A 55,698-nucleotide genomic window follows, 5' to 3' on the forward strand; every position below is an offset into this window, starting at 1 on the left:
CACGGACCGTCGCGAACGACACCCCGCACACCCTGAACGCCTGCAACATCGGCATCCCCGACGCCACAGCATCCAGCACTTCCCGCCGCTTGGACAACGGCCACGGATACCCAGACGGCATCACAATCCCCGATCAGTCGACGTTGCACTGACCGTATGAATCCGCCCCGTCGATCCGCAACTTGCACGTCAATCCGGCTGTCGATCGACGATCAACTTTCGGGTCGACGTCAGATGGACGTCCAGTTTGCTGTTCGGCACGCGGCGGCCCTGGGATGGATGCCTAACTTGCGGTTCGGCGCCCGGTACGCAGCGCCCGGCGCCCAGCACCCAGCGCCCGGCGCCCAGCACCCGCGCCCCACCCCGGCTCGTCTTGCTGCGTGGCGCCCTGATCTCCTGGACACTCGGGCGGAGCTAACATCGACCCTTTGTCGAGGTAAGGAGTGACCGTGGCTGAGCGCGTCACGTTCGAGAGCACGTCCGGGCCGATTCTCGCGGGCATCATCGATCCGCCCGACGGCGAGGTGCGCGGCTGGGGAGTGTTCTCCCACGGCTTCACGCTGGGCAAGGACTCGCCGGCCGCTGCGCGGATCTGCAAGCAGCTCGCGAGCGAGGGCGTCGGGATGCTTCGCTTCGACAACCTCGGGCTCGGCGACTCCGAGGGCGACTGGGGCGACGGGTCCTTCACGCACAAGGTCGCGGACACGGTGCAGGCGGCCCGGTTCATGGCCGACCAGGGGCGGCCGGTGCATCTCCTGGTGGGGCACTCGTTCGGCGGGGCCGCGGCGATCGCGGCCACCGGGGACGTCCCCGGCGTGCAGGCCGTCGCGACGATCGGAGCGCCCGTCGAGCCGCGCCACGCGGAGCACAACTACGACGCCGTCCTGGGCCGGGTGTTCGCCGACGGTCACGCCCAGTGGATGGTGGGTGGGCGCGCGCTGACGCTGAAGCGGCACTTCGTGGAGGACGTCCGACGGGCCGACCTGCGGTCGAAGATCCGTGAGATGGACTCGCCGCTGCTGGTCATGCACTCGCCGACGGACAGCACCGTGGACATCTCGAACGCCGGGGAGATCTTCCAGGAGGCCCGGCACCCCCGCTCGTTCGTGTCGCTGGAGGGCGCCGACCACCTGCTGACCGCGCCCGGTCAGGCCAAGCGCGCGGCCCGGATCATCAGTGCCTGGGCGGACCAGTACCTGACGGTGTGACGGCAGCACGTCGGATCCCTCGCCGGCGTGCCGTAGTCCTGCGTCGCGTCAGCGTCTCCGGCGTCGGCCGGTGGTCGCAGAAGGCGAGCCCGTAGAGGAACGTGAGGACGACGGCGAGGAGCAGGAGCTCGCCGCCGTCCTCCAGCACGGTGACGAGGACGTTCCACGGCTCGACGTCCGCGACGAACATGTGGAGGGCGTCGATCACCACGCCGCACAGCACGAGCAGCCCGAGCAGCACGGCGAGCACGCGTGAGGCGGCCTGCCACTCCGGTGCCGCGAACCGGTGCCCGACGGCGAGAGCCGCCAGGAGCGCGAGCCCGACCGCGCCGAACCAGCCGATCTCACCGAGCGGCTGCCCCCACGGTTGCGGGATGCCGAACGTCACGTGGATGACCTTGGCCATCCGCTCGTGCAGCATGAAGTAGTCGTCGGCGAGCAGCACCGCGAACACCGCCGACCAGGAGGCCAGGACGGCCTGCCGCTGCACGACGGCGAGGTACAGGGCCAGCCCGGCCGCCCACGCCGTGAACACGTAGCCGATCATCTCGGGCAGGGCGCGATCCTTGCCGAACCGGAAGCCCTTCCAGTCGGGGATCCCGAGGAACGAGTGCGTCAGGTAGAGGAGGCCGAGACCGAGCGTGAGGGTGATGGTCATGGCGAAGAGGCCGGCGACCGGCCGGTGGTTCAGTCCCAGGGCGGCGGCGGCTCGGCTGCGCACGGAGGTTCTCCTTAAAGGGGGTGGATCGGACGGGCCCAACCGTGCCGAAGCGCGATGAGGACTCGAGGAGAACTGGATGAGAGTCCTCTCACCGGACGCGGACAGCGAGGCACCCCGCTCCGCCAGTAGACTCTCCCCGGAATTCCGTCACCTTCAAGGAGCCTTCGTGGGACGCGTCGTCGTCGAGGTCATGCCCAAGCCCGAGATCCTGGACCCCCAGGGCAAGGCTGTGGTCGGAGCGCTGCCGCGCCTCGGCTTCACCCAGTTCTCCGGTGTGCGTCAGGGCAAGCGGTTCGAGCTTGAGGTGGACGGTGAGGTGACGCCGGAGATCCTCGCCGCCGCGCAGGAAGCAGCAGTCACCCTGCTGTCCAACCCGGTGATCGAGGACGTCGTGTCCGTCGCCGAGGCCGAGCCCGCCGAGGTCACCGGCGAGGCGAGCGGCGCCCCGGTGGGTGCCTGATGTCGGCGACCGAGCCGACGCCGGCCGCCACTCCCGTGCCAGGGACCGACGGCGCCCGGATCGGTGTCATCACCTTCCCCGGCACGCTCGACGACCGTGACGCGGCCCGGGCCATCCGCCTGTCCGGTGCCGAGGCCGTGTCCCTGTGGCACGCGGACGCGTCGTTGCAGGACGTCGACGCCGTGGTGCTGCCCGGCGGCTTCTCCTACGGCGACTACCTGCGCGCGGGCGCGATCAGCCGGTTCGCGCCGGCGATGACGGCGGTGGTCGACGCCGCCAAGGGCGGCATGCCGGTGCTCGGCATCTGCAACGGCTTCCAGGTGCTGACCGAGGCGCACCTGCTGCCCGGCTCGATGGTCAAGAACGACCACCTGCACTTCGTGTGCCGGGAGCAGTCGATGATCGTCGAGAACGCGCGCACGGCCTGGACCAACGAGTTCCGCCGGGGCCAGCAGATCAAGATCCCGCTGAAGAACCAGGACGGCCAGTTCGTCGCCGACGAGCGCACGCTCGACGAGCTCGAGGGCGAGGGTCGCGTCGTCTTCCGCTACGACGGCGAGAACCCCAACGGTTCGCGCCGTGACATCGCGGGCATCACCAACGACCGGGGCAACGTGGTGGGGCTCATGCCGCACCCCGAGCACGCGGTCGAGCCCGGTTTCGGCCCGGCTTCGGCAGCAGGACCGCGCTCCGGCGTCGACGGACTGACGTTCTTCACGTCGGTGCTGTCGTCGCTGGTCCACGCGTGACGTCCGGTCCGGGCGGGCGTGCATGACCGCTGAGGTTCTCGCGGGCATCACCATCGAGACGGTCGGCTGGGACCACGGCGACGCCGTCCGCCTGCGTGCTGAGCAGCAGCACGAGATCGACCAGCGGTACGCCGAGCCGGGCTCTTCCGCGGTGGCCGGTCCGGACGGCGCGCCCGGCCCCGACCCGCGTGATCAGGTCGACCCGTCGAACGTTTTCGCGACCCTGCTGCTCAGGGTCGACGGCGAGCCGACCGGTCATGCCGCACTGCGCGACCTGTCGGGCCGCGACGACTACCAGGGCGGCCGGCACCCCGACGGGACGGCCGAGGTCAAGCGCGTGTACGTGGCGCCGGGCCACCGCGGGCGCGGGCTGTCCCGCACCCTGATGAGTGCGGTGGAGGACGTCGCCCGCTCCGCGGGCGTGCGGCACCTGGTCCTTGAGACGGGCCTCATGCAGCCCGAGTCGCTGGGGCTGTACCTGCGGATGGGCTACGACCCGGTCGAGTCGTTCGGCGTGTTCTCGGACGATCCCGGGTCGCGCTGCTTCGGCAGGTGGTTGGCGCCGGAGCCTGCGTCGCCGGCCGGGCCGCGGCCGCCGGCCGGGCCTGTCGAGGCTTCGCGCACCGAGCTCCGCCAGGTGTCCTGGAACGACCCCGACGCGGCGGCCCTGCGGCGCGCCATGTGGGTCTTCAACAAGGAGCGCTACCCCGAGCTCGCGCGTGCCGTCGAGAGTCGAGGCGGCCACGACGTCGCCGACGCCGAGCGCGGCCGCAGCGCGCTGGTGACGTTCCTCGCGACCCTGGACGGTCGGCCGGTCGGCTGCGCGACGCTCGTGGCAGCGCAGGTCGGGCCGGAGCATCTCGCGGCAGATGCGCTCCGGGGTCTGGCCGGTCTCACTGCAGTCGGCGCCTCCAGCGCGGCGCAGGACTCGCACGGCTTCGAGATGCGGAGCGTCTTCGTGGACGCGACCGCCCGGCGCTCCGGTGTCGCGACGGCCCTGGTCCAGCAGGTCGAGGCAGAGGCCCGACGCCGGGGAGGGCTCGCCCTCTACCTCGGAACCGGTCGCCGGCAGCCGGAGGCGTTACGCCTCTACGTCAAGCTCGGCTACCGCCCGGTGCTGCCGTTCCCGCCGCACGACGACCCGCAGGACGCGCTGCTCCTGCTCCTGGGCAAGCCGCTCTGACTCCTGGGCAAGCCGCTCTGACCGACGGACGTGCCGCTGCTCATTTGGACGGAGCCCTTGGGCGACGAGCCTGGAGTGTCGCCACAAGGCATGCCGGCTGAGCTGACTACTCGTGCCGCAGGTACTCCAGCTGTGCCCGGACTGACGATCGAGCCGCGCCCAGCACCGACGGGTCGACGTCGGTGTAGACCATTCCCGTCACCCCGTCGAGGAGCGAGTCGGGGAGTGGTGCCGCGGCGTCGGGCAGCTCGGCCCTGAGCGTCGAGAGCGCTGAACGCACCTGATCCAGGCGCTGCAACCGGTGCTCGCGGTACTCGCGTACTACCGCACCGAGATCCGGGATCACTGGCCCATGACCCGGCAGGCCGGACCCGGGGTGGGGCACGTGCAGCGCCGTCAGCCGGTCGAGCGATGCCAGGTAGTCCCGCAGGGAGCCGTCTGGTTCGGCCAGCACGGTGGTTCCGCGTCCCAGCACGGTGTCGCCGGTGAGCACCACCCTGCCCGACGCCGGTTCGCCGGGCACCGACACCACGAAGCACACCGAGTCGGCGGTGTGGCCCGGCGTGGCCAGCACCTCGATGCGCAGGCCTGCGACGTCGAGGACCTCGCCGTCGGCCAGCGGTCTCGGCCGTACGTCGCTCATGTCCCCCGGGCCGCCGACGGCGCAGAACTCCGCCAGCGCGCCCCGCGACTGCGCCCCGGTCAGCTCGCGGAACCGGGCCAGCCCGCCGGTGTGGTCCGCGTGCCGGTGGGTCACGAGTACCAGGTCGACCGGGCCGGCTGCTGCCAGCGCCGTGAGGTGCGGCTCCAGCAGCGGTCCAGGGTCCACGACCACGCAGCCCGGTGCCCCGGGCGCCCGCAGGACGTACGACCGGGTTCCGTCGAGAGTCATCGGCCCGGGATTGTCGGCGCGCAGCATCCTCGCAAAGGGCGCAACGGGTTCCACGCCGTCACCCTATCCCCGCCCCCGCCGTCCACCTCAAGCCTTGGCTGTGGGCGCGATCGTTGCGCCTGGAGCGGGCACGTAGTCGCAACGGTCACGCTCACGACCAGGGCAGGGCCTGCTCCAGGTCCTCGATGATGTCGCGGGTGTCCTCAAGGCCGACCGAGAGGCGGACCGTGGTCTCCGTGATGCCGACGGCCGTGCGGCCCGCCGCGCCGAGCTTGCGGTGCGTGGTGGTCGCGGGGTGCGTGATGAGCGACTTCGAGTCCCCGAGGTTGTTCGAGATGTCGATCACCTGGAGCGCGTCGAGGAAGCCGAAGGTGTGCTTCTTCGCGGCCTCGGCGTCGGCGTCCGGTGGCACCGCGAGGTCGAACGTGACCACGGTGCCGCCTCCGCTCATCTGGGCGCGGGCGAGACCGGCCTGCGGGTGGGAGTCGAGGAACGGGTACCGCACGGCGCCGACGCCGGGGAGCGCCTCCAGCGCGGTCGCCACCGTGAGCGCGGCAGCGCCCTGCGCCGCGATGCGCACCGGCAGCGTCTCCAGGCCCTTGAGCAGCGTCCACGCGTTGAACGGCGACAGCGACGGCCCCGTGTTGCGGATGAACGTCTGCACCGGGCCGGTCACGTACTCGGCGGAGCCGAGGATGGCGCCGCCCAGCACCCGCCCCTGGCCGTCGATGTGCTTGGTCGCGGAGTAGACGACGACGTCGGCGCCCAGCTCCAGCGGCTTCTGCAGCAGGGGCGTGGCGAACACGTTGTCGAGCACCACCGTCGCTCCGGCGGCGTGCGCGAGGTCGACGACGCCGCGCACGTCCACGATGTCCTGCATCGGGTTGGACGGCGTCTCGAAGAACACGACGTCCGCCGGCGTGGCGAGCGCCTCCTCCCACTGGGACAGCACGTGGCCGTCCACGTAGTCGGTGTGCACTCCCCACTTGGCGAGGATGTCCTGGAAGATCACCATGCTGGACCCGAACAGGGCCCGGGCCGCCACGATCCGGGACCCTGAGCTCACGAGCGCCGCCAGTGCGGTGAACACGGCGGACATCCCGGACGCCGTCGCGTAGCAGGCCTCAGCACCCTCCAGCAGGCGCATCCGCTCCTCGAAGATGTGGACGGTCGGGTTGCCGTAGCGCGAGTAGACGAACCGGTCGAGGTCACCGGTGAACGAGGCCTCGGCCTCGGACGCAGTGTTGTAGACGTAGCCCTGGGTGAGGAACAGCGCCTCGCTCGTCTCCTGGAAGTCGCTGCGCTGGTGGCCACCGCGCACGGCGAGGGTCGCGGGACGGACGCCGCGGGGGAGGGGCTTGCGGCCGGACCCGCCGGGGGTCGCGTCGGGCGGGAACGCTCCGGTGACGGTCACTTGGCGCCCTCCGTCCACGGCAGGCCGGCGACCTTCCAGCCCTGCTGGTCACGGACGCCGTCGACCCCTGGCGCCCCTTCGAAACCCTCCAGCACGTTGTACGACGGCCCGATCCCCGCTGCCGTGGCGAGCCGTGCGGCGCCGATGGAGCGTTGGCCGGACCGACAGAGGAAGACGACGGGACCTGCGGTCACCCCTGCCGCCCTGAGCTCCTCCAGGAACCGGGTGTTGGGGCGGCCACCGGCCTGCACCCACTCGCTGAACAGCGGTGGCCTGCCGAGGGTGGCGGTGTCGGGGACGCCGGTCGCGCGCCACTCGCCCTCGGTACGGACGTCCACGAGCGTGGCGCCCGGGTCGCCGGCGAGCAGGTCCCAGGCCTGCTGGGGCGTGATGTCGCCGGCGTAACCCTCGGCGGTGCGGACTTCGATGTGCGCGGGGACGCTCATGTGCTCCTCCATCGGTCGTGGCGGTAGCACCCTCGTCCGTCCTCGGCCTGCCAGGTCGGCAGGGGCGGGAACGCTGGGTTGCTGCGGCTTCGTCGTGCCACGTCACTCGGCCGCTCGGGATGGTCGATCGTGATCGTACGACACGACGTCCGGTGGGTGGGATGCCGTCTCGCCCGCTGGTCGGAACTAGGGTCTCGGGATGGACATGTCTGTGGACAAGCCTGTGGAGAAAGCTGTGGACAAGGCTGTGGATGAGCACGAGCTGACCGTCGGCAACACCACCGCCGTCGTGCGGATCGGCGACACGGTGCATCGCGAGGCCGGCCCCTGGACGCCGACCGTCCAAGGCCTGCTCGCCCACCTCCGGGCCCGCGGCCTGACCGAGGTTCCCGAGCCGCTCGGCCTCGACGAGCAGGGTCGCGAGACCGTCTCGTACCTCCCGGGCGACGTCCCCGGCTGGCCCGCCCCGGACTGGCTCTGGTCCGCGGACGTCCTGGCGGAGGCGGGGCGCCTCCTGCGGCGGTTCCACGACGCCACGGCCGGGTTCGCCCCGCCAGACGCCCGGTGGCGCCTCCCCGCGACCGAGCCCGCCGAGGTGATCTGCCACAACGACGCGGCGCCCTACAACATGGTCTTCCGCGCCGGCCGGCTCGCCGGCCTCATCGACCTCGACACCGCTTCGCCGGGCCCTCGGGTCAGGGACCTCGCCTACCTGGCGTACCGGATCGCGCCGCTGTCGGGCGACGCGTTCGCGGGGGTCGCCTACGGCGTCGGGCACCTGGATCCGATGGCGCGCCTCGACGTGCTGACCTCCGCGTACGGGTACCCGTTCTCGCGTGCCGAGGTGCTGGGCGCGATGGTCGACAAGCTGCACGACCTGGCCGGCTGGAGCGAGGCACGGGCCGACGACGGCCGTGCGGCCGAGCTGCGTGAGCACGCCGCCATGTATCGCGCGGACGCACGGCGGATCGCCGCGCTCGTCGAGTCCGTCGAGGTCGTCGAGCAGGACTGACCAGACGGCGACCCGGACCGGCCGCTCAGGCCACGGCGACCCGCTCGATCCGCGCGACCACGACGGCGGCACCGTCCTCTGCGCTCACCCGGGCGGCCAGCTCCCGTGCGGCCCCCGCCCTGGTCGCCGCGTCGTCGATCGCCGCCGCCAGCCCGTCGGCGGTGAGCCTGCCGGTCAGCGGACGCGCGGCGGTCCCGAGCTCGTGCACGCGTCGCGCCCAGAACGGCTGGTCGCCGAGGAACGGCCTGATCACTTGCGGCACGCCGGTCCGGATGGCCGCCGCGACGGTGCCGACGCCCCCGTGGTGCACGGCGACGGCCGTGCGGGGCAGCAGGAGACCGTGCGGCGCCTGGTCGAGCACGTGGACGGTCTCAGGTACGCGCGTGGGCCGGAGCGCACCCCAGCCCGTCGCCAGGACCGCGCGCCGTCCCGAACGGTGCAGCCCGTCGAGCACTGCCTGCGTGAAGGCCTCCGGGTCCCTGGCGAGCATGCTGCCGAACCCGACGTACACGGGCGGCTCACCGGCATCGAGGAACTGGTCGAGGGCCGCGGGCAGGGCCCGGCCCTCCTCCGGCGGCAGGCTCCAGAAGCCGGTGGGCGCCAGCTCGGCCGGCCAGTCGTCGGGCGCAGGCAGCAGGTGCGGGCTCCAGGCGTGCAGGACGCCGTCGCGGGCCACGCGCTCGGTGAGCCCCGGCGTCGGGCCGGACAGACCGAGGGCCTCGGACCGCCAGGCGCTGACCATGCGCCGGTACGGCGCCTCGACGACCGCGGCCAGCCGCCAGCTCGCCCGGTTGAGAAACCGCGGCGGCCGGACCGGGCTCATCGGGGACGGGAACCGCGCCGTGGGGCTGAACAGCGGGACGGGCAGCGCGGCGATCGACGGGACCCCGAGCAGGTCCGCGAGGTGGGGCGCCCCCAGCGACTTGGGTGCGTAGACGACGACGTCGGCGTCGCTGTCCCGGAGGGTGGCCAGGTCGTCGAGCCAGCGGCGGAGCAGCGGCAGCGCCGACCGGGCCGCGGTGACCGACGCCAGTGCGCCCTTCCCCGCGACCTCCTCCTGCAGGGCGAAGATGCCGTCGTCGAGCGGGGCTACCGGGAGCCCGCGGGCTGCTGCGTCCTCGGTGAGGCGGCGCGGCGCGGCCAGCAGCGGCTCGTGGCCCGCCCGGGCGAGCGCGGCGGCGAGCGCCACGAACGGCTCGACGTCGCCCCGGCTGCCCATGGTGACCAGGAGAACCCTCATCGCGAGGCCTCCCACTCGTCCAGCAGCGCGGGAAACCGGTCGGCCATGAAGGCGTACATGTCACGCATGTTCTCCAGGCGCCTGCGCCGCTGCGGGTCGTCGCCGACGGCGGCGAGGCCGCGCGCCGCGAGCTGCTGGAAGGCGTGGAACTCGGCCATCTTGGCGCGGAACGCCCTGCCGAAGACGTCCTCGGTGAGCCGGTACCGGTCCCGGCGCTCGCCCCGTCGCCGGAATCGCTCGACCATGCCTGCCTGGTCGAGCTGGCGCAGCGCCACGCTCATGCTGCTCTTGGCGACGGCGAGCCGTTCGCACAGGTCGGGTGCGTCGGCACCGTCGTCGTCCGACACGAGCAGGTGCCCGACGACGCGGCCGGCGGTGCGGCTCAGGCCGAGCCGTTCGTAGAACAGCCCTGCTTCCTCGGTGAAGTCCTCGACGTCGCTCATGCGACCCAGGATATCGCACTGTTCGGTCCGTTCCGAACGGGTGGAACTTTGCCGCCTCGCCGACGCCAACGGTGTTCAGATGATGAGACCAACATTTGAGACGCGCGTTGACAGGGGTTTGGCCACAGCCCAGGATGGCGCCAGGTCATGAGCGCCAGCGCGAAGCCCCGGCTTGCTGGCCGGCAACCCTCCCTCCGCGGCGGGGTGCCCCGGGTGACGACTCGGCCGCGCGCACCCGCGTGCGGCAAGCGCGGGGGAACCTCCCCCAGGACCGTGCTGGAGGACGCCATGTCTGCAACCACCACCCTCACCGCCACCACCTCCACCGACGACGCCACCGACGACGCCACGGTGTCCGACGTCGCCCCGCTGCGCCCCGTGGTCGGTGGTGGGACGTTCGTCCCGCTCGTCGACGGCACCCGGGTCTCCTACGCCAACCTGGACGTGGCCGCGTCGGCCCCTGCGCTGCAGGCCGTCGCCGACCGCGTCACCCAGGTGCTCCCCCTGTACGCCAGCGTCCACCGCGGCGCGGGCTACCTCTCCCAGGTGAGCACCGCGCTCTACGAGACGGCCCGCCGCACCATCGGCGCGTTCGTCGGCGCCCGCGAGGACGACCTGACGATCGTCACCCGCAACACCACCGACTCGCTGAACCTCCTCGCCGGCTGTGTCCCCGCGCAGCCCGACGGCGAACCCGGCCGGGTCCTGGTGCTCGACGTCGAGCACCACGCCAACCTGCTGCCGTGGCAGCGCGGCGCGGACGCGACCGTGCTGACCGGCGGCTCCACCGTGGCCGAGACGCTCACCCAGATCCGCGAGGAGCTGGCCGACGCCGCAGCGCACCGGCCCTTCGCGCTCCTCGCCCTCACTGGCGCCTCCAACGTGACGGGCGAGTCGCTCCCCGTCGACGAGATCGTCGCCGTCGCCCACGAGTTCGGCGCGCGAGTGGTGCTCGACGGCGCCCAGCTCGTGCCCCACCGCCGCATCTCGCTGCAGTCGACGGGAGTCGACTACCTCGCGTTCTCCGGCCACAAGACGTACGCCCCGTTCGGTGCCGGCGTGCTGGTGGGCCGTCGCGACTGGCTCGACGCTGGCACGCCGTACCTCGCGGGCGGCGGCGCCGTGCGGCGGGTGCGCGTCGCGGGCACCGACTGGCACGAGGGCCCCGCCCGGCACGAGGCCGGCTCGCCCAACGTGATCGGCGCCGTAGCGCTCGCCGCGGCGTGCGAGGAGCTCGCGGCACTCGACGCCGCCGACGTCGTGGCGCACGAGAACGCGCTCCGGCGTCGGCTCGTGTCCGGCCTCGAGGCGATCGAGCGCGTCGAGGTGGTGCGGGTGTGGGCGGACGCCGTCGACCCCGTTGGCGTCGTGACCTTCACCGTGGCCGGCTACGACCCCGGTCTCGTGGCCGCGTACCTGTCCGCGGAGCACGGGATCGGTGTGCGCGACGGCCGCTTCTGCGCGCACCCGCTGCTCGGCCGCCTCGGGTTCGACGCCGGAGCGGTGCGCGCCTCGGTCGGCGTCGGCACCGCCGGCGAGGAGGTCGAGCGGCTCGTCGCCGCCGTCGACAGCCTGGTGGCGGACGGCCCGCAGGCCGGGTACGACGTCGTCGACGGGCTGTGGGTGGTGACGGACGACCCGCGCCCCGTCCCGGAGGGCTCAGGCCTCGCGGGTCTCCTGGCGACCGCGGCCCTGGGTTTCGACGAGGCCTTCGGCTGCCTCCCGGAGGAGAGCTGATCGTTGGGTCGTGAGCGCGATCGTCGCGCCTGAGACGGGCACGTAGCCGCAAGGATCGCGCTCACAACCAGTCGTCAGAGCGGGAAGGCGTGTGGGCGGGGCAGAGCGGCCTCCAGCTGGGCGGCCAGCGCCAGCAGGGTGAGCTCGCCGCCCGGCCGGCCGATGATCTGCACGCCCATCGGCAGCCCGGCGGGTGCCTCGGCGGTCGGTGCCGTCCAGTGCGTCGGCACGGTGATCGCGGGCAGCCCCGCGACGTTGAGCATCGAGGTGAACGGCGTGTACTGGCACTGCTGCTCGAAGTTCCGCTCCGGGTCGCCGGCGTCGTACCAGCCGATGGGGCGCGGGGTGAGCGCGAGCGCGGGCGTCACGACGGCGTCGTACTCGCTCACCTGGGCGACCAGCGAACGCTCGTAGCCGTTGAGCGTGCGCACCGCCTCGGCGAGCTGCCGCGCGGGCACCTCGCGGCCCGACCGGATCAGCCACCGCGTCAGCGGCTCCAGCTTGCCGAGCGTCTCCGGGTCGTCGATCGGTACCGCCGACGCGCCACCCATCCACAGGGTCCGGAACGCCGGTGCGTACTCGGGTGCCTCGGCCAGGACCATCTCGTCCATCGTGTGCCCGAGCCCCGCGAGCGCCCGCACGCCCGCGTCGAGCGCGGCCCTGGCCTCCGGTGACACGGTGATGGCGTAGAAGTCGTCCCACGCCGACGTGGTGGTCACCCCGATGCGCGCCGCACCGCCGTCCGGCCCGTTCTTCCCGGTACGCAGGCCGGGCAGCGTGGCGCGCTGCGCGGCCGCCAGGTAGGCGCCCGCCTCGTACGACGGCGCGCGCAGCGAGAACGGGTGCGCGACGCCGCCACCGGCGCGCCTCGGGAGCATCGCCTCCAGCAGCAGGGCGGTGTCGGCGACGTTGCGCGCGATCGGCCCGTTCACGACCAGCCCGCCCAGCGAGTCGACGCCGCTGCCCGCCGGCAGGAGCCCGCGCGTCGGCTTGAGGCCGACGACGCCGCAGGCAGCGGCGGGGATACGGATCGAGCCGCCGCCGTCGGACCCGGGGGCGAACGGCAGCATGCCTGCCGCCACCGCCGCCGCCGCGCCGCCGCTCGAACCGCCCGCGCCACGGGTCAGGTCCCACGGTGTACGGGCCGGCGGGGCTCCGACCGGCTCGGTGTAGGCGGGGAAACCCAGCTCGGGTGCTGCCGTCTTGCCGAGGCTGACGATGCCGGCGGCGTCGAGGATCTGGACCAGCTCGTCGCTCTCCTGCGCGGGTGGCAGGTCCGCGAACGCGCGCGACCCGAACCCTGTCGGCACGCCGGCGCGGTTCCACAGGTCCTTGTCGCCCGTCGGCATGCCCCAGAGGCTGCCCGGCGCCGGGGGCTCGCCCCTCGGTCCGCTGTCGTCCCGCCGGAGGGTCGCCGCCCTCTCCCTGGCGCGCTCAGGGGTGACGGTGGCGAAGGCGCCGACAGCACCGTTGAGCCGCTCCACCCGGTCGAGGAAGTGGTCGGTGACCTCAATGGGCGAGAGCTCTCCGGCGGCGAGGAGGTCGCGGAGCTCGACGGCGGTCCGTTCGTGCAGGGCATCCATCGAGCCAGGTTATGCGCTCGGCACCGGGCGCGTGAAAATGCGGTTTATGTCTTGCCCGGAGCCTAGAAAGCATTCCACGCCGCGCAGAATGCGCTTCTGCGGCATATGTTCGTGGAGTACCGGCACTTTTGTGCTGCGCCGCCGTGGCGTAGCAAGGTGACGAGAAAAGTCTCGAAGGGGGAGAGAACTATGCCATTCCTCAATGCAGGTCTTGTTATGCCGCTCCAGGTCGACTGGCTCGCGCCGCTCACGAACGCCCTCGGCGCGGTCGCGAGCTTCATCCCGAAGCTGCTCGTGTTCCTGATCGTCTTCCTCATCGGGTACTTCATCGCGAAGGCGATCGCCCGGTTCGTCGGGATGGTCCTGAAGCGAATCGGCTTCACCAAGGTGCTCGAGAAGGCGGGGGCCAACCGGCTCCTCGCAGGTTCGGGTATCGAGCCGATCACGCTGCTCACGAAGATCATCTACTACTTCATCCTGCTCATCGCGCTCCAGCTCGCGCTGAGCGCGTTCGGTCCCACCAACCCGGTGAGCGCGATCGTCAACGACATCGTGGCGTGGCTCCCGAAGCTGGTGGTCGCGATCATCATCGTGGTGATAGCAGGCGCCATCGCGAATGCTGTGAGGGACCTTCTCCTCAACTCCATGAGCCGGGTTTCCTACGGTCCTCTGGTCGCGAAGTCGGTGTCCTTCTTCATCATCGCGCTGGGTGTTATCGCCGCCGTGAACCAGATCGGCATCGGCACGACCGTGACAATGCCCGTCCTCGTGGCGTTCCTGGCCACTCTGGCCGGAATTCTGATCGTCGGTGTCGGCGGTGCGCTGATCGGCCCCATGCGGCCTCGTGTCGAGGGTTTTCTCGGCAACCTCTCGTCAGGCGGTGGCGCCACTGCCACGCCCGTCGCGGGGCACGGCACCGCCCCGGGGGCCACGCCCCGCACCGAGCCGGGCGCACCGGGTCCGATCGCGCCGCCGCCGCGCGACATCTGATCGCCTGACCGGCTCGCGATCGCGACGCCGGGGCCGCACCGCCACGGAGGCGTTGCGACCCCGGCGTCGGGCTGTGCCTCCGGGTACACGTGACCCGGAGCGGAGCCGGCTAGGCCGTGCGGAGCAGCTCCTGGGCCGCGCCGACCACGCTGATGAGCCGCTCCAGGTCGGGGTCGTCCTCCGTCGGCTGGAGCGCCACGGTGTCCACGCCCGCCGCGCCGTACCGGCGCACACCGTCGGCGAGCGCCTGTGCATCGCCCCACAGGGCGTACTGCGCGAGAGCCGCGTCGTCGGCCACGTCCGTGCCCCAGGCGGTGAGCTCAGCCCGCAGGCGCCCGGCGGCGTCGGGCCCGGTGCCGCCGGAGACGAACTGGATCACGGGGAAGCTCGCCTCCAGCCGGCCCGCTGCCGCCCGGCCCTCGGCGAGCCGCTCGTGCACGGCGGGCAGCCCCGGCAGGCCGACAGAGCCCTCGAGCACCACGCCGTCGCCGACCTCGCCCGCCAGGCGCAGCGACTTCGGCCCGGTCGCGGCGACCGGAACCGGTACGGGCCGCGCGGGCGGCCAGTCGAGCGCGACGTCGTCAAGGGACACATACCGGCCCGACGTCGTCACGCGCTCCCCGGCGAGCAGCGCCCGCAGCGCGGTCGAGTACTCGCGCATGAGGGTCAGCGGCGATGCTGCCCTGGCGCCTACCTGCGCCATCCACGGCTGTACGCCGTGCCCGATCCCCGGGACGAGCCGGCCAGGGAACATCCCGTCGACCCCTCCGATCTCCATGGCGGTGAGCGCTACGTTCCGCAGCGGCGTCGGCAGGACGCCGATCCCCACCCGGACCCGCTCCGTGGCGGACAGGATCGCGCTGGCGGTGGAGATGCCGCCGGTCTGGAAGCAGTCCTCCCAGAGCCAGATCTCCTCGATCCCCGCGGACTCGACGGCGCGGGCGAGCGGGATGATGCGTGACGGCGGAGTCGATGGGCGGATGATGTACGCCAGGCTGGTCATGGCGCCAACGCTGCCACGGAGCAGGCCGTCAGATCCAGCCCTTGCGCGCGGCGTGCCAGCCGAGCTGGATGCGGGTCGAGACCCCTGCCACGCCCATCAGCACCTTTACGCGTCGCTGCACGGTGCGCAGCGAGAGCCCGAGCTGGTTCGCCACCGACTGGTCCGTGAGGCCGGCCAGCATGAGCGCCAGGATCCGGCTGTCCTCCTGGTCGAGCTCGGACGCCTCGGACCGCTCGCCCGGCCCGGCGAACGGGGTGGCGTCGCGCCATACGCTCTCGAACAGGGCGATCAGGGCGTCCAGCAGCCCGGACGGGTGGATGATCAGCGCGCCCACCAGGTCGGGCGCCAGGTCGGAGCCTTCGGTGCCCACCTCGACGACGGTCTGGATGGGCACGAAGGCGAGCCGACGGTCGATGATGAACAGCTTGATCGGCACCCGCTCGGAGAACCGCACGTCCTCGCCGTTCTCGAGGGCCTCGGCGACGTCGTCCACCCGCAGCGCGCCGGTGTCGAGGAAGACGCGGTCGATCACCACCCGGTACCGCACGCCGCGTGCGACCGCCTGGTCCTCAGCGGTGTTCTCGTCAGCGGGCATCACGAACACCGGCGGCTTGGTGAACGACTCGACGGTCTCGCGCGCGCCGAGCTGGAGCTGCAGGATGCGGTGCTTCACGGCGTCCGCGCCGCGCACCACGTCGACGACGTCGGTGGCAGGCCGCAGCGCGGACGACCGCCGGAACTCCTCCTCGAGCCCGATCATCTCGACCTGTGCGGCGCGGATCTCGTCCTTGCGGCGGGCGAGCAGCGCCCCCAGCGCTATCTCGGGCGGAGCGGCCTGGAAGCGGGAGTCGTTGGTGCTCTGCCGTGCGGCGAGGCCGTGGCTCTCCAGCGCGCGGAGCACGTCCAGCGCGTCACCGGGGTCGCACCCGAGCCGCTGGCCCAGCTCAGCCGCGTCGAGGGACGGAGACGCCACCAGGTCGCGGTACGCGAGGGACTGTGTCTTCGTCAGGCCGAGCACGTCACCGAGCATGGGCATCCTCCCGCCGGATGAAGTTCGCCGCCGTGGCGAGGATACGGGATTGGTAGCCTCCGGCACGTGAGCACCGAGGACGTGAGCTTTCCCGCCGACGGCGAGTCGGTCGCCGGCCGCTGGTTCCTGCCGGACGCCGACCCGGTGGGCGTCGTGGCGATCGCGCCGGCGATGGCCATGCCCATGCGGTTCTACCGGCACCTTGCGGCCTGGCTCGCGGACCGGGGCTTCGCGGTGCTCACCTTCTCGTACCGCGGTTCGGAGCCGGAGCTCTACGGCCCGATGCGGGACTCGTCGGCGACCGCGCTGGACTGGTACCACGACGCGGAGGTGGCGGCAGGGCACGCTCGCGCCCGGGCGGACGCCGCCGGCGTCCCGTTCACGTGGGTGGGCCATTCGTTCGGCGGCCAGAGCCTGGGCTTCCTGTCCGACGTCGGCGTGGACGGCTGCGTCATGGTCGCCTCGGGGACCGGCTGGCGAGGCAAGGCCGCCCCGACGATCAGGACCTGGTCGCCGCTGCTCTGGCGAGTCATCGCACCCGCCGCGATCGCGGCCGTCGGCTACTACCCGGGCCGCCGGCTCCGGATCCTCGACGACCTGCCGGGTGGCGTCATGCGCCAGTGGGGGCGCTGGTGCCTGCACCCGGACTACCTGTTCAGCGAGCACCCCGAGCTGCGGGACCGCTTCGCAAAGGTGGAGACGCCGGTCACCGCCCTCTGGACCGCCGACGACGAGCTGATCTCCCCCGAGTCGATCCGGTACTGGAGCCGCGAGTTCCCGAACGCGGACGTCGAGCTCGTCGAGATGCGCGCCGCCGACCACGGGCTGGCCCGGATCGGCCACTCGGGCTTCTTCCGCCCCAAGCGCGCGATCCTCTGGGAAGAGCTCCTGCTGCCGCACCTTGCCGCCCGCCAGGCCGAAAGTCCGCCTCCACCATGTGATCAGGCTTGAGAACATCGAGGATCTCAAGCCCGATCGCATGGTGAAGGCGGACTTTCGCGGTCCACCGTGCCGGTCAGAGAGGGGTGACGGTGCCTCGGAAGTGGCGGGTGTTCTTGCCCGAACGCCAGCCGTCGTAGACGAAGCCCCGCTCGCCGGTCGAGGCGCCTCCGTTGGTCGAGCTCGTCGAGACCTCGTCCGCGTACCGGATCGCCACGTCGACCGTGCTCGGGAGCAGCACCGGCTTGAAGAACTCGATGGCCCACTCGTACTTCTCGCCCCGGCGGGCCGGCCCCACCTCCGCCAGTGCCCGTGCCGCCGTGTACATCCCGTGCGCGATGGTCCGCGGGAACCCGAACGCCTTGGCGCCAAGGCTCGACGTGTGGATCGGGTTCTGGTCGCCCGACACCGCGGCGTACGCCCGTCCGGTGCCGCCGCCGAGCCTCCAACGCGCGGTCGGTAGCGGCGCCGTCCACTCCTCGCGGGACGTCTCGTCGGCCGGCGCAGCGCCGCCGGACGCCGTGAAGCCCTTGGCCAGGTACGTCGACACGCCCCGGTAGGCGAGCTCGCCGCCCACCAGCACCTCCGCGACGAGGTCCACCTGGACGCCTCGGCGGTGCGCCCGGGCGTCCTGCGCCCAGGCCCGCACCGCCAGCGTCTCGCCCAGCCGCACGGACCGGAGCACGCGCGCCGTGTTCCTCAGGTGCACCATGCCCAGCAGCGGCAGCGGGAAGTCGCCCCGGACCATCACCGCCGTGGCCAGCGGGAAGGCCAGCACGTGCAGGAACCCGGCAGGCAGCACCTCGGACGCGGGCTCACCCAGCAGACGGAGGTACGCCGCCAGGTGCGCCGCCTCGCCCGCGGTGTCGACGTCCGCCACCTGATAGGCGACCTCGGGAAGTCGGACGCCGCCCCCTGGCCGCTTGCCGACGGAGCCGGTGGCGCCCTTAGCGAGCAGCCCGCCGAGCCTCGGCAGCTGGGCCAGCTCCGTCACGCCGTACGACGCCGGTGCTCCCGCCCTGGTCAGCTCGCTTCCCGTCACTTGCCCACCATCGACTGACCGCAGACGCGCAGGACCTGCCCGTTCACGCCCTTCGCCACCGGCGACGAGAGGAACGCGATCGCCTCGGCGACGTCGAGCGGCAGCCCGCCCTGCTGGAGCGACGGGAGGACGCGCCGCGCCATCTCGCGTGTGGCGAACGGGATCGACCTGGTCATCTCGGTCTCGATGAAGCCGGGCGCCACCGCGTTCGCGGTGCCGCCCAGCTCCGCCACGAGCGGCGCGGTGGCGGCCGTGTGGCCGATCACGCCGGACTTCGAGTACGCGTAGTTGGTCTGGCCCTTGTTGCCCGCGATGCCCGACGTCGACGCCAGCGACACGATGCGCAGCCCCTCGACACCGGCGGCCAGCAGCTGCTCATTGATGCGCAGCTGGGAGGCGAGGTTCACCGCGATGACGGAGTCCCACTGGGCGGGCTTCATGTTCGCGAGCAGCTTGTCGCGCAGGATGCCCGCGTTGTGCACCAGGATGTCGAGCCCGCCGAGGTGGCGGGTCGCCTCCAGGATCTTGGTGCCGGCGTCGGCCGCGGTCACGTCCAGCTGCACGGCGGTGCCCTTGACCTCGTTCGCGACGGCGGCCAGCGACTCGCCGGCGGCGGGCACGTCCACGACCACGACCTTGGCGCCGTCCCTGGCCAGGGTGCGTGCGATCGCCGCACCGATGCCGCGCGCGGCGCCGGTGACGACGGCCACCTTGCCGGCCAGGGGCTGCTGCCAGTCGACGTCGTCCAGCGGGTCGGACGGGCCGACGGGCAGCACCTGGCCGTCGACGTACGCCGACTTCGCGGACAGGAAGAAGCGGAGCGTACCCAGCGCGGAGGCCGAGTCGACGGCCGCACCACCGGTCAGCTGCACGCCGTTCGCCGTGGCGCCGCCGCGCAGCTCCTTGCCGACGGAGCGCGTGAAGCCCTCGAAGCCGGCCCGGGTCGCGGCGAGCGCCGGCGCGTCGCCGGCCTCCGGCGCACGGGACAGGACGACGACGCGGCCGTTGCCCGCGAGCCTGCGCAGCGTGCTGCCCAGTGCCAGCACCGCTTCCGAGACCGCCTCAGGGGACTCGGCGGCCGTGCCGACGAGCACCACACCGCCCCAGCGGACGTCGGCGGCGCCCTCCGTGGAACGGCGCACGTCGACGTCCCAGGCGAGCAGGGCCTTGGCGAGCGAGTCCGCGTCGGCGGCCGAGGCGTCGTCGGCCACGATGAGGACGGGGCCCACCGTCACGGGTGCGCCGGGGGTGTAGCGGCGCAGGACCGCCGGCCGGGGGAGGCCCAGCTGCTTCGCGAGCTTCTTCCCGAGCTCGCCGTTCACGAACCTGGTGTAGTTGTCAGCCACGGATTTCCTTCCGATCTGGGGGGAGGGCTCGGTCGCTCGGTCAGGAGGACTCGATGACGGCGACGGCACCCAGGCCGCCGGCCGCGCAGACCGAGATCAGCGCCCGTGCCGGACGGCCGGTCTCCGCTGCCTTCGCCGCCACCAGCTTCGCGGCGGTCGCGATGATGCGCCCGCCGGTCGCGGCGAACGGGTGACCGGCGGCGAGCGAGGAGCCGTTCACGTTGAGCTTGCCGCGGTCGATCTTGCCCAGCGCGCCGTCGAGGCCGAGCTCGGTGCGGCAGTACTCCTCGTCCTCCCACGCCGCGAGCGTGGTCAGCACGGTGGAGGCGAACGCCTCGTGGATCTCGAAGAAGTCGATGTCGTCGAGGGTGAGGCCGTTGCGGGCCAGCAGCCGCGGCACGGCGGCGGCCGGCGCCATGAGCAGCCCTTCGTGACCGTGCACGAAGTCGACGGCCGCCGTCTCGGCGTCCACGAACTTCGCCAGGACCGGCAGGTCGCGCTCCTCGGCCCAGGCGCGCGAGGAGAACAGGACGGCGGAGGCGCCGTCGGTCAGCGGCGTCGAGTTGCCCGCCGTCATCGTGGCCGCCTGACCGAGCTTGGCGCCGAAGACCGGCTTGAGCCTCGCGAGCTTCTCGAGCGACGTGTCCGGGCGCAGGTTGTCGTCGCGCGTCAGGCCCTTGAACGGGGTGACCAGGTCGTCGAAGAAGCCGGACTCCCAGGCGCGGGCGAGGTTCTGGTGCGAGTTGTACGCGACCTCGTCCTGGGCCTCGCGGGAGATGGCCCACTTGGCGGTGGTGACGGCCTGGTGCTCGCCCATGGAGAGGTGCGTACGCGGCTCACCCGTGCCCGGGGTGGCAGGGGCCAGGTCTTTGGGGCGGATCGCGGCCAGCGCCTTGAGCTTCGCGCCGGTCGTCCTGGCGTGGTTGAAGTCCAGGAGCGCGGCGCGCAGGCGGTCGCTGACGACGATCGGCGCGTCCGACACGGTGTCCGTGCCGCCGGCGATCGCGGACTCGATCTGGCCCAGCTTGATCTTGTTGGTCACCGCGATGGCGGCCTCGAGGCCCGTGGCGCAGGCTTGCTGCACGTCGTAGGCCGGGGTGGTGGGCGAGAGGGAGGAGCCCAGCACCGACTCGCGGACCAGGTTGAAGTTCTTGCTGTGCTTGAGCACGGCGCCGCCCGCTACCTCACCGAGGCGCTCGCCCTGCAGGCCGAACCGGGCGACGAGGCCCTCCAGCGCTGTGGTGAACATGTCCTGGTTGCTGGTCCGGACGTACTTCTTGCCGGCGCGGGAGAACGGGATGCGGTTGCCGCCGATGATGACGGCCTCGCGCGTGGACGGGACGGGGGAGGGGGTAGTGGACACGTCGCTGTTCCTTCTCACTTCGTCGTCGGGCAGGTGGCTTCGTCGGTCGAGCCTCTCGAGGCCGACCCCTCAAGGCCGGCAAGGGCGGAGGCCCGGATCGCCCCGGGGTGGTGCCCAGGACTCACAGTACCTGATACTCTCAGTCTCGTGAGACGAATCACAAGACCTCTAGCGAGTCAAGGTGGGGAGGCGGAGCGATGAGCATCGGAGTCGACGGCCGTTCGACCCGCTGGGACGACCACCGCACCGCCCGTCGGGCGGAGCTCGTCCGCGCAGCGCGCAAGGCGGTGCACCGCCTCGGGCCGGCAGTCTCGATGGACGAGATCGCCGCTGCGGCCGGTACGTCCAAGTCCATCGTCTACCGGTACTTCGACGACAAGGCGGGCCTGCGGCTCGCTGTCGCGGAGACCGTGGTGATGCAGATGCACGACGCGCTGCGCGCCGCCGCGCAGCGCGCGGACAACCCAGAGTTGGCGTTGCGCGAGATGGTGCGGGTCTACCTCGAGATGATCGAGAGCTCGCCCAACGTGTACTGGTTCGTCACCCGGACCGCCATCGGTGGCAACGAGCCCGCCCCGATCGAGAGCGGCCGGCGTGGCCGGCGTGCCACGGCCGCGGAGGACGCGACGGACGCTGCCGTGCCGACCACACCCGTGGACCTGCACCCGCTCGGTGCCTACCTCGACTCCGTGATCGAGCTCGTCGCAGAGCCGTTCGCACGGGCTACCGACGTCCCGCAGGCCGACGCCGCCGCCTGGGCCGCCGGTGCCGTCGGCTTCGTGCGGGGCTCCGGCGAGTGGTGGCTCGGCCACCGCAACATCGAGTCCAGCCCGCTGACCCGTGAAGAGCTGACGGAGCGCGTGACGCTCTGGCTCTGGACCGGACCCGTCGGCGTGCTGCACCACGACCGCCCCGGCTCCGCGCCCGCGACCGCCTGACCTGACCCACCCTCCCGAGACCCAGCACCTGGCCAACCGCCCGAACACCGAGGAGAACCGATGACGACCACCTCCGAGCCCGTGACCACCCCCACGGCCACCGAGGACGCCGCGCCCCGGCCCGTGGCGCCTCGTCCGACGTCGGGCAGCCGAGTGGACGTACCTGCCCTGCGGCGGATGCTGCTCGGCCGCTGGCCCGAGGAGCGGTCGGAAGCGCGGCGCCTGGTGGCCGAGACCCCCGAGCTCTGGAAGCGGGAGGGGATCACCAAGGAGGAGCACCGGGAGACCGCCCTCGCCCAGATGCGGCAGATGGTGTCGTACGGCCACGTCCTGCGGGCCTTCCCCGAGCGTCTCGGGGGCAGCGGCCAGGCGGGCGGCGCCAACCTGGTGGGCTTCGAGGAGCTCGTCGCCGCCGACCCGTCGCTGCAGATCAAGGCCGGCGTGCAGTGGGGGCTGTTCGGCGCCGCGATCCTCCACCTCGGCACCGAGGAGCAGCAGGACCGGCTGCTCCCGGGCGCGATGGACCTGAGCGTCCCTGGTGCGTTCGCGATGACCGAGACGGGGCACGGCTCGGACGTCGCCTCCATCGGCACCACAGCGACGTACGACCCGGAGACCGAGGAGTTCGTCATCAACACCCCGTTCCGCGGGGCGTGGAAGCAGTACCTCGGCAACGCGGCGCGGCACGGCGTGGCGGCGACGGTGTTCGCGCAGCTCGTCACCAACGGCGTCGACCACGGCGTGCACTGCTTCTACGTGCCGATCCGCGACCCGCAGACCATGGAGTTCCTGCCGGGCATCGGCGGCGAGGACGACGGTCAGAAGGGTGGCCTGAACGGCATCGACAACGGCAAGCTGCACTTCACGGACGTGCGCGTGCCGCGGCAGGACCTGCTCGCCCGCTACGGCCAGGTGGCCCCGGACGGCACCTACACGTCCACCATCGACAGCCCCGGCCGCCGCTTCTTCACCATGCTCGGCGCCCTGGTGCAGGGCCGCGTCTCGCTCGACGGCGCGGCGATCACCGCGGCGAAGATCGGCCTCGCGATCGCCACGAAGTACGCCGAGCAGCGCCGCCAGTTCTCGCCGGCCACCGGTGCCGACGAGCTGACGCTGCTCGACTACGCGACGCACCGCCGCCGCCTCTTCCCCCGCATCGCGGAGGCGTACGCGATGCACTTCGCGCACGACGAGCTGCTCGACCTGTTCGACGCCGTCTTCTCCGGCCGTGAGGACACCCCGGCCATGCGCGAGGACCTCGAGACCACGGCGGCGGCCCTCAAGGCGACCTCCACCTGGTACTCGCTCGACACCCTGCAGGAGTGCCGCGAGGCCTGCGGTGGCGCCGGCTTCCTCTCCGAGAACCGCTTCACCGGCCTGCGCGCGGACCTCGACGTCTATGCGACGTTCGAGGGTGACAACCACGTGCTGCTGCAGCTCGCGGCCAAGCGCCTCGTGGGCGACTACGGCAAGAGGATGGCCCGGGCGGCCAAGTCTCCTGCGGGCGTGGCGGGCATCATGGCAGAGCAGGCGAAGGACGCCCTGCTGCACAAGACCCCGCTGAAGCGGCTCGGCCAGACGGTGGCCGACGGCGCCGGCACGCGCGCTGCGGGTCGCGTGCTGGACGCCGACGTGCAGCGTGAGCTGATCGCCGGTCGCTACGAGGGCATGGTCGCCGCCACCGCGCTGGGCATGCGCCCGGCGCTCAAGGCCGACTCGATCCGTGCGCAGGAGATCTTCGACGACAACCAGGTGCGCCTCATCGGGTCCGCGGCGGCGTGGGCGGAGCTGGTGCGCTGGGACGCGTTCACGAAGGCCATCGGCAAGATGCCCCACGCCGGTACGCGCAAGATGCTGACCCTGCTCCGCGACATCTACGGCCTCACCACCATCGAGCGTCACCTCGACTGGCACCTGACCAACGGGCGCATCTCGGCAGGGCGCGCGAAGGCCGTCACGTCGACGATCGACCAGCTGCTCAAGGAGCTGCGGCCGGACGTGCTCGACGTCGTCGACGGCTGGGGATTCAGTCAGGAGCACCTGCGTGCGCCGATCGCCGACGGGTCGGAGAAGGTTCGCCAGGACGAGGCGCGCGCCTACTACCGCGAGCTGCGCGCGAGCGGTACGGCGCCGGTCAGCGAGAAGGCGCTGCGCAAGCAGCAGGCGCAGCCGGCCTGACGGCACCGGTCACGCGGCGTCGGGCACCGCGGCGACGACCGGGACGGGGAGCTGCTGCACGGGCGCAGGCACGGGCTCGTCGGCAGACTCCTGGTCGTCGGCGGTCTCCTGGTCGTCGGCGGGGCGCGCGAGCGGTCCGCCGAGCGTCACCGGGGCGCCCGGCTGCGCCGTCGGCTCAGGGGTCGCGCGGACGACGAGAAAAGTGCCCGCCAGTCCGAGGAGGCCGGCGAGCACGGTGAGTGGCACGAGCTGGTACGCCACTGTGAATCCGAGGAGTGCGCCGCAACCGACGGCGATGATGGATCCAAGAACTAGTACACGGGTCATCAGGAGCCTCCCTGCCAAGGTATCTCCGAAAAGGTATGTCTGACCCCAGAGGGAACTCCCGTTGATCGCTGGGCACCCGAGGATGTCGGTCGTGCGTCTGGGCGCGCGCGGCGTCATGAACTGAGGTCTGGCTGAGCTGGAGCTCATCAGATGTGTGGCGAGACTGCCCCGCCGTGGCTTTCCAGCAAACCTCAACCGGCACGGCTTCGCACCCTGAATCGCACCGCTGACGGTCACGACTTGGTCACGGATCGGGTCGTGCCGGTTCGGGATTCGCTGTGTCTCACAGCGGGTTGCAGTGCGCGGTGGCGGTGAGGATCAGCCCGACATCGGGCCGCCAGGGCTCCAGGTTCCACGTGCTCTTGTCGGGCGCGCCGACCGCGTGGCACATGAGCTGGTGGTCCATGGTGGCGCTCTCCGCGTCGGGCTCCGCTGCGACGAGCTGGGTGCGAATCAGGTCGAGCCCCGCCCGGCCCGCGTGGCGCGCCCAGTCCGTCGGGTCGACGGCGAGCGACCGCCCGCCCTCGTTCTCGCCCCAGGTCGCGCTCTCGATCGCGTGCGTGCCGACCTCGAACGTGATTTCCAGCGGCCTGTTCCGGTCCGCCTTCCCGGCGGGCCGCGACCCCTGCGCCGCCCTGACCCGGTCGTCCACCTCCACCCGGACGTGCGTGTCGCCGGTGGCGGTGACCTCGATGCGGGGCGCATCGTCCTCGGTGTCCGACGGCGGCGCGGGCGGGCCGATCGCCGCGACGGGTGTGCCGCCGTCGTCGAGCACGGCGATGCTGCCGTCCGGGTCGACGTCGAGCGTCCCTGGCGACGTGAGGGCCAGGTCGGCCGTCCCGCCGAGGGCGAGGCTGAGGGTGACCGTCTGCAGTCCTGGGACGTCGCCGTCGGCCTGTACCACGGCGGCCTTCCGGGACTCGATGCGCAGGACTGTCTCGTCGAGGGTGACCGTGGTGGTGCGCGGCGCGGGCCGGCCGGCACCGGACGGCTTCGGCTGCTCAGGGGTGGCCGACGACCGTCCTGCGGTGGGCGTGGGCTCCTGGTCCGGGCCGTCGGCCCGCACCGCCCGGTCAGCCTGGTCGCAGCCGCTCACGGTGAAGAGCACCGCCAGTGCGGCGCACACGGCGAGGGGCACCACAGCGGCGCGTCGGATGGGCACGGCTCCATTGTGCTGGGCGGAGGTGCGTAGTGGGGCGTTGGGTGGCGCGTGTCGGCGACACCCCCTATGTTTAGAACATGCGTTCGAACAAGGTGCTGGTGACACAGGGTCCCGCCAACGTGCAGGGCCTGACCGCGCGTGGTGCAGCCGCACCGCGCGAGTCCGGGTTCGCGAGCGGTTTCGCGAACCTCACGGAGGCGGTCGACGCCGTGGCGGCGGTCGACGCGCTCCTTGCCTCGCTCGCGGCCTCTCGCGCGGTGCTCATGGAATCGGTCCGCGAGTGGGTGGCCGACCAGCCCGAGCTGTTCGACGGCACCGAGGTCGAGGCGGACGATCTCGCCGGGTTGGCTCCGGAGCTCGTCGAGCAGCTGGCCAAGGCGTTGCGGGTGCCGGAGGGCACTGCGGTCGCGCTCATCGAGGAGTCCCGGGCGCTGGTGCACGAGCATCCGCGGACGCTTGCGGCGTTGCGTGGCGGGCACATCACGCACGCGCACGCGCAGACGATCCTCGGGTACACCGACGGGCTGCGGCGGGGCAACCGGGTGGCGCTGGAGACCCGCCTGCTCAAGCGCGCGCGCACCACGACCCCTGGGGAGCTGAGCCTGGTCGCGCGTACCGAGCGCGAGCGCCGGCTGCGTCCGGAACGGCCGACCGGCGTGCCGGTCGTGCGCCAGGCGGCGTCCGCGAGGCGGCAGCGGCTCAGCGCTTCCCCCACAGGTCGTCCCACGCGGTGAACGGCTCGTCGGTGCGGCCGGCCTGCTGCGGGCTGCCGCCCGCTGCGACCGCCGGGGTCTGGCCGCCCCAGGCCGGGCTGCCCCACGTAGGGCGGCGGCCCCAGGCAGAGCTGCCCCACGTCGGCTCGGCCTGATCCTGCTCGTCCGGGCTGTCGGCACCCGGGGTGCTGCCGTAAGGGATCCAGCCCTGCTGGGCGTACGGCGCGCCGGACTGCTGCTCCACCGGGCCAGTCCCGTGCTGCTCGGGGACTGCGGGGTAGGACGGGTCGAACGAGGCGTCGTAGCTCTCGGACGCCGCCGCGGGCTGGGCTGCCTGGCTCGTCACCGGCCACTGCTGCGCTGCCTCGGTCTGCCCGGACCAGAGCGAGGCCGACTGGTCCGGTCCCGGCCAGGGCGGCGTCGGGTCGGGTTGCTCAGGACCGGCAAGCACCTCGGGGCTCGCGACACCGTGCCTCGGGGTGCGGTAGCTCTGCGCCGCGTGCGGGACGTGGTCCGCCCCGGTCGGCTCGCCGTACGGCGGCGTGAGCGGCGGCGCGAGCGGCGGGTAGCCGTTGTGGTCGTGCTGCTTCGGCGCGGAGACCGCCGCGAAGGTGGTGGTGGCCAGATACTGCTCGAACGGCACGTCGAAGGTCTCGTCGTCCGACCACGCAGCGTCCCAGGCTGCCGTGACCTGGCGCGCCGGGGCGCGGCGACCGTCGTCGGGCATCGGGGGCAGGCGGATCTCGCCCCGGCTGTGGAGCACCTGGTCGTGCATCTGGCCCACCCAGTTGACCGCGAGCTCGAAGCGCATGGTGCCGAGGCCGTCCACCCCCAGCTCGCCGCCGAGGGCCGGGTGCGGGTTGAAGGTGTAGACCTCGTTCTCGCCGAGGTGGAGGCCGCGGCTGCGGGCGTCGCGGACCAGGTCGTCCATGAGGTAGGTGGCGCGGCCCTCGGCGGACTCCAGCTCGGTGTACATGGTGACAGCGGAGGTCCAGCGGAGCTCGAGCGTGCCCTCGACCGTGTCCAGGAACCACCATCCGTCCAGCGACTCGAGGAAGATGTCGCCGAAACAGGTGGCGAAGCGCGGATTCTGCTCGCTGAGCCCCAGCCACTGCCATGAGGCGAGCCCGAACTCGAAGGAAACCTTCGGAAGAGTTCGAAGCAGCTTCATGTCCGAATGAAACCACTTTCGGGTAAACGCCGGAACCCCCGGTGGCATCATGTCAGGTCCGACCATGTCGGACGCTCGGTCTACGGTCGTCGGATGAGCATCGAAGTACGGGACGCGGAGCCCGCCGAGTACGAGACGGTCGGCAAGATCGTCGCAGCCGCGTTCTTCGCGGACGGGCAGCTCGATGCCCCTGACGCGGGTTCCTACGCCGACGTCCTGCGCGACGTCGAGAGCCGCGCCGCCGCGGCGGAGATCATCGTGGCACTGGTCGGCGGCGAGGTGGTGGGTGGCGTGACGTTCGTGCCCCGCGGCGGTCCGATGGCCGACATCGCCGAGGAGGGCGAGGCGGAGATCCGCATGCTGGGCGTCGCTCCGGATGCTCAGGGCAGGGGAGCCGGGACCGCGCTGATGCGCGAGTGCATCGCGCGTGCCGGGGCGCGGCGGGTCGTCCTCTCCACCCAGACCGTGGCCACCGGCTCGCACCGCCTCTACGAGCGGCTCGGCTTCGTGCGCGCCCCGGGCCGGGACTGGGCGCCCGTGCCCGGCGTGGACCTGCTCTGCTACGTGCTCGAGCGGTAGCGCGGCCCGGCCGGCCACCGCAGCAGCCCTGACGTGACCGCCACGCCCAGGAAGAGCAGCAGGCCGCCGACTGCCTCCGCAGTGTTGGGCACCTCGTCGAGCACCAGCCAAGCCGCGGTCATGCCCGCCACCGGCACCAGCATGGTGAACGGCACCACTGCGCTCGCCCGGTGGCGGGCCAGCAGGGTGTTCCAGATGCCGTAGCCCACCAGGCTCGCGAGCCACGCGGTGTACAGCGTGGAGAGCACTACCGCCCACGTGGGGTGGGTGAGCGCGTACCCGACGGCGGTCGGGCCGTCCAGCGCGACGGCCAGGGCGAACATCGGCACGGGGACCACGAGCCCCGACCACACGGTCATCGACAGGCCGGACAGCGAGCTCGACCGCTTCCCCGCCAGCTGGGTCGCGGCGCCCAGCCGCCGCACGATCACGTTGCCGGTCGCCCAGGACGCGGCGGCCGCGAGGGTGAGCAGGAAGGCGAAGCCCGGCGTCGCCGCCGAGCGGCCCACCCCGACGACCACCAGCCCCGCCGCTCCGAGCAGGACGCCGACCAGCTGCGGCGGCGTCGGGCGCTCACGGAGGGCGGCGCTCGCGAACAGGACGGTGAGGACCACCTGCGCCTGGAGCACGAGCGATGCCAGGCCCGGCGGCATGTCCAGCCACAGCGCCGTGTACATGAGCCCGAACTGACCGAGGCTGAGGAACGCACCCACCAGCAGCACGTCCTTCAAGGGGGCCGCCGGACGGGGAACCAGAAAGATCGCCGGGACCAGCACCACGACGAAGCGGACCGCGACGAAGAGCGCGGGTGGCATGTCCTCCACGCCGACGTCGATGGCGAGGAAGTTGGTGCCCCAGATGACCATGACGAGCACGGCCAGGAGCGAGTGGCGCAGGGGCATGCGGTCATGGTCGACCGGAGCAACCCTGTACGTCCATCACGTATCACTGGCTGATTGTTCAGCCGGCCTGAACGGTGACGGATGCCGTGACTACGTACTTTCACCATCTTGTTCCACTGACCGGGTGAAAAGTAGCGTCGCTGGGCACCGGCCGGCGGATCGACCGCAGGCCCGGCCCGCGGCCTGTGCGGCGGGCGACACACGTTCGCGAAGGAGCGTCCGATGCGTAGCACGAGACACCGCACGATCCGAACCACCGTCACGGCCGCAGCTGCCATGACGTTCGTCCTGTCCGCCTCGCTCGTCGCCACGGCGGCGGCGTCCCACGCGCCTGACTCGGGATCGGCCGGGTCGGCGTCCGACACCTCCGCCGACCTTGGCGCGCTGACCTGGTCCGACGAGTTCGACGGCGCCGCGGGCAGTGCTCCGGACCCTGCCAGCTGGAACCAGGAGACGGGCGCGGGCGGCTGGGGCAACAACGAGCTGCAGACGTACACGAGCTCCCGTGAGAACTCCGCCCTTGACGGCAACGGGAACCTCGTCATCACCGCGCGCCAGGACGGCAACGGCGGGTATACCTCGGCGCGCCTGACGACCCAGGGCAAGGTGCAGCCGAAGTTCGGCCACCTCGAGGCGCGGATCAAGATTCCCCGCGGCCAGGGCATCTGGCCCGCGTTCTGGATGCTCGGCGGCCAGATCGGCAACGGCGTCCCGTGGCCCGACTCGGGCGAGATCGACATCATGGAGAACGTCGGCTTCGAACCTCACATGGTGCACGGCACCCTGCACGGACCGGGCTACTCGGGCGGCGCCGGGATCGGCGCGGCCTACACCCACCCGCAGGGCTGGTCGTTCGCCGACGACTTCCACACCTTCGCGATCGACTGGGCGCCCGGCCGGATCAGCTGGTCGGTGGACGGCAACGTCTACCAGACGCGCACCACCGCAGACACCGGCGGCAACCCCTGGGTCTTCGACCAGCCGTTCTTCTTCCTCCTGAACGTCGCCGTCGGCGGCAACTGGCCCGGCTACCCCGACGGCACCACGCAGTTCCCGCAGCAGATGGTGGTCGACTACGTACGGGTCTACGACTCCCAGCTCTGACCTCCCGGCTCTGGCCTCCCGGCTCTGGCCGCACCGGACGGGTCAGAAGCACAGAACACTCCTGTGACCTGTGCTTCTGACCCGTCCGGGAGTGCGGGACCGCCACCCTGCGTGACGCGTCGTAGACTGGCCGCGCGCTTCGGCGCCCGGAAACCTACCCCGTACGCGAGGAACTACATGACCGCGCCCGCGTCCCAGGCACCCTCCCGCCCGACTCCTGCCGTTCCGAACCTGGACACGGTAGAGAGCGCCGCGGCCACCCCTGATGAGGTGCAGCCGTACGGTGAGCTCGGACTCAAGGAGGACGAGTACCAGCGCATCAAGGACATCCTGGGCCGCCGCCCCACCGCGGCCGAGCTCGCGATGTACTCCGTGATGTGGAGCGAGCACTGCTCCTACAAGTCGTCGAAGGTGCACCTGAGCAAGTTCGGCGAGAAGGTCACCGACGAGATGAAGGAGCACCTCCTCGTCGGTATCGGTGAGAACGCAGGCGTCGTCGACATCGGCGACGGCTGGGCAGTCACCTTCAAGGTCGAGTCGCACAACCACCCGTCGTTCGTCGAGCCCTACCAGGGCGCGGCGACCGGTGTGGGCGGCATCGTCCGCGACATCATCTCGATGGGCGCGCGCCCCGTGGCGGTCATGGACCAGCTGCGCTTCGGCGACGTCGACCACCCCGACACCGCGCGCGTCGTCCACGGCGTCGTTTCCGGGGTGGGTGGCTACGGCAACTCCCTCGGCCTGCCGAACATCGGCGGTGAGCTCGTCTTCGACGGCTCCTACCAGGGCAACCCGCTCGTCAATGCCCTCTGCGTCGGCGTGCTGCGGCACGAGGACATCCACCTCGCCAACGCCACCGGCCTCGGCAACAAGGTGGTGCTGTTCGGTGCCCGTACGGGCGGCGACGGCATCGGCGGCGCCTCGATCCTCGCGTCCGAGACGTTCGAGGACGGCGTCCCCGCCAAGCGCCCGAGCGTGCAGGTGGGCGATCCGTTCATGGAGAAGGTGCTCATCGAGTGCTGCCTCGAGCTGTTCTCGGCGAAGGTCGTGGAGGGTATCCAGGACCTCGGGGCCGCCGGCATCTCCTGCGCCACCTCTGAGCTCGCCTCCAACGGGGACGGCGGCATGCACGTCGAGCTCGACGACGTGCTGCTGCGGGACCCCACGCTGAACGCCGGCGAGATCCTCATGTCGGAGTCGCAGGAGCGCATGATGGCCGTCGTGCGGCCGGACCAGCTCGACGCCTTCCTCGCGATCACCGGCAGGTGGGAGGTCGAGACCGCCGTCATCGGTGAGGTCAACGGCTCCGGCCGCCTCACGATCGACCACCACGGCCAGCGGATCGTGGACGTCGACCCGAAGACCGTCGCGCACGAGGGGCCCGTGTACAACCGCCCCTACGCGCGCCCGGCCTGGCAGGACGGCCTGCAGGCGGACACGACGACGGCGGCGGGCCTCGCTCGTCCGGCGTCCGGCCCCGAGCTGCGGGAGACGGCGCTGCGGCTGCTGGCCTCGCCCAACCTCGCGTCCAAGGCCTGGGTCACGAACCAGTACGACCGGTTCGTCCAGGGGAACACGGCGCTCGCCCAGCCTGACGACAGCGGCGTCGTCCGCGTCGACGAGTCCACGGGGCTCGGCGTCGCGCTCGCGACCGATGCCAACGGTCGGTACGGCAAGCTCGACCCGCGGACCGGCGCCGCGCTGGCCCTGGCGGAGGCGTACCGCAACGTCGCCACGTCGGGCGCCAAGCCCCTGGCCGTGACGGACTGCCTCAACTTCGGCTCGCCGGAGCACCCGGACTCGATGTGGCAGCTCGTCGAGGCGATCGAGGGCCTCGCCGACGCCTGCCAGGAGCTCGGTGTACCGGTCACGGGCGGCAACGTCTCGCTCTACAACGGCACCGGTGAGCCCGGCCAGATCGACTCGTCGATCCACCCCACCCCCGTGGTGGGCGTGCTCGGCGTGCTCGACGACGTCAGCACCGCGCTCTCGTCCGGCTGGCAGACCGAGGGCCTGTCGCTCCTCCTGCTCGGCACCACGCGGGACGAGCTCGACGGCTCGGCATGGGCCGACGTCGTGCACTCGCACCTCGGTGGCCTGCCGCCGCGCGTGGACCTGGCCGCCGAGAAGGCGTTGGCCTCCGCGCTGGTGGAGGCGCGCTCCACGGGGCTGGCCGCCGCGGCGCACGACCTGTCCGAGGGTGGCCTGGTCCAGGCTCTGCTCGAGGCGTCCCTGCGCTTCGGCGTCGGGGCCTCTGTGGCGCTCGAGGGCGTGACGGGCCGCGACAAGGTCGACCCGTTCGTGGCGCTGTTCGCCGAGTCGACCGGGCGCGTGATCGTCGCTGTCGACCCCGAGCACGAGGGCGAGCTGACCCATCTCGCCGAGGACGCCGGCGTGCCGGTGCTGCGTCTCGGCGCCACCGGCGGCGACGCCGTGGTGATCGAGGGCCAGTTCGAGATCCCGCTGTCGGAGGCCCGCGAGGCACACGAGGCCACTCTCCCGCGCATCTTCGGCTGAGCCGGAGTCACCGGGCAGGTGATCGGCAAGAGGTCAGGTAGTCGGCAACCCGGGTTGCCGACTACCTGACGTTCTAGCGATCACCCGCAAGCATGGCGCCAGGCGTCACCTGCGTCCCCGCCCAGCCGATAGGGTCCGGGGGTGCGATTTGTCCATGGCTTGGTCTCGGTAGTGCTCTGGATCATCGCGATCCCCTTGCTTGTCGTGGCGCTGGCCAGGGCCCTCCCGTTCGACAACGTCGTCCCCCTGCCGCATCTCGTGGCGTTCACGCCGTGGGCGACGCTGATGACGCTCCCGCTCCTGATCGTCGCGCTCTTCTCCCGGCGCTGGCTCCTGACTCTGCTGCTCGCGCTCTCTCTGGCCGGCTACGTGTACTGGATGGCTCCCTTCTTCGTGCCGCCGGACACGTCCACGGCGGCTGACCCCGCCGACCCCGGCACGCTGCGGGTCATGACGATCAATGCCCTGTACGGGCGGGCCGACGCCGAGAGCGTGGTCGGTCTCGTGGAGTCGCAGCACGTCGAGGTGCTCGCGGTCCAGGAGCTGACGCCCGCCTTCGAGGAGGCGCTGACGGACGCAGGCCTCGACGACCTGCTGGCGCACAGCTTCACGGTGCCCGCCGACGACAGCCCGGCGGGTAGCGGCCTCTGGGCGTCCACGCCGCTCACCGCGGAGGACCAGCTGCGCGGCACGAGCTTCGCGATGCCGTCGGCGCTGGTCGGCGCGGGCAGCACCGACGTGCGCGTCACCGTGGTGCACCCGCACCCACCGATGCCCACGGAGATCACGACGTGGCGTACGGAGCTCGTCGATCTCACGAAGCAGGTCCACGCGGACGAGACGCCGCAGATCCTGGCGGGCGACTTCAACGCCACCTACGACCACGCCGGCTTCCGTGACCTGCTCGGTTCGCGGTTCTCCGACGCCACCCGCGAGTGGGGCGCCGGACCCGCCGTGACCTGGCCGGAAGGCAGCCGGGTGCCCGCGCTGTTCGCGCTGGACCACGTGGTGGTGGAGAAGGACATGCCCGTCTCCGACGTCGTCTCCATGCAGGTTCCCGGTACCGATCACCGGGCGCTGCTGGCCACCGTCGTCGTCGAATAGCACAGCGACGCCGCGCGGCGAGCGCGGAACCGGCCTATGTTCGCAGTTGTGCCGATTCGTCAGATGCGCCTCGCGCCTGCCGCCCCCGACGATGTGAGCAGTGCCCTCGCGGCGCTCCGCGCCGAGGTCGGGCTGCCCGCGATGTTCCCGCAGGACGTTCTCGAAGAGGCGCGGGCGGCCGCCGAGCAGGACTTCTCTGCCGGCCGGGCCGACCGCCGCGACATCGAGTTCGTCACCATCGACCCGCCCGGTTCCATGGACCTGGACCAGGCGGTTCACGTGGAACAGTCCGGCGAGGGCTACGTGGTGCACTACGCGATCGCGGACGTGGGCGCGTTCGTGACGCCAGGCGGTGCCGTCGACGCGGAGGTGCGCAAGCGGGGGATGACCGTCTACGGGCCCGACGCCCGGACGCCGCTGCACCCGAAGATCCTGTCCGAGGGGGCGGCGAGCCTCCTGCCGGAGGTGGACCGCCCGGCCGTGCTCTGGACGGTCACGCTGGACGCGCGCGGCATCATCACCGGCGCCTCGTTGGAGCGGGTGCTGGTCCGCAGCCGTGAGCGGCTCACCTTCGCGGAGGTGCAGTCCGGCCTCGACGCGGGCACGGCGAGCGAGTCCCTGCAGCTGCTGGCCGACGTCGGGCGCCTGCGCCAGTCGCTCGAGGCGGCACGCGGCGGTGTCTCGCTGGAGGTGCCGGAGCAGGAGGTGGAGCGCGGCGAGGACGGCACGTACACGCTGTCGTTCCGTCGCAACCTGCCGGTCGAGGAGTGGAACGCGCAGATCTCCCTGCTCACCGGCATCGCGGCAGCACACCTCATGCGGGAGGCGGGCGTCGGCATCCTGCGCACCCTTCCGGAGGCCGACCCGCGCGACCTGGCCCGCCTGCATCGCACGGCCCGGGCGCTCGGCATCGACTGGCCCGACAGCCTCCCGTACGCGCGCCTCGTCCCGACGCTCGTCTCGCGGATCCCGGAGCATGCGGCGTTCCTCAACGAGGCGACGACGCTGTTCCGTGGTGCCGGCTACGTCGCGTTCGGCATGTCCGGGCCCGACGGCGTCCCGGTGCCGCCGCCCGAGAACACCCGGCACTCCGCCATCGCCGCCGACTATGCGCACGTCACCGCGCCGCTGCGGCGGCTGGTGGACCGGTACGCGACCGAGGCCTGCCTCGCGATCTCCGCGGGCACGGCCGTGCCCCCGTGGGTGCTGGAGGCGTTGCCCGCCCTGCCGTCCGTCATGGCCGAGACCGGTCGTCGGGCCTCGTCGTTCGAGCGCGAGTGCGTCGACATCGTCGAGGCGTCGCTCCTCGCAGATCGTCTGGGTGAGGAGTTCGACGGTGTCGTCGTCGACGTCGACGACGACACCAAGGAGGAGCAGCGCGGCCAGGTAGTGCTCCGCGATCCCGCCGTCCGCGCGCGCGTGACCGGCCCGCGGCTCCCGCTGGGCGACGAGGTGCGGGTCACGCTCGCCGAAGCCGACGTGCCCGGGCGGCGCGTCATGTTCACGCTGCCGGGTGGCCGAACGGTCGACCAGGGAACGGAAGCCGGGGTGGAGACCGGTCGGTCGGGCACCGGGCGGGCGGGCGCAGGGGACGGGACCGGGCGGCGCTCCACGGCGGGGCCGCGTGCGGCTGCCGGCGTGGCCCGGCGGGCGGCCGCTCCCACGCCGTTCGCCGACGGACCGGTCCCCGCGCACGGACGCGTACAGCGGTCCGCACGGGAGCCGGGGGGCGTGACGAGCCCGGAGCCGGCACCCCAGCCGCAGCCCCTGCCCCAGCCGCGCCCGAGCCCGGGTCCGCGCCCGACGCCCCGGCCTCGTCCCGCTCCGTCGCCCGCCCCGCAGCCGCCGCCGGACGGCGATGCGCCGTCCTTCGCCCCGGCGCCGTCGGCCGCGCAGCACCTGGGGCACGGCGTCGGCTACCCGCCGGTCCGGCGGCCCGTGCGCCCTCAGGTCCGGGACGAGGTCCCGCTGTCGCAGCCGTGGCCCCGGCACGCGAACCCCACGGCGTCGCCGCGGCGGCTCGCGCTGCCGTCGCAGCCGGTGCCCGCGGTCCGGAGTGACAGCCTGCCGGACGTGGTGCATGTGGCGGAGCACCCGGCCGTCGCGTCGCTCGAGCTGCCGATGGTGGTGGCGGCGGACCTGCTCGCGGTCGAGGGGCAGACGTCGGAGGTCTACCGCTACTGATCCGGCGGTCCGCGATACTGGCTCCATGATCGATGCTGTTCACGACGTCCTGGCGGTGCGCTAGTGCCCCCGCGGCGTAGGACGGATCCAGCGGCCGGTCGCACGGCGGTCGCCGCGTGGGTGCTGGGCGAGGCGGAGCGTCGTGACGTGACCACCGCCGTCCGGTACACGCTGGAGGAGCTCGCGGACCACGCCCCCGGTAACTCCGTGGAGGTGCGCGTGCCGCCCTCCGGTGCGGTCCAGGCGGTGGCCGGGCCGCGGCACACGCGCGGGACACCACCGAACGTGGTCGAGACCGATCCCGACACCTGGCTCGCGCTGGTCACCGGCGCTGTCACCTGGGCGGACGCCGTCGCGGACGGGCGGGTGCGCGCCTCGGGCGAGCGTTCGGACATCTCGCACCTGCTGCCGCTGACGGCTGTGCGCCGTGCGGCGTCCGGCGCCGGCGGCGAGCCGGAGCCGCCGGTCGTATCGGGGTGAATCGGGCGCCGACTGCGTGTGCCGGGCGACGGATGTCACTGACACCCGCTAGCCTCGGCGTCGATCTCGTGGCTCGGCTGCGAGCAGGTTCACCCGGTGCGGGGACGTCAGTTCTCCCGGCGGGTGTCCGGCTGTAACCGCTGGTTCACGATGCATTGATTGGTTGGTGCGGCTCGTGCCGGACCGCCTGCGCAACTGATGCGCGCCCGGCCGCGGCGATGCCGCCGAACAAGACGTCCAGCAGCAGTGCACTCCACCCCGGCCCACAGGCCGGCTATTGCAGAAGGAGTCAGCGTGAGACCCAGCACGCTCCGGTCCCCGCGACCGCACCCCCGATCCCGTGGGAGGGCCGCAGTCGCAGTGGCCCTCTCCGCAGCGCTCGCCGTGCCGGCGACGGCGGCTTTCGCAGCGCCCGCGGCCACCGAGGACGGCCCGGACTCCGGGCACGTCGTCATCAGCGAGGCGTACCTCGTCGGCGGCAGCTCCGGCCAGCCGTACCGGAACAAGTTCGTGGAGCTGTACAACCCGACGGACGAGCCGGTCAGCGTCGACGGCTGGTCGGTCCAGTACAAGTCCGCGACGGGCTCGTCGTTCTCCGGGGTCACCGCGCTGAGCGGCACCATCGCCGCCGGTGGCCACTACCTGGTGCAGGGCGCATCGAACGCCGCCAACGGCGAGCCGCTCCCCACGCCCGACGCCGTCGGCAGCCTCAACCCGAGCGGCACGGCCGGCGTGGTCGCGCTCGCGTCGCAGGCCACCGCTGTCACGCCCGCCAAGGGTGCGGTGCCGGTCGAGGGCGCCACAGGCGTCGTCGACCTGCTCGGTTACGGCACGGCTGACACGTTCGAGACCGCTCAGGGACCGGCCGGCCAGGGCACCCGTGTGGTCGGGTCGCTGGAGCGCACCGGCGACACGGGCGACAACTCGGCGGACTTCGTGTTCACGGCAGAGGTGACCCCCACCGGTGGCGAGGGCTCGGAGCCCGAGCCCAGCCCCACTCCGTCGGAGCCGGCCGAGCCCGGCGAGGTCACCCCGATCGCCGAGATCCAGGGCACTGGCGACGCCTCACCGCTCGCGGGCGCGACGGTGACGACCCGTGGCGTCGTCACCGCCGTCTATGCGACCGGCGGGTTCGACGGCCTGTACCTGCAGACCGCCGGCACAGGCGGCGGCGAGGACTCGACGCCGGGCGCGTCGGACGGCGTCTTCGTGTTCTCGGCAGCGGCGGCAGCCGACCTGTCTGCCGGTGACCACGTGGAGGTGACCGGCGCGGTCTCCGAGTACAACGGGCTGACCGAGCTCACCCCGTCGTCGGGCGGCTGGACCGTCCTGGACGAGCCAGCGACGGTCGAGCCGACGGCGACCGCCTGGCCGGCCACCGCGGCCGACCGGGAGGCGCTCGAGGGCATGCTCCTCGCGCCGCAGGGCGACTTCACGGTGACGGACAACTACGACACCAACTACTACGGCTCGATGGGCCTGGCCGCGGGTGACAGCCCGCTGGTGCAGCCCACGACGGCGGGCCGGCCCGGGTCGGCGGAGTACGACGCGCAGATCGCGGACAACGCGGCACGCGCGGTGCTGCTCGACGACGGCTCGTCGACGAACTACAGCTCGAACGCCAACAAGGCGCAGCCGCTCCCGTGGCTGACCGGTGGCGACCCGGTGCGGGTGGGAGCGGCCGTCACGTTCACCCGTCCCGTCGTGCTGGACTACCGGTACGACGCCTGGGGCTTCCAGCCGACGTCGCAGCTGACGCCCGACGTCGCCGACGCCGTGCAGCCCGCGACCTTCGAGAACACGCGCGAGGACGCCCCCGCCGAGGTGGGCGGCGACCTCAAGGTCGCCACGTTCAACGTGCTGAACTACTTCAGCACCACCGGGGACGAGCTCACGGGCTGCACCTACTACACCGACCGTGACGGGGACCCCGTGACGGTCCGCGGCGGCTGCGACGCGCGCGGTGCGGCCGAGGAGGAGGACCTGCAGCGGCAGCAGGTCAAGATCGTCGCCGCGATCTCGGCTCTCGACGCCGACGTGGTGGCCCTGCTGGAGATCGAGAACACCGCCGCGTTCGGTGGCTCGCGTGACCAGGCGCTGAGCGACCTCGTGGACGCCCTGAACGCCGCGGAGGGCGCCGGGACGTGGGCCTACGCGGCCTCCCCTGCCGAGGTGCCCTCCGCTGAGGACGTCATCCGTAACGCCTTCATCTACCGGACCGCCGCGGCCGAGCCGGTGGGCGACTCGACCATCCTGGTCGGGGACGAGGCGTTCCAGAACGCCCGTCAGCCGCTGGCCCAGACGTTCCAGCCCGCCGACGGCGCGACCGACGCCGGCGACGACGTCGTCGTGATCGCCAACCACTTCAAGTCGAAGGGCTCGGCCGGCCCGTGGCCAGGCGACCCGGACCAGGGTGACGGCCAGGGTTCCTCGAACGAGTCCCGTACCCGCCAGGCGACCGCGCTCGTGAGCTTCGCCGAGGCGCAGGCCGCCGCGGCGGGCACGGAGAACGTCGTGCTGGTGGGCGACTTCAACGCGTACGAGCAGGAGGACCCCATCAAGGTCCTGACCGACGCCGGCTACGCCGACCTCGGCGCCGCCACAGGGGAGTACTCCTACAACTTCGGTGGCATGGTCGGCTCGCTCGACCACGTGCTCGCCTCACCCGCCGCGGCGAAGCTCGTGACCGGCACCGACATCTGGAACATCAACGCGTACGAGCCGATCGCGAACGAGTACAGCCGGCACAACTACAACGCGTCGATCCTCTACGACGAGTCCCCGTTCCGTTCGTCCGACCACGACCCCGTCCTCGTCGGCCTGGACCTCGGCGGGACGACGACGGAGCCCGGCTCGGTCGACCTCGACCTCGTGGCCATCAACGACTTCCACGGTCGCATCGACGAGAACACCGTCAGCTTCGCGGGCACCGTGGAGGAGCTGCGGGCCCAGAACGCGAAGGGCACGGCCTTCATCTCGGCCGGCGACAACATCGGCGCCTCGCTGTTCGCGTCCGCGCTGCAGCAGGACCGGCCGACGCTCGACGTGCTGAACGCGCTGAGCCTGAAGACCTCGGCGGTCGGCAACCACGAGTTCGACCAGGGCATGGCCGACCTCACCGGCCGCGTCACCGACGCCGCCGACTGGGACTACCTGGGTGCCAACGTCTACGACGAGGCCACGGGTGAGCCTGCGCTTCCGGAGTACCAGGTGGTCCCGGTGGGCGGGGTCGACGTGGGCTTCGTCGGCGTGGTCACGCAGGAGACGCCCACGCTGGTCACGCCGTCGGGCATCGAGGGACTCGAGTTCGGTGACCCGGTCGAGGCGCTCAACCGTGTCACGGACGAGCTGCTCGACGGCGACGCCGCGAACGGCGAGGCAGACGTGATCGTGGCCATGGCGCACGACGGCGCCGGCGCGGGCACGCCCGACGGCGCGACGCTGGAGGAGGAGGTCGCCGCCGGCGGCCCGTTCGCCGAGCTCGTGCAGGACACCGACCCGCGCGTCGCAGCCATCTTCACCGGCCACACGCACAAGCAGTACGCATGGGACGCGCCCGTCCCGGGTGCGGAGGGCCAGACCCGCCCGATCATCCAGACCGGGAACTACGGCGAGTTCCTCGGCCACGTCTCCCTCACCGTGGACACGGAGTCGTTCGACGTCACGGACTACTCGGTGGAGAACGTCGCCCGCACCGCCACGCCGGCCGACGAGCTGATCGCGACGTACCCGGCGGTCGCCGAGGTCGACGCGATCGTCTCCACCGCGCTGGCCGAGGCCGAAGAGATCGGCGCCCAGCCGATCGGCAAGGTGACCGCCGACGTCACGACTGCGTTCTCCGGCGGTTCCTACACGGACGGCGTCTACACCGGCGGCGAACGTGGTGACCGTGCGTCGGAGTCGGCGCTCGGCAGCCTCGTGGCGGACTCGCTGCGAGACTCGCTCGCGAGCGACGAGCGGGGTGGCGCCGACATCGGCGTCGTGAACCCGGGCGGCCTGCGCAACGAGCTCTACTTTGCTGGTTCGGCGGCTGGTTCGGCGGCTGGTGAGGACGGCGTCATCACGTACGCCGAGGCCAACGCGGTGCTGCCGTTCGTCAACAACCTGTGGACGATCACGCTGACGGGCGCGCAGCTCGACACCCTGCTCGAGCAGCAGTGGCAGACGGACGCCAACGGCGACCGCCCGTCACGCCCGTTCCTCGCGCTGGGGCTGTCGGACAACGTGTCGTACACGGTGGACACGGCCGACGTGAACGCGACGCCGGGCGAGAACGTCTCGTCGATCACGATCGACGACGTGCCGGTCGATCCGGCCGCCGAGTACCGCATCGCGACGTTCTCGTTCCTGATCTCCGGTGGTGACAACTTCCGGGTCTTCACCGAGGGCACCGACGGGCGCGACTCGGGCCTGGTGGACCGCGAGGCCTGGATCGACTACCTCGAGAAGGCGTCGCCGATCACGCCGAGCTTCGCCCGTACCCGCACCGTCACCGAGACGCTACCCGGCACCGTCGAGGCGGGCGCCTCGACAGACGTCAGCCTGTCCGGCCTGGACCTGACCTCGCTCGGCGCGCCGCAGAACACCGCTGTCGAGACGTTCCTCGTCCCGGCGGGGAGCGCGGCAGCGGACGGCGTCTCTCTCGGCACCGGCACGGTCAGCGACGGTGCAACGTCAGCCTCGGTGACCGTGCCGGCCGACACGGTCCCGGGTGCGTACCAGCTCCTGGTGCAGGCGTCGCCGTCGGGCACGACCGCCCGGCTGCCGCTGACCGTCGAGGAGGCGGCTCCCCAGGAGCCGGAGGCGCCCGCCTGGCAGCCGTGGAAGCTGTACTGGTGGGGAGACACCGTCTCGTACCGGGGCGAGGTCTACGTGGCGTCCCGCCCGACGATCCTCCAGATCCCGGGCGCGTGGTGGCACAGCCCCTGGAAGCTGGTGAAGTAGCCCCGCACGCCGACGGAGAACCAAGGCGAGACGAGCTGCAGCGCACCCGGCACGGGTGTGCTGCAGCTCTGTTTCCGGGTTCTTCTTCGGCGACAGGCGGCGCGTACCCTGGTTTCGTGAGCGAAACCCAGACATCGAGCGACTCCTCCGACGACGTCGAGGTGCGTGACGTCATCGACCCGGCGAGCGTGCGCCGGGCTCCGCGGTACAAGGCGTTCTTCTGGACGGGTGCTCTGGTCGGGATCGTCCTCGGGCTGGCCCTGTCGCTCTACCTCGTGAGCTCGCCCTCTGGCGCGGCCATGATGAAGCCCGGCGTGTACGTCACCGTGCTGACCGCGTTCGTCACGATGGTGACGACCCTGCTGGCCGGTCTGTTCGCGGTGATCGCGGACCGCCGGAGCCTGCGCGGGCGCTGACACAGAGGTCACAGACCGGGCTGACACCGTCGATCCGGTCGCATGGGATACTCGGAACATGCCTCTGCGCGGAGATGGCCGCCTCAACCACGACCTCATACCCGGCGAGAAGGGCCCCCAGGACGCATGTGGCGTCTTCGGGGTCTGGGCACCCGGCGAGGAGGTCGCCAAGCTTGCGTACTTCGGCCTGTACGCACTACAGCACCGCGGGCAGGAGTCCGCGGGTATCGCCACCAGCAACGGTGAGCAGATCCTCGTCTACAAGGACATGGGACTCGTCTCCCAGGTCTTCGACGAGACGGCCCTGAACGCTCTGACCGGCCACATCGCCGTCGGGCACTGTCGGTACTCCACCACTGGTGGCGTGACCTGGGAGAACGCTCAGCCCACGCTCGGCGCGACGGCGTCAGGCACCGTGGCCCTCGGCCACAACGGCAACCTGACCAACTCGGCCGACCTGGTCAACCTCGTGGCCGAGCGCTACGGCGCGCAGCGCCGGGGCGAGCTCGCGCGCGGCAACACCACCGACACCGCGCTGATCACCGCTCTGTTCGCGGGTGACGCGGATCACACGCTCGAGGCCACGGCGATGGAGGTGCTGCCGCGTCTGCGCGGGGCCTTCTCCCTGGTCTTCATGGACGAGAACACCCTGTACGCGGCGCGCGACCCGCAGGGTGTGCGCCCGCTCGTGCTCGGTCGGCTCGACCGTGGCTGGGTGGTGGCCAGCGAGACCCCCGCCCTGGACATCGTCGGCGCCTCCTACGTGCGCGACGTCGAGCCGGGCGAGCTCATCTGCATCGACGCCGACGGCATGCGCTCCGCGCGCTTCGCTCAGACGGAGCGGGCGGCCTGCGTCTTCGAGTACGTCTACCTGGCCCGCCCCGACAACACCATCAACGGCCGCTCGGTGCACTCGGCGCGGGTCGAGATGGGACGCACCCTGGCCCGCGAGCAGCCGGTCGATGCCGACCTGGTGATCCCGACGCCGGAGTCCGGCACACCGGCCGCCGTCGGGTACGCCGCGGAGTCCGGTATCCCGTTCGGGCAGGGCCTCACGAAGAACGCCTACGTGGGCCGTACGTTCATCCAGCCGTCCGACACCCTGCGACAGCTCGGCATCCGGCTGAAGCTCAACCCGCTGCGCGAGGTGATCAAGGGCAAGCGCCTGGTGGTCGTCGACGACTCGATCGTGCGCGGCAACACCCAGCGCGCCCTGGTCCGCATGCTGCGCGAGGCCGGCGCGGCCGAGGTGCACGTACGCATCTCGTCGCCGCCGATCAAGTGGCCCTGCTTCTACGGTATCGACTTCGCGTCGCGCGCCGAGCTCATCGCCAACGGTCTGGGCGTGGAGGAGATCGGCCAGTCGCTCGGGGTGGACAGCCTCGGCTACATCTCTACCGAGGGCATGATCGCCGCGACCGAGCAGCCCAGCTCGCAGCTCTGCGCGGCGTGCTTCACGGGCAAGTACCCGATCGAGCTGCCCCCGGACGACCAGCTGGGCAAGCACCTCCTCGAGCAGGCGGAGCTGCCGCTCGGCCAGCCCGAGGACGGCCTCAAGCAGCTCGCCGTGCGCACCGGCGGCTCGACCGCCCTCGACCACCCGTGACGACCTCCCACTTCACCAGCACCGACCACTCCCTGGAGCACCAGTGACATCCGAAGGCCTGACGTACGCCGCCGCCGGCGTCGACACCGAGGCGGGCGACAAGGCCGTCGAGCTCATGAAGGACGCCGTGCGCCGCACGCAGGGTCCGGCCGTGCTCGGCGGCGTTGGCGGCTTTGCCGGCCTCTACGACCTGTCGGCGTTCCAGGGCTACCGCGCACCCCTGCTGGCGACGTCGACGGACGGCGTCGGTACCAAGGTCGCGATCGCGCAGGCGATGGACAAGCACGACACCATCGGGTTCGACCTGGTCGGCATGGTCGTGGACGACATCGTCGTGGTGGGTGCCAAGCCGTTGTTCATGACCGACTACATCGCCACCGGCAAGGTGGTGCCCGAGCGGATCGCGGACATCGTGCGTGGCATCGCGCAGGCCTGCGAGGTGGCGGACACCGCCCTCGTGGGTGGCGAGACCGCCGAGCACCCGGGTCTGCTGGAGCCGGACGAGTACGACGTCGCCGGTGCCGCGACGGGCATCGTGGAGGCCGACAAGGTGCTGGGCCCGGACCGGGTTCGGCACGGCGACGTGCTGATCGCGATGGCGTCCAGCGGGCTGCACTCCAACGGGTACTCGCTGGTGCGTGCGGTGATCAAGCAGGCAGGCTGGGCTCTGGACCGGCACGTGGACGAGCTGGGGCGGGCGCTGGGCGAAGAGCTGCTGGAGCCCACCCGGGTCTACGCAGCGGACTGCCTGGCGCTGGCCGCCGACGAGGCGGCGCAGGTGCACGCGTTCACCCACGTGACCGGTGGCGGGCTTGCCGCCAACCTGGCACGGGTCCTGCCCGCAGGACTGGTGGCGACCGTCGACCGCGCGTCCTGGGACGTGCCCGCCGTGTTCCGCATGGTGCGGGACCTCGGTGGTGTGCCAGACCGCGACCTGGAGAACACCCTGAACCTCGGTGTGGGCATGGTGGCGGTGGTTGGCTCTGACGGCGCAGACGCGGCGCTCGCCCGACTGTCCGCGTTGGGCGTGCCAGCGTGGACGCTGGGGAGCGTGGACACCCTTGACCTGGCCGCAGCGCACGAAGACCTCGTCGCAGGCACGAAGGGTGTGTCTGGTGGTGCGGTCCGGCTGGTGAACGACTACCGCGGGTGATGCGGTAGCCGGGCCGTGAACCGGGCGCGGGGCCGGCGCAGACGCGCCGGCACCCTCAGCGCGTGTTGCCGTCCTGCTCTGCCCAGTCGGAGTACCTGTTGTCGTACTCCTCGTCCTCCGGGGATTCCCACCGCGACTCTGTCGCCACATCCGTGTGGGAGTCCCCGCTGAGCTCTTGCTCGAGGGCGTGATAATTGGTGTCCGGGCTGTAGTACTTCAGCTCGCGAGCAACCTTGGTCTGCTTTGCCTTCTGACGGCCGCGGCCCATGGCTCCGACCCCCTCAACGTAGGAGCGGGGCGACACCGTGCATGGACGTGCGGCCCCGTAGCGTTTCGTCTGTCCAGGTTCCAACGTTACATGCTGGTACGGCGTTTCTTCCAGTCCGTGGGCGTGATTCGTCCCATCCTCTGATGTGACATTCAGATCCCCCGTGTCCGGACACCACGCGCGGGCATCGTCGAGCACTTGGCTGTAACATGACGAGCCATTTGCCATGAACGGATGATCGCTCCTCGGCAGCCGGGGGCGCCCGAGCTGCCGCGGCTCCTCCGGATCGCCTGTCCGGGGCAGCCTTCTCCGCCGCTTTGCCGACACCTGGTCGATGTGCGGAGGTCTGCCGGACGCGGGCGAGGGATGCGTCCTGGGCGCTGGCCTCCCGCGCCAGATCGTGCCGTCGGCGTGTCGCACGTGTCCGAGACTCGCCCGAAACGGTCGCGCGTGGCGAGCGGCGGAAAGAGTGCGGAAATAAACCGCGTCCCCAAGTCGCCTAAATCCCGTTTGCTGCTAACAATGGTGCAAGAGCGGGTGTCGTCAACCGCCTGGTACGGCCAGGCCGGCACCGTTCCGGAGGAGGTGCGGGGATGTCCATCCACGGAGAATCCGAGGTCCTGCTCACGCCCGCCGAGGTAGCGAGCTTGTTCCGTGTTGACCCAAAGACAGTAACGCGTTGGGCAAAAGCGGGAAAGCTCTCGTCGATCCGGACACTTGGCGGTCACCGCCGCTACAAGGAGTCCGAGGTTCGGGCGCTGCTCGGTGCGGCAGCGGACAGCTCGGGCGACTCTGACAACTAGTCAGGCGTCGTTGACGGATTGGTCGGCAAGCAGGACGAAGGCGCGCCGGGTGCTGCCCCCCAGCTCAGCCCCGCGCGCGCCTGAGTACAGCGGTCACGGCAACAGCCGTACCGAGGACCACTAGACCGAGCGTGGCTCCTATCAGGACTTTGGCGTTGCGGGCCCGGCGCGGATCTTGCGCCGGGCCGTTCTTGTTGCCGAATGCCCCGGTCGCCATCGCGCCGGCGTCGCTAGCCGCCTGCTTCGCCTCGTGTGCGATGCGGGAGGCCTGGTAGCCAGGGCTCAGGCGGGTCGTCAGCTCGTCGATGGCCGCGGCGAGCTCCGCACGGGTGCGGAGGACCTCGGCCTCGAGCGAATGCCTGCTGGGCGGCGGTATCGGAGTACTCATCGGTTCATCGCCTCCTTGATCGACGCGATATCGTCCTTCACGCGTTCGACGCTCTCCGGCTTGGTGGTGCCCTTCTGCAGCAGCTGCACGCCCACCAGGGCGAGAATGATCGTGACGAGCAGCATGAAGCCGCCGATGGTGAGTGCGGCGAGCCAGAGCGGCCACACCGTTCCCAGGCCGTACACGGCCGCCAGGAGCAGCACCCCGGCGGCGTAGGCGAGGATCAGGAGCGCGAGGACGAGCAGTCCGACGCCGATGCCGGACTTCTTGGCCCTCTCGGTGAGCTCCGCCTTGGCGAGCGCGATCTCCGCACGCACGAGCCGGGATGCCTGCTCGGAGATCTGTTCGACGAGCTTGCCCAGTGAAGCGGGCTTCCCGGGCTCCGGAGTGACTGCCGTGGCGCCACCTGGCGCCTCTCTCTGGCTGTCGATCTTCACGTCCTCGATCATTTGCCCTCCCGTGCCGCCGGTTCGGCCTGCGCCGCTGAAGACAACTCAACAGGCCAAGAGCGCATGGGGCAATTCCTGGGGCGGCGTGGCCCCGAGGAAATAAGATGAAGAGAACTGATCGCGAATGCACGAATACTGGAAGGAATTGCCTTGCCAGTATCTGAGGGTGACGTTCCCAGAGGTCGAGGAGCGCGGTTACCCGGTGGCCGCACCGGCGACCGGAAACGCAGATGGGCCGCACTTCCGAAGAAGTGCGGCCCATCGAGATCGCAGGATCCTACGATCCTTTTGCTGTGGCTCCGACCGGCGTCGATCCGGTGACCTTTCGATTTTCAGTCGAACGCTCTACCAACTGAGCTACAGAGCCCTAGCGCGAACGCCCGGATAGTCGAGACCGACCATCCGGGCGCCTCTCGCGCGACCCTGACGGGACTTGAACCCGCGACCTCCGCCGTGACAGGGCGGCGCGCTAACCAGCTGCGCTACAGGGCCTTGGACGCTACCCGCGACCGGGGGGCTCTTCCGAACCGTGAGAACCTTAACCCACCGTGGGCCCGAAACTGAAATCAGATTCGGACTTCCGGAGGATGGCCTGCCTCACAGCAGTCAGAACGTGGCTCTGACGAGCCACTGCGTACCCCCAACGGGATTCGAACCCGTGCTACCGCCGTGAAAGGGCGGGGTCCTGGGCCGCTAGACGATGGGGGCTGGGACCTGGCAAGTCTACAGACGGTTCGGGGCTCTGCTGGCCAGTCCAAGGAGTGGTCTGCGTGACGGCCCTCAAGGGGCCCGCGTCAGGGATGATGGGCGTGTGGTGGAGATGACGCGCGAGGACTTCGAGACAGCTGTCAGCGAGGGACTGGACCTCGTTCCGGCCGACCTTGCGGCGCAGATGGACAACGTGGTGGTGCTCGTCGAGGACGACGCGCCCGCGGACGATCCAGACCTGCTGGGGCTCTACGAGGGCGTCCCGCTCACCGAGCGTGACCACATGTGGGCTGCCGGAGCGCTGCCGGACCGCATCACCATCTTCCGCAACCCGACGCTCGCGTTCTGCGAGACCCGCGAGGACGTCGTCGAGGAGGTGGCCGTGACCGTGGTCCACGAGATCGCCCACCACTTCGGGATCGACGACGCCCGGCTGCACGAGCTCGGCTGGGCGTGACGAAGCCGGCCCCCCGAAGCAGCGCTTCACGGGACCGGCTCCACGGTACGAGGGTCAGTACGAGGTGCCGTACTCCCAGTGCCAGGCCTCCGGCTTGCTGCCGCCGGCCTGGGCCCAGGCCGGGAGCTTCCAGCCGTACTTCCCGGCGTTGGCGACCATCCAGGCGTGCTCGGCCGTGCCGAACGACTCGATGCCGCCCGACAGGTCGACTGCCTGTCCCAGCCCGTGGTTCGAGGTGCCGGGCACGGCGGCCAGGGCACCCTTGGACGCGGCGACCGACACCTGCTCCGTGTAGGAGCGGTACCCGTCGGTCAGGTCCAGGTTTCGGCCGAACGCCGCACGGAAGGCGCCGTTCAGGTCCTCGAGCGACGCCGCGGCGTCGCACCGCAGCTTTTCGTCCTGAGCCCAGCCCAGGTCGCAGAGCACGTTCGACGGGATCTGACCGTTGCCGTAGCTCTTCGCGGTCTTGGCCATCTCCTTCGCCTCAGCGGCTCGGGTGGCGGCGGCTTCTCGCGCCTTGTCGGCCTCGCGCTCTGCGGCCCGTGCGGCGCGGGCCTCACGTGCCTCCAGGACGGCCTCTCTCGCGGCGGCGATCTCCGCGGGCGTCGGGCCCGCCGTGACGGACACGACCGCGTCGCCGTCGGCCTTGGTGATGAGCCGTTGGAGCGACGTCGTCACCTTCTCGATGTCGGTGGCCGACGGCGCTGCCGTGGTGGCCGACCTCTGCTTGCCCGACTTCGAGCCCGTTTCCTTCGAGCCGGACTTCGAGTCCGCTTCCTTCGCGGCGTCGGTCGCACCGACCGACTGCGCGAGCGGAGTGACGAGGACGGGGAGGTCGGTGGCGTCCTGCCCGCTGATCGCGGTGCCACCCGTCGCGGCTCCGGCCAGGTTGGTCGGCTCGGTGGCGGCTACCTCTGGTGTGGTCTCGGTGGCACCCGCTGGGGCTGCCTTCCCTGCGCCGTCCGCCGCTCGCTCGTCGAGCGAGGTGCGCTCGGCGTTCCGGGAGGCAGCGCTAGCCGGCCGGGCCTCGGCGACGGTGGGGCCGGCGGCTGCGCGAGCCTGTTCCAGCATGGTCCGCAGATCCTGGGCGGCTGCCCGGAGCCGCTTGCGCTCCTTGGCCCCGAGGTCGCCCTCGCGAGTCACGTAGGCGGCGTCCGTCAGCACGGCGTCCGCCTTCTCGGAGGCGGACCGCACGGCCGGGTCGGTGACGAACGCGCTGCCGACGGCCACGCCGCCGGGCTGCGCGGCCCGCTCAGCGGCGGCCGCGGTGCCCGGGGCGCCGGCGTTCCCGGTGACGCTGACGGCCGCCGTGGTGGTCAGTGCCACCGACGTCAGCGCAGCGGCTATCGCGAACGACGAGCGGCGGACCATGGGGTGCGGGACGTGTCCTGCAACGGCCGCGTGTGCCCCGCGTGTGCCCGGGCGCCGCGTGCGACGGGGGGTGAGGGCGTGGTCGCCGCGCGTCAAGGAAGCTCCTGACGTTCGGGGGAGGGGACATGGCACGCCGTGCGTGGCGCGACGGGGTTCGGCGTCTGGGGCACGCTGAGCTTCCGTTCTGCGGCTGGGCACGGGCGGCACCGTGAGGGTCGGTTCCCTCGGGCGGACGGCGACGCATGCTCCGGCTGCTGTCTGGCCACGGCACGCGACGGGTCGCGAGGATCATGGCGGTTGCGGCAGGAACCCGGCCAGAAGGCCCAGGGGGTGGTTCCATGCGGCAACATTCAATGCTGGACGACCGTCCAAGAGCCATGTAACCCCCTCCGCGGAGGCGTGCCTCACAAAAGCTGCGCGCAGAGAGTGGCGCAGACGTGAAGGGCCGACAACCTGGGGTGTGCGCGCTCACATTGAGGGTCGCGAGGCCATGCGTGAGACTTCGAGCATGGCCCACCACGACCAGGCCGCGAACGGATCCGTGCCCACCCCCGCCGGACAGTCCGTCACCGTGTCCATCCACCGCATCGTCCGTCCCGAGCACGTCCCCGAGGTCACCAGCTGGGTGCAGTCGGGCGTCAACCTCGCCAACCGCTGGGACGGGTTTCTCGGCTCGGGCTGGATCCGCGCCGCCGAGGGATCCAGCCACTGGCACATGCTCTACCGCTTCGCCGACGCCGACCGGCTCGCCGCCTGGGAGCAGTCCGCCGAGCGTCGCGAGTGGCTGGCGCAGGGCACAGGGCTCGTCGAGGAGCTGCGGTACCAGCAGCGGACGGGCATCGAGGGCTGGTTCGACGATCCGTCCCGTACCGACGAGCCCGCCGACGTCGCGGCCGCCGTCGTGCCGCCCCGGTGGAAGCAGGCGACGAGCATCTGGCTGGGGTTCTTCCCGGTGAACCTGCTCTTCACCGCGCTGTTCACCTACCTGGTGCCAGGGTGGGGCGACGTGGCGCTCGTGCTCAAGGTGCTGATCTCGACACTGATCCTGACGCCGATCATGGCGTACTGGGTGCTTCCGTGGGTGACCCGCAGCCTGCACGGCTGGCTGCACCGGACGTAGCGGTCAGGCGGTGCCCGCGACGACCCGCTGAGCGGGCACGCGGCGTCGGCGCAGCCGGATCCCGCCGCGGCCCGGCGCAGGCGGGGCCACCAGGCGGTCGGTCCGGCCGGTGAGCCAGCCGGCGAGCCGCTCCGGACGGTCGGTGATGACCGCGTCGACGCCCGCGCCGTCGTCGGCCGAGACGAGGGTGGTCCACGCCGCCGGGTCGTTCGCCGTCCAGGACATGACGCGCAGGCCCGCGGCGTGCAGGCGCGACACCAGCCGTGGGCTGCCTGCGACCGTCGAGACCGACGGGTTGCACGCGACGACGCGGAGGCGCTCGCACAGGCGCAGGAGGCCGGGCGGGTCGAACGAGACGAGCAGCCCGCCGGGCAGGTGCGGGGCGACGTCGCGGACCGTGGCGACCGTGCCGGGCCAGAAGCTCTGCACCAGCACCCGGTCGTCGAACCCGGCTGTCGCGATCGTGGCGGCGACCCGCTCGACCTGCTCGACGTCCCACGAGCCCTTGAGCTCGAGGAGCAGGTCCGTCTCCGGGTGCCGGGCGAGCACGCCCAGCACGTCGGCGAGCGTGGGTACGTGCTGTCCGGAGAACGCGGGAGCGAAGCGCGAGCCGGCGTCCAGCCCCAGCACCTCGTCCGACGTCAGTGCGGAGACCTTGCCGGTGCCGTCGGTGGTGGCGTCGACGGTCTCGTCGTGGATCACGGCGCCCACGCCGTCGGCGGTGGGCTGCAGATCGATCTCGACGGCGTCCGCGCCCGCTCGGCACGCGGCCTCGACCGCGGCGAGCGTGTTCTGCGGGGCTACCGCGGAGTACCCGCGATGGGCGATGACTGCTGGACGAGCGACGGCCATGGTGACCTCCGGGTCTGCGGTTCTGTATCCACGCTAGGCCGACGACGCGCCACTTCCCAGGGCAGGCGCACGAATTCTGGGACTGTTCCGGGATCGTTCACCGTCCGGCCCCGGGAGCGCCGTGTCGGCCACTCGGGCGAAACCCACCGGATGCGCGGATTCTCGGTGCCGGGTGGTTTCATGTGCGGCATGGTCCGCCCTGTCACCTCCGCCCCGGCCCGCCTCCGGGCCCGCACGGCTCTCGTCGCCGTCGCCACGCTCGTCGTGCTCGCCGGTTGCTCAGGGGGCGGCGAGGCGGACGCCGGAGCGAGCGCGCAGCCGTCGGGCGGCGCGAGCGCCACGGCCTCCTCGCAGCCCGACCCCGACGCGCCCCTCGACGCGAACGAGGCGTGCGCCGCCATGTACGTCAAGGGCGACAAGACGCTCGAGGAGCGCATCGGCACGACGCTCGTCAGCGCGAGCGACGGGCTCGACGGCACGTCCGCCGACCAGATGCACGCGATGGCGAGGGAGCTCGGGCGGCTCGAGTCACGTGTGCCCGAGGAGTTCCAGGGCCCGGTAGAGCGGATCCGGGTGCCGTTCCTGCAGCTTCAGGAAGAGCTCGACCTCGGGACGGGCGCGGAGGTCGAGCTCGACGTCGCCTCGACGGTCGAGGGCCTCAAGGAGTACCAGAAGCTCTGCTGACGGCCTCGAAGATGCCCTGGCCCGGTGCGAGCACCCGGCGCGGGTCGTACCTGGCCTTGGCGCTGCGCACGGCGGGCCAGCGGTCGGCGTAGTGGTCGCGCCAGTCGGCCGGGCTCAGGTGCAGCGCGTTGACGGGGTAGCCGGTGCCGCCGGCGGCCCGGACCCGTGCGTACAGCGCGTCGTTCTCGGCGATGAGGCGCTCCGCCTCTGCGTCGTCGGGCGGGCTCACCGCGCGGAGCAGCGCGAGCAGGAAGAACACCGGGCCCTCGGGAACCACGACCTGGGGCCGCGTGATCAGCGAGCGGTTGGTCGGGTAGAGCAGGGCGACGCCGCCGGCGTCGGCCGGCGTGAGCGTCGTGAGGAGCTCCGTCACGATCTCGTCCGTCGCAGCGTCCGGGAGGAAGACGTTCAGCCACGGGCTGGGCAGCCGGAGCGCCTCGATCTGCTCCACGGTCTCGTAGATGCGGTTCAGCCACTCGAAGTAGGTGACGTCCACGACGTCCACCCCCGACGGGGCGAGGCCGGTCAGCAGGACGTCGTCGTCGGGCGGCGCGCTGGTGAACCACGAACCGCCCTCCAGGACGAAGGCGAAGCCGTCGTCGTCCGTGGGGACCAGCTGGCCCTCCAGGTAGTCGAAACGGCCGTCGGCCAGGACGGCGCGCTGGGCGGCCGTCAGGTCGGTGATCCGCGGGTACGTCAGCGTGTAGACGCGGGCCATGGTGGGTGCGGTGACGAGCCGGACCGTGGCGCGCACGATGACCGCGAACTGGCCCAGGCCCCCGAGCACCGCCTCGAACAGGTCGCGTTCCTGGTCGGCGGAGCAGGTCACCAGGCGACCCTCGCCCGTGACGACCTCCAGCTCGAGCGCGTTGTCCACGAGCAGGCCGAAGTGCTGGGAGGCGCCGCCGATGCCGCCGACGCTCAGCGTGCCGCCCACCGACAGGCCGAGGTAGTCCGTGCTGACCGGTGGCGCGACCCCTGCGGCCAGCGCGGCACGGATCAGGTCGAGCCACTGCACCCCTGCGTCGACCACCGCTCGGTCCGGCGTGATCTCGTGGATCGTGGCGAGCGTGCGGAAGTCGATCACGACGCCGCCGTCGGTCTGCGCCTGGCCGAACGTCGAGTGGCCCTGGCCGCGTGCGGCCACCGTGAGGCGGTGCTCGTTCGCGAAGCGCACCACGGTGGCGACGTCGCGGACCGAACCTGGCCGCAGCACCGCTCGCGGACGGCGATGGGCCAGATGCCCGTAGTCGGTGGCAGCCTCGGTGAGGGACTGCTCGTCCGTGACGAGCTCGCCGTCGAGGTGCGGGATCTGGATCGCCGAGGTGTTCTCCGGGAAGCTGGTGAGCCAGTGCGATGTCACCGGGTCGAACGCGACGACGGCAGCGCCTGCCAGAAATGTGCGGCGATCGAGCTGTGCCATGTGAGCCCCTCAGCTTCGGGTGGGCGTCCACGGTACCGGTCGCGGTCCTCGCGATGGTGCTCGTTCCGTGGACGTGCTGTCAGGACGAGCGTGCGGAAGGATGGGCGGCAGGACTGCCCTGCGGGCGCCCTGGTCTTGGCACGCCATCGTCCGCGAGGGACGCCATGGTCCACCGATCCGGGCTGATTCCGCGGACTATGGCGTGCTACGCAGAAGATGGCGTGGCGCTGGCGGACGCGGGACTAGCGCGCCACCCAGTGAATGCCCTCGTGACGGCGCTATCAGGGTGGGCCCCCCGGGGATCGAACCCGGAACCCGCGGATTAAAAGTCCGCTACGCCCGGTCCAGCCCCGTCCAGGCTCGTCCAAGGTAAAGCGGCAAAACGGCTAGATTCCAACGTTTCTAAGGCCCGTCCGGGTCGGACCGTCAAGTCTCGTCCAGGCTCGTACAGTCGCTGGCTGCGCCATATCTGCGCCATCTGCGCCACCCTCAGGCGCTCGCAGCACGTCGTGCCCGGCGCGCGGCGAGCTCGTCGGCCGGCTTTGTCGCGGCACTGGGCGGCGGGATGGACGGGTCAGAGCCGAGCGCGTCCAGGACGTCCTCGGAGGCGATCACGTCGAGCCGGGCGTAGCGCTGGGTGGTCAGCGGTGACGCGTGCCCGAGCAGCTCACCGACCTCGGCGATCGTGCGGCCGCCCTGCAGTAGCCAGCTCGCGTACGTGTGCCGCAGGTCGTGGATCCGCACGTGCCCGACCCTGGCTCGCCGGACCGCGAACTTGAAGACGTTCTGGAAGTTCCGGTACCCCATGATCTTGCCCCGGTCCCCCGTCAGGAGCAGCGGTCCGGGGCAGTGCCCCTCGGTGTGCGTGTAGCCGCACGTGCCGTCGCCGTCCTCGCCGTCCTCGTCGGCCTGGTCCTCGAGCGTGGACAGGTCGATCCATGCGGGCACGGGCACGGTCCGGATCTGCTTGTCCTTCGGCAGCGGCGACATCCTCCAGGTGGTCGAGTCGAAAGCCTCGACGACGTCGACGAGCCGCCGCTCAGGGTGGATCCGGTCGCGGTGCAGGGCGGCAGCCTCGCCCCACCGCATGCCGGTGCCCACCAGGAGCTTCGCCATGGCGAGGTGCCTGCCGTCGAGCTGGCCGAGGATCTTCGCGACCTGCTCCCGGGTGAGGAACCGCTCCTTGCCCGGCGAGGCTGCCGGCAGCTTGAGCTTGTCGGCGACGTTGTACGGGAGCACCTCGGCGTCGACGGCGGCGCGCAGCGACCGGGAGAGCAGCCCGACGATCTGGATCACCGTGCCCGCGGCCAGGCCGCCCTCGTCGTCCTCGCCGTCGCGCAGCTCGGCCGCCCACTCCTTCACGTCGTGGCGGGTGATGTCGACCAGGGCCACGTCGCCCCAGCGGGGCATCAGATGGTTGTTGCGCCGGCCGACGTCGTTCCGGTCCGTCGACGCGGCGACACCGCGGCTCGGCCACCACTGCGCGCACCACTCGCCCCAGGGGCGACCGGCCGCCTTGGGATCGCGCCACCCGAGGGCGCGAGATGCGACCTCGGCTGCGCCCGCCTCCCGCTCGGCCTCGCGCTTATGGGTCCAGGGACCGCCCGGAACCGGGTGCGACTCGCCGTCGGCCCCGCGGTATCGGGCGGAGTACTTGCCGGACTTCAGCTTCCGTGTCCACGCCATGACGTGCGAGTTCCCTTCTCGTGGGTGATGCCGGGCCTACCTAGCCCGTTTCGCCATGTGAAATCAAAGCAATTCACCCGATTGGATGAATTGGTCGAAGCGTTTCGCGTCATAAAGAGTGACGAGGTGCCTTAGTCAGGCATGAGCGACACGGACAACGCGGTCCCGCAAGATCCACTGCATGTGCCGAAGCCGCTGGTGCGGTCCTGTCTGCTCACTTCGTGTGCTTTCGCGGCCTGGTGCCGCTACTCGGCTGTGTACGTCGCGGCCGAGGGCCGCCGAGGGGCAGGCCGGCGCCCGCGGCTGTGCCCGATTGTCGAGCAGTCGTGGATTGGGGTGCGACAGATGGAACGGGGTCGTCGGGCTCATCTGCCGATGCCGTCGACGCCGTGAGCGAGGCCTCACCGAGGGCGACGAGCCGAGACGCCGTCATGCCAACCTGACGGGCGATGCCGTCGAGCTCGCCGAGTGTCGCGGGTGGCTCCTCGCAGCGGAGGATGATGCCCGCGCGGTTGGCGGACATGCCGGCGAGATCGCCGATGGTGCGCAGGCTCAGCGCGCGCGCACGGACAGCTTCAGCAAGGATGCGCTGGACCTCATGGTCGAGCGGCTGCAGGGGTTTTGAGACACGGGCCATCCGTCCACTGTCCCATATGGGTACACCCTGTGCGCAAGTAACTTGACGTAGTACCGAAATAGGTACATGATCTGGCTCATGGACAACGAACCCATTTCGGTACGGCCTCTCGACCTGGCCGTCGCTGCGGAGGTCCGGGCCGACATGGCGCGCTGGAACTTCACCATCTCCGGCATGGCGGCCGCGGTCAACATGAACCGCGCACCGTTCACCGAGCGCTACCACGGTCGTCGGCCGTTCGCGCCGTCCGAGCTCCAGAAGGTGGCTGCTCGGTTCGGCGCGACTGCTTCGGACATCCTCGCACGGGCCGAGTCCGCCGCACCTGCCGAAGAGCTGGCGGCCGCATCGTGACTCCGCGCCTCACGGTCCCCGACGCGGCCGCCGTTGGCCGCCGGCACCCGGAGACCCTCCGCAAGGCGCTGCAGGACGGCACTCTGCACGGCACGCAGCGCATCAAGCGCGGCCCGTGGCTGATCCGGCCCGAGTGCCTGGCCGCGTGGCTGGAGGGCGAGCAGTGCGCCCACCAGGTGGCCGAGGCCGCCGCCGGCGTCGTGACCGACATCGCCACCCGCC

General features: G+C 71.6%; 50 protein-coding genes, 4 tRNA genes and 1 riboswitch (1 of these 55 only partly in view). Of the genes, 27 read left to right on the forward strand and 27 right to left on the reverse strand.

The genetic code is table 11. The annotated features are described in order from the left end of the window. Positions 1–443: 443 nt before the first annotated feature. Entirely contained in the window at positions 444–1,208 is a 765-nt protein-coding gene (locus tag APR04_RS18610; RefSeq protein ID WP_253872898.1) for an alpha/beta hydrolase family protein, read from the forward strand. Here APR04_RS18610 and APR04_RS18615 read toward each other — a convergent pair. Then, a complete protein-coding gene (locus APR04_RS18615; RefSeq protein ID WP_253872900.1) occupies positions 1,174–1,929 on the reverse strand; it encodes a DUF8692 domain-containing protein in 756 nt (251 codons plus the stop codon). The two genes, APR04_RS18610 and APR04_RS18615, sit on opposite strands and share 35 nt — an antisense overlap. A 166-nt stretch (positions 1,930–2,095) precedes the next feature. On the opposite strand from APR04_RS18615, the gene purS reads away from it, so the two are divergent. Genes purS through APR04_RS18630 form a run of 3 tightly spaced genes read left to right on the forward strand, consistent with a single transcriptional unit; the run spans position 2,096 to position 4,321 of the window. Continuing rightward, the gene (gene purS / locus APR04_RS18620; protein ID WP_253872902.1) at positions 2,096–2,389 is read left to right on the forward strand and encodes a phosphoribosylformylglycinamidine synthase subunit PurS; all 294 of its coding nucleotides are present in this window, start codon (positions 2,096–2,098) and stop codon (positions 2,387–2,389) included. Beyond that, a complete protein-coding gene (gene purQ, locus APR04_RS18625; RefSeq protein ID WP_253872905.1) occupies positions 2,389–3,138 on the forward strand; it encodes a phosphoribosylformylglycinamidine synthase subunit PurQ in 750 nt (249 codons plus the stop codon). Before purS ends, purQ begins: the two co-directional genes overlap by 1 nt. Positions 3,139–3,160: 22 nt before the next feature. Further along, the gene (locus tag APR04_RS18630; RefSeq protein WP_253872908.1) at positions 3,161–4,321 is read left to right on the forward strand and encodes a GNAT family N-acetyltransferase; all 1,161 of its coding nucleotides are present in this window, start codon (positions 3,161–3,163) and stop codon (positions 4,319–4,321) included. Positions 4,322–4,427: 106 nt separating this feature from the next. On the opposite strand, the gene APR04_RS18635 is transcribed toward APR04_RS18630, so the two are convergent. The 3 genes from APR04_RS18635 to APR04_RS18645 form a co-directional block, all read right to left on the reverse strand. After that, positions 4,428–5,213 carry an MBL fold metallo-hydrolase gene (locus APR04_RS18635; RefSeq protein ID WP_308292370.1) on the reverse strand — a complete coding sequence of 262 codons (786 nt, stop codon included), beginning with the start codon at positions 5,211–5,213 and terminating at the stop codon, positions 4,428–4,430. 151 nt (positions 5,214–5,364) lie between these two features. Beyond that, positions 5,365–6,627: an O-succinylhomoserine sulfhydrylase gene (locus tag APR04_RS18640; RefSeq protein ID WP_253872910.1), complete on the reverse strand. Its 1,263-nt coding sequence runs from the start codon at positions 6,625–6,627 to the stop codon at positions 5,365–5,367. Further along, entirely contained in the window at positions 6,624–7,073 is a 450-nt protein-coding gene (locus tag APR04_RS18645) for a rhodanese-like domain-containing protein (RefSeq protein WP_253872913.1), read from the reverse strand. The genes APR04_RS18640 and APR04_RS18645 overlap by 4 nt, the downstream gene beginning before the upstream one ends. Before the next feature lie 199 nt (positions 7,074–7,272). On the opposite strand from APR04_RS18645, the gene APR04_RS18650 reads away from it, so the two are divergent. Further along, positions 7,273–8,085 carry a phosphotransferase enzyme family protein gene (locus tag APR04_RS18650; protein ID WP_253872916.1) on the forward strand — a complete coding sequence of 271 codons (813 nt, stop codon included), beginning with the start codon at positions 7,273–7,275 and terminating at the stop codon, positions 8,083–8,085. 25 nt (positions 8,086–8,110) lie between these two features. Here the strand turns inward: APR04_RS18650 and APR04_RS18655 are convergent, their stop codons facing one another. Both APR04_RS18655 and APR04_RS18660 read right to left on the reverse strand, forming a co-directional pair. Then, a complete protein-coding gene (locus APR04_RS18655; protein WP_253872919.1) occupies positions 8,111–9,325 on the reverse strand; it encodes a glycosyltransferase in 1,215 nt (404 codons plus the stop codon). Further along, positions 9,322–9,768 carry a GbsR/MarR family transcriptional regulator gene (locus APR04_RS18660; RefSeq protein WP_253872922.1) on the reverse strand — a complete coding sequence of 149 codons (447 nt, stop codon included), beginning with the start codon at positions 9,766–9,768 and terminating at the stop codon, positions 9,322–9,324. The genes APR04_RS18655 and APR04_RS18660 overlap by 4 nt, the downstream gene beginning before the upstream one ends. A gap of 143 nt (positions 9,769–9,911) precedes the next feature. After that, positions 9,912–10,025, forward strand: a riboswitch (SAM riboswitch). Positions 10,026–10,056: 31 nt separating this feature from the next. Here APR04_RS18660 and APR04_RS18665 point away from each other — a divergent pair. Further along, positions 10,057–11,505 (forward strand): aminotransferase class V-fold PLP-dependent enzyme, encoded by a 1,449-nt coding sequence (locus APR04_RS18665; protein WP_253872925.1) that lies wholly within the window; start codon positions 10,057–10,059, stop codon positions 11,503–11,505. 74 nt (positions 11,506–11,579) lie between these two features. Here APR04_RS18665 and APR04_RS18670 read toward each other — a convergent pair whose 3' ends face one another. Continuing rightward, positions 11,580–13,088 (reverse strand): amidase, encoded by a 1,509-nt coding sequence (locus tag APR04_RS18670; RefSeq protein WP_253872927.1) that lies wholly within the window; start codon positions 13,086–13,088, stop codon positions 11,580–11,582. A gap of 189 nt (positions 13,089–13,277) precedes the next feature. On the opposite strand from APR04_RS18670, the gene APR04_RS18675 reads away from it, so the two are divergent. Then, a complete protein-coding gene (locus APR04_RS18675) occupies positions 13,278–14,078 on the forward strand; it encodes a mechanosensitive ion channel family protein (RefSeq protein WP_253872930.1) in 801 nt (266 codons plus the stop codon). A 109-nt stretch (positions 14,079–14,187) separates the two neighbouring features. On the opposite strand, the gene APR04_RS18680 is transcribed toward APR04_RS18675, so the two are convergent. Then, the gene (locus APR04_RS18680) at positions 14,188–15,081 is read right to left on the reverse strand and encodes an LLM class flavin-dependent oxidoreductase (protein ID WP_253872932.1); all 894 of its coding nucleotides are present in this window, start codon (positions 15,079–15,081) and stop codon (positions 14,188–14,190) included. Between the two features lie 28 nt (positions 15,082–15,109). After that, the gene (locus tag APR04_RS18685) at positions 15,110–16,111 is read right to left on the reverse strand and encodes a helix-turn-helix domain-containing protein (RefSeq protein ID WP_253872935.1); all 1,002 of its coding nucleotides are present in this window, start codon (positions 16,109–16,111) and stop codon (positions 15,110–15,112) included. Positions 16,112–16,177: 66 nt separating this feature from the next. On the opposite strand from APR04_RS18685, the gene APR04_RS18690 reads away from it, so the two are divergent. Continuing rightward, positions 16,178–17,062: an alpha/beta hydrolase family protein gene (locus tag APR04_RS18690; RefSeq protein WP_253872938.1), complete on the forward strand. Its 885-nt coding sequence runs from the start codon at positions 16,178–16,180 to the stop codon at positions 17,060–17,062. 64 nt (positions 17,063–17,126) lie between these two features. On the opposite strand, the gene APR04_RS18695 is transcribed toward APR04_RS18690, so the two are convergent. The 3 genes from APR04_RS18695 to APR04_RS18705 are packed head-to-tail and all read right to left on the reverse strand — an operon-like array spanning position 17,127 to position 20,801. After that, positions 17,127–18,092, reverse strand: coding sequence for a MaoC/PaaZ C-terminal domain-containing protein (locus tag APR04_RS18695; protein ID WP_253872941.1), 966 nt, complete (start codon positions 18,090–18,092; stop codon positions 17,127–17,129). Beyond that, positions 18,089–19,438: a 3-oxoacyl-ACP reductase gene (locus tag APR04_RS18700; protein WP_253872944.1), complete on the reverse strand. Its 1,350-nt coding sequence runs from the start codon at positions 19,436–19,438 to the stop codon at positions 18,089–18,091. Before APR04_RS18700 ends, APR04_RS18695 begins: the two co-directional genes overlap by 4 nt. A gap of 40 nt (positions 19,439–19,478) precedes the next feature. Next, complete coding sequence (locus APR04_RS18705; protein WP_253872946.1) at positions 19,479–20,801, reverse strand: acetyl-CoA C-acetyltransferase; 1,323 nt, start codon at positions 20,799–20,801, stop codon at positions 19,479–19,481. Positions 20,802–20,998: 197 nt separating this feature from the next. On the opposite strand from APR04_RS18705, the gene APR04_RS18710 reads away from it, so the two are divergent. Both APR04_RS18710 and APR04_RS18715 read left to right on the forward strand, forming a co-directional pair. Then, the gene (locus tag APR04_RS18710; RefSeq protein WP_253872948.1) at positions 20,999–21,739 is read left to right on the forward strand and encodes a TetR/AcrR family transcriptional regulator; all 741 of its coding nucleotides are present in this window, start codon (positions 20,999–21,001) and stop codon (positions 21,737–21,739) included. A gap of 60 nt (positions 21,740–21,799) precedes the next feature. Continuing rightward, on the forward strand, positions 21,800–23,917 hold the full coding sequence (locus APR04_RS18715; protein WP_253872951.1) for an acyl-CoA dehydrogenase family protein: 2,118 nt from the start codon (positions 21,800–21,802) through the stop codon (positions 23,915–23,917). Between the two features lie 9 nt (positions 23,918–23,926). Here APR04_RS18715 and APR04_RS18720 read toward each other — a convergent pair whose 3' ends face one another. Further along, entirely contained in the window at positions 23,927–24,244 is a 318-nt protein-coding gene (locus APR04_RS18720) for a hypothetical protein (protein ID WP_253872954.1), read from the reverse strand. Between the two features lie 283 nt (positions 24,245–24,527). Next, positions 24,528–25,406, reverse strand: a complete 879-nt coding sequence (locus tag APR04_RS31080) for a DUF2599 domain-containing protein (RefSeq protein ID WP_253872957.1) — start codon at positions 25,404–25,406, stop codon at positions 24,528–24,530. A 77-nt stretch (positions 25,407–25,483) separates the two neighbouring features. Between APR04_RS31080 and APR04_RS18730 the strand changes: the two genes are divergently transcribed. After that, positions 25,484–26,140 (forward strand): DUF222 domain-containing protein, encoded by a 657-nt coding sequence (locus APR04_RS18730; protein ID WP_253872959.1) that lies wholly within the window; start codon positions 25,484–25,486, stop codon positions 26,138–26,140. Here the strand turns inward: APR04_RS18730 and APR04_RS18735 are convergent. Next, entirely contained in the window at positions 26,106–27,290 is a 1,185-nt protein-coding gene (locus APR04_RS18735) for a T6SS immunity protein Tdi1 domain-containing protein (protein ID WP_253872961.1), read from the reverse strand. The two genes, APR04_RS18730 and APR04_RS18735, sit on opposite strands and share 35 nt — an antisense overlap. A gap of 93 nt (positions 27,291–27,383) precedes the next feature. Here APR04_RS18735 and APR04_RS18740 point away from each other — a divergent pair, with 93 nt between their 5' ends. Beyond that, entirely contained in the window at positions 27,384–27,869 is a 486-nt protein-coding gene (locus APR04_RS18740; RefSeq protein ID WP_253872964.1) for a GNAT family N-acetyltransferase, read from the forward strand. Here APR04_RS18740 and APR04_RS18745 read toward each other — a convergent pair. Continuing rightward, the gene (locus APR04_RS18745; protein ID WP_253872966.1) at positions 27,851–28,771 is read right to left on the reverse strand and encodes an EamA family transporter; all 921 of its coding nucleotides are present in this window, start codon (positions 28,769–28,771) and stop codon (positions 27,851–27,853) included. The genes APR04_RS18740 and APR04_RS18745 overlap by 19 nt on opposite strands. Positions 28,772–28,993: 222 nt before the next feature. On the opposite strand from APR04_RS18745, the gene APR04_RS18750 reads away from it, so the two are divergent. The 9 genes from APR04_RS18750 (at position 28,994) to purM (ending at position 44,279) form a co-directional block, all read left to right on the forward strand. Then, positions 28,994–29,875 (forward strand): glycoside hydrolase family 16 protein, encoded by an 882-nt coding sequence (locus APR04_RS18750; protein ID WP_253872969.1) that lies wholly within the window; start codon positions 28,994–28,996, stop codon positions 29,873–29,875. 177 nt (positions 29,876–30,052) lie between these two features. Then, complete coding sequence (gene purL / locus APR04_RS18755; protein ID WP_253872973.1) at positions 30,053–32,392, forward strand: phosphoribosylformylglycinamidine synthase subunit PurL; 2,340 nt, start codon at positions 30,053–30,055, stop codon at positions 32,390–32,392. Between the two features lie 141 nt (positions 32,393–32,533). Continuing rightward, the gene (locus tag APR04_RS18760) at positions 32,534–33,496 is read left to right on the forward strand and encodes an endonuclease/exonuclease/phosphatase family protein (RefSeq protein WP_253872977.1); all 963 of its coding nucleotides are present in this window, start codon (positions 32,534–32,536) and stop codon (positions 33,494–33,496) included. A gap of 48 nt (positions 33,497–33,544) precedes the next feature. Continuing rightward, positions 33,545–35,680 (forward strand): RNB domain-containing ribonuclease, encoded by a 2,136-nt coding sequence (locus tag APR04_RS18765; RefSeq protein ID WP_308292371.1) that lies wholly within the window; start codon positions 33,545–33,547, stop codon positions 35,678–35,680. A 63-nt stretch (positions 35,681–35,743) separates the two neighbouring features. Then, positions 35,744–36,160: a sterol carrier family protein gene (locus APR04_RS18770; protein WP_253872979.1), complete on the forward strand. Its 417-nt coding sequence runs from the start codon at positions 35,744–35,746 to the stop codon at positions 36,158–36,160. A 360-nt stretch (positions 36,161–36,520) separates the two neighbouring features. Continuing rightward, positions 36,521–41,104, forward strand: a complete 4,584-nt coding sequence (locus APR04_RS18775) for an ExeM/NucH family extracellular endonuclease (RefSeq protein WP_253872982.1) — start codon at positions 36,521–36,523, stop codon at positions 41,102–41,104. A 116-nt stretch (positions 41,105–41,220) separates the two neighbouring features. Continuing rightward, a complete protein-coding gene (locus APR04_RS18780; protein ID WP_253872985.1) occupies positions 41,221–41,520 on the forward strand; it encodes a hypothetical protein in 300 nt (99 codons plus the stop codon). Positions 41,521–41,578: 58 nt separating this feature from the next. Continuing rightward, positions 41,579–43,126 (forward strand): amidophosphoribosyltransferase, encoded by a 1,548-nt coding sequence (gene purF / locus APR04_RS18785; RefSeq protein WP_253872987.1) that lies wholly within the window; start codon positions 41,579–41,581, stop codon positions 43,124–43,126. 43 nt (positions 43,127–43,169) lie between these two features. Next, positions 43,170–44,279, forward strand: coding sequence for a phosphoribosylformylglycinamidine cyclo-ligase (purM, locus tag APR04_RS18790; RefSeq protein WP_253872989.1), 1,110 nt, complete (start codon positions 43,170–43,172; stop codon positions 44,277–44,279). Positions 44,280–44,334: 55 nt separating this feature from the next. Here the strand turns inward: purM and APR04_RS18795 are convergent, their stop codons facing one another. Next, complete coding sequence (locus APR04_RS18795; RefSeq protein ID WP_253873321.1) at positions 44,335–44,547, reverse strand: DUF3073 domain-containing protein; 213 nt, start codon at positions 44,545–44,547, stop codon at positions 44,335–44,337. Between the two features lie 593 nt (positions 44,548–45,140). Here APR04_RS18795 and APR04_RS18800 point away from each other — a divergent pair. After that, positions 45,141–45,350, forward strand: coding sequence for a BldC family transcriptional regulator (locus tag APR04_RS18800; RefSeq protein WP_108495333.1), 210 nt, complete (start codon positions 45,141–45,143; stop codon positions 45,348–45,350). Between the two features lie 64 nt (positions 45,351–45,414). Here the strand turns inward: APR04_RS18800 and APR04_RS18805 are convergent, their stop codons facing one another. The 5 genes from APR04_RS18805 to APR04_RS18825 all read right to left on the reverse strand — a co-directional run bounded on the left by APR04_RS18805 (position 45,415) and on the right by APR04_RS18825 (position 46,895). Then, the gene (locus APR04_RS18805; protein WP_253872992.1) at positions 45,415–45,738 is read right to left on the reverse strand and encodes a DUF3618 domain-containing protein; all 324 of its coding nucleotides are present in this window, start codon (positions 45,736–45,738) and stop codon (positions 45,415–45,417) included. After that, the gene (locus APR04_RS18810; RefSeq protein WP_253872995.1) at positions 45,735–46,187 is read right to left on the reverse strand and encodes a phage holin family protein; all 453 of its coding nucleotides are present in this window, start codon (positions 46,185–46,187) and stop codon (positions 45,735–45,737) included. Before APR04_RS18810 ends, APR04_RS18805 begins: the two co-directional genes overlap by 4 nt. Positions 46,188–46,481: 294 nt before the next feature. Then, positions 46,482–46,554 (reverse strand) — tRNA-Phe (locus APR04_RS18815). Between the two features lie 51 nt (positions 46,555–46,605). Beyond that, positions 46,606–46,679: transfer RNA gene (locus APR04_RS18820), tRNA-Asp, on the reverse strand. Between the two features lie 143 nt (positions 46,680–46,822). Then, positions 46,823–46,895: transfer RNA gene (locus APR04_RS18825), tRNA-Glu, on the reverse strand. Positions 46,896–47,007: 112 nt separating this feature from the next. Between APR04_RS18825 and APR04_RS18830 the strand changes: the two genes are divergently transcribed. After that, positions 47,008–47,352, forward strand: a complete 345-nt coding sequence (locus APR04_RS18830; protein ID WP_253873323.1) for a metallopeptidase family protein — start codon at positions 47,008–47,010, stop codon at positions 47,350–47,352. Between the two features lie 54 nt (positions 47,353–47,406). Here the strand turns inward: APR04_RS18830 and APR04_RS18835 are convergent, their stop codons facing one another. After that, positions 47,407–48,819: a M15 family metallopeptidase gene (locus tag APR04_RS18835; RefSeq protein WP_253872998.1), complete on the reverse strand. Its 1,413-nt coding sequence runs from the start codon at positions 48,817–48,819 to the stop codon at positions 47,407–47,409. A 412-nt stretch (positions 48,820–49,231) separates the two neighbouring features. On the opposite strand from APR04_RS18835, the gene APR04_RS18840 reads away from it, so the two are divergent. Then, positions 49,232–49,843 (forward strand): antibiotic biosynthesis monooxygenase, encoded by a 612-nt coding sequence (locus APR04_RS18840; protein ID WP_253873000.1) that lies wholly within the window; start codon positions 49,232–49,234, stop codon positions 49,841–49,843. Between the two features lie 3 nt (positions 49,844–49,846). On the opposite strand, the gene APR04_RS18845 is transcribed toward APR04_RS18840, so the two are convergent. Next, positions 49,847–50,695, reverse strand: a complete 849-nt coding sequence (locus tag APR04_RS18845; RefSeq protein ID WP_253873003.1) for a glycerophosphodiester phosphodiesterase — start codon at positions 50,693–50,695, stop codon at positions 49,847–49,849. 189 nt (positions 50,696–50,884) lie between these two features. On the opposite strand from APR04_RS18845, the gene APR04_RS18850 reads away from it, so the two are divergent. Next, positions 50,885–51,379: a hypothetical protein gene (locus APR04_RS18850; RefSeq protein ID WP_253873006.1), complete on the forward strand. Its 495-nt coding sequence runs from the start codon at positions 50,885–50,887 to the stop codon at positions 51,377–51,379. Here APR04_RS18850 and APR04_RS18855 read toward each other — a convergent pair. The 3 genes from APR04_RS18855 to APR04_RS18865 all read right to left on the reverse strand — a co-directional run bounded on the left by APR04_RS18855 (position 51,354) and on the right by APR04_RS18865 (position 54,488). Continuing rightward, positions 51,354–52,802, reverse strand: coding sequence for an FAD-binding protein (locus APR04_RS18855; RefSeq protein WP_253873008.1), 1,449 nt, complete (start codon positions 52,800–52,802; stop codon positions 51,354–51,356). The genes APR04_RS18850 and APR04_RS18855 overlap by 26 nt on opposite strands. Before the next feature lie 287 nt (positions 52,803–53,089). Then, a tRNA-Lys gene (locus tag APR04_RS18860) sits at positions 53,090–53,164 on the reverse strand. Positions 53,165–53,291: 127 nt separating this feature from the next. Continuing rightward, positions 53,292–54,488, reverse strand: coding sequence for a tyrosine-type recombinase/integrase (locus APR04_RS18865; protein WP_253873010.1), 1,197 nt, complete (start codon positions 54,486–54,488; stop codon positions 53,292–53,294). A gap of 715 nt (positions 54,489–55,203) precedes the next feature. Here APR04_RS18865 and APR04_RS18870 point away from each other — a divergent pair. Continuing rightward, the gene (locus tag APR04_RS18870) at positions 55,204–55,476 is read left to right on the forward strand and encodes a hypothetical protein (RefSeq protein ID WP_253873013.1); all 273 of its coding nucleotides are present in this window, start codon (positions 55,204–55,206) and stop codon (positions 55,474–55,476) included. Beyond that, a protein-coding gene (locus APR04_RS18875) for a helix-turn-helix domain-containing protein (protein WP_253873016.1) crosses the window boundary here: on the forward strand, positions 55,473–55,698 show its 5' portion. Its footprint extends 23 nt past the window's final position; 226 of the gene's 249 nt are visible here — the first part of the coding sequence; it begins with the start codon at positions 55,473–55,475; its stop codon lies beyond the right edge, outside the window. Before APR04_RS18870 ends, APR04_RS18875 begins: the two co-directional genes overlap by 4 nt.

The sequence above is a fragment of the Promicromonospora umidemergens genome (genome assembly GCF_024171995.1).
Lineage (GTDB): Bacteria > Actinomycetota > Actinomycetes > Actinomycetales > Cellulomonadaceae > Promicromonospora > Promicromonospora umidemergens.

Excerpts from the sequence above, each read along its gene's own strand:
- purQ (WP_253872905.1), top strand. The coding sequence starts at position 2,389 with ATGTCGGCGACCGAGCCGACGCCGGCCGCCACTCCCGTGCCAGGGACC.
- APR04_RS18630 (WP_253872908.1), top strand. The coding sequence starts at position 3,161 with ATGACCGCTGAGGTTCTCGCGGGCATCACCATCGAGACGGTCGGCTGG.
- APR04_RS18635 (WP_308292370.1), bottom strand. The coding sequence starts at position 5,213 with ATGACTCTCGACGGAACCCGGTCGTACGTCCTGCGGGCGCCCGGGGCA.
- APR04_RS18645 (WP_253872913.1), bottom strand. The coding sequence starts at position 7,073 with ATGAGCGTCCCCGCGCACATCGAAGTCCGCACCGCCGAGGGTTACGCC.
- APR04_RS18650 (WP_253872916.1), top strand. The coding sequence starts at position 7,273 with ATGGACATGTCTGTGGACAAGCCTGTGGAGAAAGCTGTGGACAAGGCT.
- APR04_RS18655 (WP_253872919.1), bottom strand. The coding sequence starts at position 9,325 with ATGAGGGTTCTCCTGGTCACCATGGGCAGCCGGGGCGACGTCGAGCCG.
- APR04_RS18660 (WP_253872922.1), bottom strand. The coding sequence starts at position 9,768 with ATGAGCGACGTCGAGGACTTCACCGAGGAAGCAGGGCTGTTCTACGAA.
- APR04_RS18665 (WP_253872925.1), top strand. The coding sequence starts at position 10,057 with ATGTCTGCAACCACCACCCTCACCGCCACCACCTCCACCGACGACGCC.
- APR04_RS18670 (WP_253872927.1), bottom strand. The coding sequence starts at position 13,088 with ATGGATGCCCTGCACGAACGGACCGCCGTCGAGCTCCGCGACCTCCTC.
- APR04_RS18675 (WP_253872930.1), top strand. The coding sequence starts at position 13,278 with ATGCCATTCCTCAATGCAGGTCTTGTTATGCCGCTCCAGGTCGACTGG.
- APR04_RS18680 (WP_253872932.1), bottom strand. The coding sequence starts at position 15,081 with ATGACCAGCCTGGCGTACATCATCCGCCCATCGACTCCGCCGTCACGC.
- APR04_RS18685 (WP_253872935.1), bottom strand. The coding sequence starts at position 16,111 with ATGCTCGGTGACGTGCTCGGCCTGACGAAGACACAGTCCCTCGCGTAC.
- APR04_RS18710 (WP_253872948.1), top strand. The coding sequence starts at position 20,999 with ATGAGCATCGGAGTCGACGGCCGTTCGACCCGCTGGGACGACCACCGC.
- APR04_RS18715 (WP_253872951.1), top strand. The coding sequence starts at position 21,800 with ATGACGACCACCTCCGAGCCCGTGACCACCCCCACGGCCACCGAGGAC.
- APR04_RS18720 (WP_253872954.1), bottom strand. The coding sequence starts at position 24,244 with ATGACCCGTGTACTAGTTCTTGGATCCATCATCGCCGTCGGTTGCGGC.
- APR04_RS18730 (WP_253872959.1), top strand. The coding sequence starts at position 25,484 with ATGCGTTCGAACAAGGTGCTGGTGACACAGGGTCCCGCCAACGTGCAG.
- APR04_RS18735 (WP_253872961.1), bottom strand. The coding sequence starts at position 27,290 with ATGAAGCTGCTTCGAACTCTTCCGAAGGTTTCCTTCGAGTTCGGGCTC.
- APR04_RS18740 (WP_253872964.1), top strand. The coding sequence starts at position 27,384 with ATGAGCATCGAAGTACGGGACGCGGAGCCCGCCGAGTACGAGACGGTC.
- APR04_RS18745 (WP_253872966.1), bottom strand. The coding sequence starts at position 28,771 with ATGCCCCTGCGCCACTCGCTCCTGGCCGTGCTCGTCATGGTCATCTGG.
- APR04_RS18750 (WP_253872969.1), top strand. The coding sequence starts at position 28,994 with ATGCGTAGCACGAGACACCGCACGATCCGAACCACCGTCACGGCCGCA.
- purL (WP_253872973.1), top strand. The coding sequence starts at position 30,053 with ATGACCGCGCCCGCGTCCCAGGCACCCTCCCGCCCGACTCCTGCCGTT.
- purF (WP_253872987.1), top strand. The coding sequence starts at position 41,579 with ATGCCTCTGCGCGGAGATGGCCGCCTCAACCACGACCTCATACCCGGC.
- APR04_RS18795 (WP_253873321.1), bottom strand. The coding sequence starts at position 44,547 with ATGGGCCGCGGCCGTCAGAAGGCAAAGCAGACCAAGGTTGCTCGCGAG.
- APR04_RS18800 (WP_108495333.1), top strand. The coding sequence starts at position 45,141 with ATGTCCATCCACGGAGAATCCGAGGTCCTGCTCACGCCCGCCGAGGTA.
- APR04_RS18805 (WP_253872992.1), bottom strand. The coding sequence starts at position 45,738 with ATGAGTACTCCGATACCGCCGCCCAGCAGGCATTCGCTCGAGGCCGAG.
- APR04_RS18810 (WP_253872995.1), bottom strand. The coding sequence starts at position 46,187 with ATGATCGAGGACGTGAAGATCGACAGCCAGAGAGAGGCGCCAGGTGGC.
- APR04_RS18830 (WP_253873323.1), top strand. The coding sequence starts at position 47,008 with ATGACGCGCGAGGACTTCGAGACAGCTGTCAGCGAGGGACTGGACCTC.
- APR04_RS18840 (WP_253873000.1), top strand. The coding sequence starts at position 49,232 with ATGGCCCACCACGACCAGGCCGCGAACGGATCCGTGCCCACCCCCGCC.
- APR04_RS18845 (WP_253873003.1), bottom strand. The coding sequence starts at position 50,695 with ATGGCCGTCGCTCGTCCAGCAGTCATCGCCCATCGCGGGTACTCCGCG.
- APR04_RS18850 (WP_253873006.1), top strand. The coding sequence starts at position 50,885 with ATGGTCCGCCCTGTCACCTCCGCCCCGGCCCGCCTCCGGGCCCGCACG.
- APR04_RS18855 (WP_253873008.1), bottom strand. The coding sequence starts at position 52,802 with ATGGCACAGCTCGATCGCCGCACATTTCTGGCAGGCGCTGCCGTCGTC.
- APR04_RS18865 (WP_253873010.1), bottom strand. The coding sequence starts at position 54,488 with ATGGCGTGGACACGGAAGCTGAAGTCCGGCAAGTACTCCGCCCGATAC.
- APR04_RS18870 (WP_253873013.1), top strand. The coding sequence starts at position 55,204 with ATGGACAACGAACCCATTTCGGTACGGCCTCTCGACCTGGCCGTCGCT.